Annotated in this window: 48 protein-coding genes and 1 pseudogene (2 of these 49 only partly in view); 34 read left to right on the top strand and 15 right to left on the bottom strand. The window is 72.2% G+C overall.

What is annotated here, in order from left to right; translation table 11 throughout:
- Together AMK22_RS23080 and AMK22_RS23075 are read right to left on the bottom strand one after the other, a co-directional pair.
- Positions 1 to 2225, bottom strand: partial view of an ATP-dependent DNA helicase gene (locus tag AMK22_RS23080; protein WP_073787877.1) — the 5' portion only. The gene continues 82 nt to the left of window position 1, outside the view; 2225 of the gene's 2307 nt are visible here — the first part of the coding sequence; the start codon lies at positions 2223 to 2225; its stop codon lies beyond the left edge, outside the window.
- Positions 2222 to 3205, bottom strand: a complete 984-nt coding sequence (locus AMK22_RS23075) for an aldo/keto reductase (protein WP_073787876.1) — start codon at positions 3203 to 3205, stop codon at positions 2222 to 2224. The genes AMK22_RS23080 and AMK22_RS23075 overlap by 4 nt, the downstream gene beginning before the upstream one ends.
- 140 nt (positions 3206 to 3345) lie before the next feature.
- On the opposite strand from AMK22_RS23075, the gene AMK22_RS23070 reads away from it, so the two are divergent.
- Positions 3346 to 4395, top strand: a complete 1050-nt coding sequence (locus AMK22_RS23070) for an LLM class F420-dependent oxidoreductase (protein WP_073787875.1) — start codon at positions 3346 to 3348, stop codon at positions 4393 to 4395.
- Positions 4396 to 4676: 281 nt separating this feature from the next.
- Positions 4677 to 5465: a hypothetical protein gene (locus AMK22_RS23065; RefSeq protein WP_073787964.1), complete on the top strand. Its 789-nt coding sequence runs from the start codon at positions 4677 to 4679 to the stop codon at positions 5463 to 5465.
- 88 nt (positions 5466 to 5553) lie between these two features.
- Here AMK22_RS23065 and corA read toward each other — a convergent pair whose 3' ends face one another.
- The gene (gene corA / locus AMK22_RS23060; RefSeq protein ID WP_073787874.1) at positions 5554 to 6549 is read right to left on the bottom strand and encodes a magnesium/cobalt transporter CorA; all 996 of its coding nucleotides are present in this window, start codon (positions 6547 to 6549) and stop codon (positions 5554 to 5556) included.
- Between the two features lie 72 nt (positions 6550 to 6621).
- On the opposite strand from corA, the gene AMK22_RS23055 reads away from it, so the two are divergent.
- From AMK22_RS23055 to mshC, 4 genes are all read left to right on the top strand, one after another.
- A complete protein-coding gene (locus tag AMK22_RS23055) occupies positions 6622 to 7344 on the top strand; it encodes a histidine phosphatase family protein (protein WP_073787873.1) in 723 nt (240 codons plus the stop codon).
- Positions 7345 to 7452: 108 nt separating this feature from the next.
- Positions 7453 to 8043: a DUF3090 domain-containing protein gene (locus AMK22_RS23050; RefSeq protein ID WP_073787872.1), complete on the top strand. Its 591-nt coding sequence runs from the start codon at positions 7453 to 7455 to the stop codon at positions 8041 to 8043.
- Positions 8007 to 8861 (top strand): SCO1664 family protein, encoded by an 855-nt coding sequence (locus AMK22_RS23045; protein ID WP_073787871.1) that lies wholly within the window; start codon positions 8007 to 8009, stop codon positions 8859 to 8861. Before AMK22_RS23050 ends, AMK22_RS23045 begins: the two co-directional genes overlap by 37 nt.
- 354 nt (positions 8862 to 9215) lie before the next feature.
- Positions 9216 to 10445: a cysteine--1-D-myo-inosityl 2-amino-2-deoxy-alpha-D-glucopyranoside ligase gene (mshC, locus tag AMK22_RS23040; protein ID WP_073787870.1), complete on the top strand. Its 1230-nt coding sequence runs from the start codon at positions 9216 to 9218 to the stop codon at positions 10443 to 10445.
- Between the two features lie 151 nt (positions 10446 to 10596).
- Here the strand turns inward: mshC and AMK22_RS23035 are convergent, their stop codons facing one another.
- The 7 genes and pseudogenes from AMK22_RS23035 to AMK22_RS23005 form a co-directional block, all read right to left on the bottom strand.
- On the bottom strand, positions 10597 to 11670 hold the full coding sequence (locus AMK22_RS23035) for a PAC2 family protein (protein ID WP_073787869.1): 1074 nt from the start codon (positions 11668 to 11670) through the stop codon (positions 10597 to 10599).
- A gap of 159 nt (positions 11671 to 11829) precedes the next feature.
- Complete coding sequence (locus AMK22_RS23030; RefSeq protein ID WP_073787868.1) at positions 11830 to 12534, bottom strand: FadR/GntR family transcriptional regulator; 705 nt, start codon at positions 12532 to 12534, stop codon at positions 11830 to 11832.
- Positions 12535 to 12697: 163 nt separating this feature from the next.
- Positions 12698 to 12872, bottom strand: a pseudogene (locus AMK22_RS41125) (LLM class flavin-dependent oxidoreductase); the annotation flags it as partial.
- A 212-nt stretch (positions 12873 to 13084) separates the two neighbouring features.
- Positions 13085 to 14695, bottom strand: a complete 1611-nt coding sequence (locus tag AMK22_RS23020; RefSeq protein WP_073787867.1) for a glycerol-3-phosphate dehydrogenase/oxidase — start codon at positions 14693 to 14695, stop codon at positions 13085 to 13087.
- Between the two features lie 5 nt (positions 14696 to 14700).
- Positions 14701 to 16281 carry a glycerol kinase GlpK gene (gene glpK / locus AMK22_RS23015; protein ID WP_391667280.1) on the bottom strand — a complete coding sequence of 527 codons (1581 nt, stop codon included), beginning with the start codon at positions 16279 to 16281 and terminating at the stop codon, positions 14701 to 14703.
- A gap of 3 nt (positions 16282 to 16284) precedes the next feature.
- A complete protein-coding gene (locus tag AMK22_RS23010) occupies positions 16285 to 17073 on the bottom strand; it encodes an MIP/aquaporin family protein (RefSeq protein WP_073787865.1) in 789 nt (262 codons plus the stop codon).
- 478 nt (positions 17074 to 17551) lie between these two features.
- The gene (locus AMK22_RS23005) at positions 17552 to 18334 is read right to left on the bottom strand and encodes an IclR family transcriptional regulator (RefSeq protein ID WP_073787962.1); all 783 of its coding nucleotides are present in this window, start codon (positions 18332 to 18334) and stop codon (positions 17552 to 17554) included.
- Positions 18335 to 18566: 232 nt separating this feature from the next.
- Here AMK22_RS23005 and metH point away from each other — a divergent pair, with 232 nt between their 5' ends.
- The 3 genes from metH (at position 18567) to AMK22_RS22990 (ending at position 24859) form a co-directional block, all read left to right on the top strand.
- Positions 18567 to 22079 (top strand): methionine synthase, encoded by a 3513-nt coding sequence (metH, locus tag AMK22_RS23000; protein WP_073787864.1) that lies wholly within the window; start codon positions 18567 to 18569, stop codon positions 22077 to 22079.
- A 120-nt stretch (positions 22080 to 22199) separates the two neighbouring features.
- The gene (locus AMK22_RS22995) at positions 22200 to 22892 is read left to right on the top strand and encodes an HAD family hydrolase (RefSeq protein WP_073787863.1); all 693 of its coding nucleotides are present in this window, start codon (positions 22200 to 22202) and stop codon (positions 22890 to 22892) included.
- 368 nt (positions 22893 to 23260) lie between these two features.
- A complete protein-coding gene (locus tag AMK22_RS22990; RefSeq protein WP_073787862.1) occupies positions 23261 to 24859 on the top strand; it encodes an ABC transporter substrate-binding protein in 1599 nt (532 codons plus the stop codon).
- 111 nt (positions 24860 to 24970) lie between these two features.
- Here the strand turns inward: AMK22_RS22990 and AMK22_RS22985 are convergent, their stop codons facing one another.
- Entirely contained in the window at positions 24971 to 25642 is a 672-nt protein-coding gene (locus AMK22_RS22985) for a response regulator (protein ID WP_073787861.1), read from the bottom strand.
- A gap of 9 nt (positions 25643 to 25651) precedes the next feature.
- The gene (locus AMK22_RS22980) at positions 25652 to 26563 is read right to left on the bottom strand and encodes a RecB family exonuclease (RefSeq protein WP_073787860.1); all 912 of its coding nucleotides are present in this window, start codon (positions 26561 to 26563) and stop codon (positions 25652 to 25654) included.
- 104 nt (positions 26564 to 26667) lie between these two features.
- Between AMK22_RS22980 and AMK22_RS22975 the strand changes: the two genes are divergently transcribed.
- The 3 genes from AMK22_RS22975 (at position 26668) to AMK22_RS22965 (ending at position 29745) form a co-directional block, all read left to right on the top strand.
- Positions 26668 to 27918 (top strand): site-2 protease family protein, encoded by a 1251-nt coding sequence (locus AMK22_RS22975; RefSeq protein ID WP_073787960.1) that lies wholly within the window; start codon positions 26668 to 26670, stop codon positions 27916 to 27918.
- A gap of 75 nt (positions 27919 to 27993) precedes the next feature.
- Entirely contained in the window at positions 27994 to 28902 is a 909-nt protein-coding gene (locus AMK22_RS22970; RefSeq protein ID WP_073787859.1) for a tRNA (adenine-N1)-methyltransferase, read from the top strand.
- 258 nt (positions 28903 to 29160) lie between these two features.
- Complete coding sequence (locus AMK22_RS22965; protein ID WP_073787858.1) at positions 29161 to 29745, top strand: hypothetical protein; 585 nt, start codon at positions 29161 to 29163, stop codon at positions 29743 to 29745.
- Between the two features lie 52 nt (positions 29746 to 29797).
- On the opposite strand, the gene AMK22_RS22960 is transcribed toward AMK22_RS22965, so the two are convergent.
- Positions 29798 to 30103 carry a ferredoxin gene (locus AMK22_RS22960; RefSeq protein WP_073787857.1) on the bottom strand — a complete coding sequence of 102 codons (306 nt, stop codon included), beginning with the start codon at positions 30101 to 30103 and terminating at the stop codon, positions 29798 to 29800.
- 247 nt (positions 30104 to 30350) lie between these two features.
- Between AMK22_RS22960 and arc the strand changes: the two genes are divergently transcribed.
- The 5 genes from arc to prcA all read left to right on the top strand — a co-directional run bounded on the left by arc (position 30351) and on the right by prcA (position 36165).
- Positions 30351 to 32117, top strand: coding sequence for a proteasome ATPase (gene arc, locus AMK22_RS22950; protein ID WP_073787856.1), 1767 nt, complete (start codon positions 30351 to 30353; stop codon positions 32115 to 32117).
- A gap of 217 nt (positions 32118 to 32334) precedes the next feature.
- Positions 32335 to 33846 carry a depupylase/deamidase Dop gene (gene dop / locus AMK22_RS22945; RefSeq protein ID WP_073787855.1) on the top strand — a complete coding sequence of 504 codons (1512 nt, stop codon included), beginning with the start codon at positions 32335 to 32337 and terminating at the stop codon, positions 33844 to 33846.
- A gap of 120 nt (positions 33847 to 33966) precedes the next feature.
- A complete protein-coding gene (locus AMK22_RS22940) occupies positions 33967 to 34185 on the top strand; it encodes a ubiquitin-like protein Pup (RefSeq protein WP_073787958.1) in 219 nt (72 codons plus the stop codon).
- A 247-nt stretch (positions 34186 to 34432) separates the two neighbouring features.
- Entirely contained in the window at positions 34433 to 35278 is an 846-nt protein-coding gene (gene prcB / locus AMK22_RS22935; protein ID WP_073787853.1) for a proteasome subunit beta, read from the top strand.
- A gap of 59 nt (positions 35279 to 35337) precedes the next feature.
- Entirely contained in the window at positions 35338 to 36165 is an 828-nt protein-coding gene (prcA, locus tag AMK22_RS22930) for a proteasome subunit alpha (protein ID WP_073787851.1), read from the top strand.
- 48 nt (positions 36166 to 36213) lie between these two features.
- Here prcA and AMK22_RS22925 read toward each other — a convergent pair whose 3' ends face one another.
- Positions 36214 to 37254 carry a LacI family DNA-binding transcriptional regulator gene (locus AMK22_RS22925; RefSeq protein WP_073787849.1) on the bottom strand — a complete coding sequence of 347 codons (1041 nt, stop codon included), beginning with the start codon at positions 37252 to 37254 and terminating at the stop codon, positions 36214 to 36216.
- Positions 37255 to 37385: 131 nt separating this feature from the next.
- Here AMK22_RS22925 and AMK22_RS22920 point away from each other — a divergent pair, with 131 nt between their 5' ends.
- The 12 genes from AMK22_RS22920 (at position 37386) to AMK22_RS22865 (ending at position 49776) form a co-directional block, all read left to right on the top strand.
- Entirely contained in the window at positions 37386 to 38645 is a 1260-nt protein-coding gene (locus tag AMK22_RS22920; RefSeq protein WP_073787847.1) for an MFS transporter, read from the top strand.
- A gap of 9 nt (positions 38646 to 38654) precedes the next feature.
- Positions 38655 to 40016, top strand: coding sequence for a Pup--protein ligase (pafA, locus tag AMK22_RS22915; protein ID WP_073787845.1), 1362 nt, complete (start codon positions 38655 to 38657; stop codon positions 40014 to 40016).
- A gap of 126 nt (positions 40017 to 40142) precedes the next feature.
- A complete protein-coding gene (locus AMK22_RS22910) occupies positions 40143 to 41060 on the top strand; it encodes an FKBP-type peptidyl-prolyl cis-trans isomerase (protein ID WP_073787843.1) in 918 nt (305 codons plus the stop codon).
- Between the two features lie 43 nt (positions 41061 to 41103).
- Positions 41104 to 41478 (top strand): FKBP-type peptidyl-prolyl cis-trans isomerase, encoded by a 375-nt coding sequence (locus AMK22_RS22905; protein WP_073787841.1) that lies wholly within the window; start codon positions 41104 to 41106, stop codon positions 41476 to 41478.
- 113 nt (positions 41479 to 41591) lie between these two features.
- Complete coding sequence (locus AMK22_RS22900) at positions 41592 to 42548, top strand: helix-turn-helix transcriptional regulator (protein ID WP_073787839.1); 957 nt, start codon at positions 41592 to 41594, stop codon at positions 42546 to 42548.
- 13 nt (positions 42549 to 42561) lie between these two features.
- Positions 42562 to 43518, top strand: coding sequence for a helix-turn-helix transcriptional regulator (locus AMK22_RS22895; RefSeq protein ID WP_073787837.1), 957 nt, complete (start codon positions 42562 to 42564; stop codon positions 43516 to 43518).
- A gap of 28 nt (positions 43519 to 43546) precedes the next feature.
- Positions 43547 to 43807, top strand: coding sequence for a phage terminase large subunit family protein (locus AMK22_RS22890; RefSeq protein ID WP_073787835.1), 261 nt, complete (start codon positions 43547 to 43549; stop codon positions 43805 to 43807).
- Positions 43808 to 43996: 189 nt separating this feature from the next.
- Positions 43997 to 44194: a hypothetical protein gene (locus AMK22_RS22885; protein WP_073787833.1), complete on the top strand. Its 198-nt coding sequence runs from the start codon at positions 43997 to 43999 to the stop codon at positions 44192 to 44194.
- 467 nt (positions 44195 to 44661) lie between these two features.
- Positions 44662 to 44955, top strand: a complete 294-nt coding sequence (gene tatA, locus AMK22_RS22880; protein ID WP_073787831.1) for a Sec-independent protein translocase subunit TatA — start codon at positions 44662 to 44664, stop codon at positions 44953 to 44955.
- 66 nt (positions 44956 to 45021) lie between these two features.
- The gene (gene tatC, locus AMK22_RS22875) at positions 45022 to 45972 is read left to right on the top strand and encodes a twin-arginine translocase subunit TatC (RefSeq protein WP_073787829.1); all 951 of its coding nucleotides are present in this window, start codon (positions 45022 to 45024) and stop codon (positions 45970 to 45972) included.
- A gap of 16 nt (positions 45973 to 45988) precedes the next feature.
- Positions 45989 to 46897 carry a diacylglycerol kinase gene (locus AMK22_RS22870; protein WP_073787827.1) on the top strand — a complete coding sequence of 303 codons (909 nt, stop codon included), beginning with the start codon at positions 45989 to 45991 and terminating at the stop codon, positions 46895 to 46897.
- A gap of 44 nt (positions 46898 to 46941) precedes the next feature.
- The gene (locus AMK22_RS22865) at positions 46942 to 49776 is read left to right on the top strand and encodes a DEAD/DEAH box helicase (RefSeq protein WP_073787825.1); all 2835 of its coding nucleotides are present in this window, start codon (positions 46942 to 46944) and stop codon (positions 49774 to 49776) included.
- A gap of 61 nt (positions 49777 to 49837) precedes the next feature.
- Here the strand turns inward: AMK22_RS22865 and AMK22_RS41845 are convergent, their stop codons facing one another.
- Positions 49838 to 51355: a PucR family transcriptional regulator gene (locus AMK22_RS41845; protein ID WP_073787823.1), complete on the bottom strand. Its 1518-nt coding sequence runs from the start codon at positions 51353 to 51355 to the stop codon at positions 49838 to 49840.
- Between the two features lie 89 nt (positions 51356 to 51444).
- On the opposite strand from AMK22_RS41845, the gene AMK22_RS22855 reads away from it, so the two are divergent.
- The 5 genes from AMK22_RS22855 to AMK22_RS22835 form a co-directional block, all read left to right on the top strand.
- Complete coding sequence (locus AMK22_RS22855; RefSeq protein WP_079186335.1) at positions 51445 to 52611, top strand: DUF917 domain-containing protein; 1167 nt, start codon at positions 51445 to 51447, stop codon at positions 52609 to 52611.
- Positions 52608 to 53948, top strand: coding sequence for a hydantoinase/oxoprolinase N-terminal domain-containing protein (locus AMK22_RS22850; RefSeq protein WP_073787819.1), 1341 nt, complete (start codon positions 52608 to 52610; stop codon positions 53946 to 53948). The genes AMK22_RS22855 and AMK22_RS22850 overlap by 4 nt, the downstream gene beginning before the upstream one ends.
- A 103-nt stretch (positions 53949 to 54051) precedes the next feature.
- A complete protein-coding gene (locus tag AMK22_RS22845; protein WP_073787817.1) occupies positions 54052 to 55482 on the top strand; it encodes a purine-cytosine permease family protein in 1431 nt (476 codons plus the stop codon).
- A 47-nt stretch (positions 55483 to 55529) separates the two neighbouring features.
- Positions 55530 to 57059 carry a hydantoinase/oxoprolinase N-terminal domain-containing protein gene (locus tag AMK22_RS22840; protein ID WP_073787815.1) on the top strand — a complete coding sequence of 510 codons (1530 nt, stop codon included), beginning with the start codon at positions 55530 to 55532 and terminating at the stop codon, positions 57057 to 57059.
- A gap of 222 nt (positions 57060 to 57281) precedes the next feature.
- Positions 57282 to 57671: the start of a DUF917 domain-containing protein gene (locus AMK22_RS22835; protein WP_073787813.1), read on the top strand. The gene runs 684 nt beyond the window's last position; 390 of the gene's 1074 nt are visible here — the first part of the coding sequence; it begins with the start codon at positions 57282 to 57284; the stop codon falls past the right edge of the window.

The following is a 57671-nucleotide window of genomic DNA, read 5'->3' as shown; positions in this document are numbered from 1 at the left end:
GCCTGGTCCACGCCGTGCACCACGGAGAGGTGCCGCTCGGCCCGGCCGAACGCGGTGTACACCCAGGGGCGGCTCAGCCCCTGCGCCGCGTCGCCCGGCAGCACGACGACCACCGCGGGCCACCGCGTCCCGGCCGCCTGGTGGGCGCTGAGGGCCCAGCCGTGCCGCACGGACGACGCCACCCGCTGCTGGGGGACGACGATCCGCTCGCCCGCGCAGTCCAGGTGCAGGCCCTCGGCATCGGCCGAGACGACCGTGGCGGGCACGGTCCTGCCGGGCGCCGGGACGTGGACGACCCGGTCGCCCGGGTCGAATCCGCCGGACCGTCCCGGACCGGGGTTGAGCCGCTGCTTGAGGGCCGCGTTCAACGCGCGGGTGCCCGCAGAGCCGCCGTGGCCGACGGTGATGACCTGGGTGTCGGCCGAGGGGATGCCGAGGGCGCGCGGCACCGAGTCCGCGACCAGCTGCACGGTGCGGTGCACAGCCTCGCCCGCGTCGCGCACGGGGACGATCACCACTTCCCGGCCCGGCGCCTCGACCTGGTTCAGCTCACCGATGCCAATGCCCGAGACCAGTTCGCCGATCGGTCCCGGATCCGGTGTGCGGGAGACGACCTGCGGGCAGGCGCGGGCCGCCAGCACATCCGCGAACACCCGCCCCGCACCGGCAGATCCCAGCACGCCCGGATCGCCGCTGAGCACCAGCCGGGTGCCGTCGGCCAGGGACTCCACGAGCATCGCGGCGGACTCGACGTCCACCTGCGGGGCGTCCAGGACGACGAGCAGGTCGACGGCGATCGCCCCCTCCTCGTCCCGTCCCGGGCCCTCCGCGCCGGAGAGCAGCCCGGCGAGGGTGACGGCCGCCGCCGGATCGCCGGTCGCCTCGGCCAGCCTGCGTCTGCCGTCGACGCCGTGTGCGGTGCCCAGGACGCGCAGACCCAGCGTGCGGGCGGCGACGAGGAGCGCGGCGGGTTCGGCACGGGCCGCCTCGCCGCCGGTGTGCGCCACGACGCCGTGGGCCGCGACCACGCGGATCAGCTCGGCCGCCGACGGGGAGTCCGCGGCCGCGGCCGCCTCCGTCCAGTCGGTGCCCTTCTCGCAGGCGTGGGCCAGGCGGGCCAGACCGTCGGCGAGGCTCTCCTCGGCGAGCGCGTACCGGTCGAGCCCGAGCAGCACCCGGACAGGTTCCCGCCCGGACGAGTCGTCCTCTTCCATGTCCTCGCCGGACTCGGGGGCGGGGACCGGGCCGCCGTCCCCGGCCTCGTCCTCCTGGAACACGAGGACCGCGCCCGCGGCGACGGCGTGCCGCACGGCCGCCTCCGGGTCGGACACCGCGTGCTCGGCGAGCGCGGCACGGACCGCCGTCGCCTCCATCGCCGTGTGTCCCCGCAGTGCGGCCCGCTCCAGCAGCCGGCCGATCAGAGCGGTGGTCCTGCGCTCGTCGTCCGGGCCGCATCCGGGGCCCAGCAGGGCCCGCGCGAAGGCGTCGGCCTGCTCGGGTCCGACCCCGGGCACGGCGAGCATCCGCCACGGATCCTCGCGCAGGACCCCGGCCGCCTGCGGGCCCAGTGCCTCGGCCGCCGGTCCCGCGAGCGCTCGGGGAGCACCGCCCTCGGCCAGCACGGCGGCCACCTCGGCCACCGTCTCCGGGGCGGGTCCGCGGGGCGCGGGCGCCGGCTCGGGCGGCCGGGGGCGCGTCGGCGCGGGGGCCGGAGCGGGCCGCCTCGGCGCGGTGGCGGGCGCGGGCGAGTCGAAGAACGCGGCGGCGGTCTTCTCGCCGCTCTCCACGGCACGCACGGCGGCCAGCAGATCGGCCGCCGTGCCGCTCAGCTTTCCGCCGGCCGGGATGGGGCCCGCCTTCTCGGCCTTGCGCTTCTCGATCCGCTCCCTGAGCTCGCGCTGGGCGGCGAGCTCGGCCTCGGTCTCCGAGAGCGGCGCGGCGGCCTCTTCGCCCCCGGCGGTCTCCTCGCCGGGCGTCCCCTCGGCGTCGGGGGCGCTTCCGCCCGCGGACTCCCCGTCCTCGGGGGTCTTGTCGTCCCCACCGTCCGGGGTCGCCTCCTCGGCGGCGGCGACGTCGTCGGCCGTCGCGGCTCCTTCGTGTGCCTCCCCGCCCTCGCCCCGCACGGGTGGTGAGGGCGGGGAGGGAACGGTTGCGGGGTCAGCGACGGCGCCTGCGTCGTCGGCGGCCGGGGAGCCGGGGGTGTCTCCCCCGGGAAGCGCGGTCACAGCGTGCTCCAGTCCTGGTCGGGATAGCGGTGCACGGGCGCCGACACGTCGTCGAGCGCCTGGCAGATCTCGTCAGGAAGACTAAGCGTCTCCACCGACAATGCCTCCGTCAGCTGCTGCGCGTTGCGCGCGCCGACGATCGGGGCCACCACCCCCGGCCGGTCCCGTACCCAGGCCAGTGCCACCTGGAGCGGCGTGGTGGCCAGACCGTCCGCCGCCGTGGCCACCGCGTCCACGACGCGGGCCGCCGCGTCGTCCAGATACGGCTCGACGAACGGAGCGAGCAGTTCCGAGGCGCCGCGCGAGTCCGCGGGAGTGCCCGTGCGGTACTTCCCGGTCAGCACTCCCCGGCCCAGCGGCGAGGAGGGGAGCAGCCCCACGCCCAGGTCGAGGGCGGCGGGCAGCACCTCGCGCTCCACGCCCCGCTGCAACAGGGAGTACTCCATCTGGGTGCTCGCCAGGCGGGTGCGCACGCCGGGCGCGGCCAACTGCCAGGTCGCCGCCTTCGCCAGCTGCCAGCCGCAGAAGCTCGACACCCCCGCGTACCGGGCCCGGCCGCTGGACACCGCCAGGTCCACCGCCTGAAGCGTCTCCTCCAGCGGGGTCGCCGGGTCGAAGGCGTGGACCTGCCACAGGTCGACGTGATCCGTGCCGAGCCGGTCCAGCGAGGCGTCCAGGGCCGCCAGCAGATGCCCCCGGGAGCCGTTGAACCTGCGGTACGGGTCGGCGACACTGCCCGCCTTCGTCGCGATGATCAGCTCGTGCCGCGGCACGAGGCCGTCGGTGAGCCGTCCGAGCAGGTACTCGGCCTCCCCGCCGCCGTACACGTCGGCCGTGTCGATCAGGGTGCCGCCCGCCTCCCAGAACGCCTTCAGCTGTTCGGCGGCGTCGTGCTCGTCGGTGTCCCGTCCCCAGGTGAGGGTGCCGAGCCCGATCCTGGACACGCGAAGGCCGGTGCGGCCGAGATGCCTCTGCTCCATGGGCGCTGAGATTACTGGCCAGAACCCCACGGGGCGGAGGGCTGTGGACAACCCGGTTCCGGGTCGCCCCTGCCGCGAGGGGCCGACGGGCGCTAGAGTCCAGGACCCAGAGACGTTACTGATCGGTAAGGGGAGCGGCTATGCGGCTCGGCATCAATCTCGGTTACTGGGGCGCGGGCATGGACGGCGACAACCTCGCCGTGGCGCAGGAGGCCGACCGGCTCGGCTACGACGTCTGCTGGGCGGCCGAGGCGTACGGCTCCGACGCGCCGACCGTGCTGTCCTGGGTGGCGGCCCGGACCGAGTCCATCGACGTGGGTTCCGCGATCATGCAGATCCCGGCCCGCCAGCCCGCGATGACGGCGATGACCGCCGCCACCCTCGACTCGCTCTCCGGAGGCCGCTTCCGGCTCGGCCTCGGTGTGTCGGGGCCCCAGGTCTCCGAGGGCTGGTACGGCGTGAAGTTCGACAAGCCCCTGGCCCGCACCCGGGAGTACGTCGAGATCGTCCGCCGGGCGATGTCCCGTGAACGGCTGACGTACGAGGGGCGGCACTGGACGCTCCCGCTGCCGGACGGTCCGGGCAAGCCCCTCAAGCTCACCGTCCACCCGCAGCGCGAGCACATTCCCCTCTACATCGCCGCCATCGGCCCGAAGAACCTGGAGCAGACGGGCGAGATCGCCGACGGCGCCCTGCTGATCTTCCCCGCGGCCGAGCACCTGGAGGAGACCGCGGTCAAGTACCTGCGGGCCGGGCGCGAGAAGGCCGGGCTGACCATGGACGGCTTCGATGTGTGCCCGACGCTGCCGCTCGCCGTCGGCGACGACGTCGACGCGCTCGCGGACATCTTCCGTCCGTACACCGCGCTGTACGTGGGCGGTATGGGCAGCCGCGACCAGAACTTCTACAACCGGCTCGCACGGCGGATGGGCTACGAGAAGGAGGCCGTCGAGATCCAGGACAAGTACCTGTCCGGCGACAAGAACGGCGCCGCCGCCGCCGTCCCGCACGAGCTGATCGACCGGACCACGCTGCTCGGCCCGGTCGAGCGGATCGCCGAGCGGATGCAGGCGTACGCCGCCGCGGGCGTCACGACGCTCACCCTGGCCCCGGCCGGATTCACGCTCGACGAGCGGATCGCGGCGCTGCGGGCCGGCACGGAGGCGCTGGAGCGGTCCGGCCTCGCGTGACACGGATCCACGGACCCCGGGACCACGGGCTCCGGTAGGCATCGCGGCCGTGGTGGGGGCTCGGGGGTCTCCCCGCCACGGCCGTCACGCGGAACAACGCCCCCGGCGGCGCGCGGTTACGCCCGCCCGGCCCGCCGTCCCTCGGAGGTGAAAGGTTTCGGCCACGGCGGCCGCACGGGTTCGGCGGCCCGTCCGGCGTAGCCGGAGGCCGTTCCTGTTGCCCGGGCGGACGCGCCGCATTTGACTGGCGATGGGTCGAAGCCGGTACGGAGGTGGCTGTGGTGCTCTCGGCAAGGGACCTGTTCCAGGAGATCCTCGACGAGGACGAGTCGTTCCGGCTGTTCTGCTCCATCGCGGCCGGCGGCGAGGCCCAGGGCGGCTGGGAGAACGGCCGGATCGCGGCCCTCGTTCCCGAGAGCCAGCGGGCCCTGGCACCCAGGATCGCCCGGCACGGCGCCGACGAGGACAAGCACGGACGGATTTTCCACGCACTGCTGAGGAAGCGCGGACTGCGCCCGGTCGAGGTCCCGCCCGGGACCGACTACACGATGCTGCTGGAACGGCGGGGCATCGGCCTCGCCCACGAACGGCTGGCGCGCCGGGATCCGCTCACCGAGCGCGACATCATCACCTACCTCGCCCACAGCCGGGTCACCGAGCAGCGCGCCTCCGAGCAGATGGCGCTGCTGCGACGGCACTTCGGCGACCACCCCGGCATCGGCCGCGCGCTGCGGATGATCGCGGACGACGAGGACAACCACCTGGCGTACTGCCACGAGGAACTGCTGCGCCTCGCCGGGGCCGGACACGGCCGTACGATCCAGCGACTGCTGCGCGAGTGCGCGCTCGCCGAGATCCGGGTGTACCGCGACGTCAGCCTCGCCGTGATGGACCACATGGGCCGCATCCTCGGCTGGTCCCGGACCAGGGCGTCCGTGCTGGCGGCGGGGATCCACCTGGTCCACGCGTACGAACGGCTCGGGGGATGGCGGCGCATGGTGCGCCTGGAGCAGCCGGAGCGCCGCGACGCGCTGGGCGGGCCCGTGCCGGGCGAGGCCGAGCCTTTCTGACCGGCACCCCCGCACCGGACGGTCGGGCAACGCCGCAAGCGCACGCACCATGCCGCGTCCGCTTCCCGGCCGGACACCCGGTGGGCCCTCAGAGCCAGCCGCGGCGCTTGAAGAGCCGGTGCAGCCCGAAGACCACGGTGGCCATCAGCACGATCACCGCCGGGTACGCCCACACCCGGTCGAGCTCCGGCATGTGCTCGAAGTTCATGCCGTAGATCCCCGCGACCATGGTCGGAACGGCGGCCATGGCCGCCCAGGCCGAGATCTTGCGCATGTCGTCGTTCTGCCGCACGCCCACCTGGGCCAGATGAGCGGACAGGATGTCCGAGAGCAGCCGGTCCAGCCCCTCCACGTACTCGTTGGCCCGCGTCAGGTGGTCGTTCACGTCCCGGAAGAACGGCTGCGAGTGCTCGTGGACGAACGGCACGTCCGCGCCCGCCAGCCGGGCCATGGGCGCGTTCAGCGGGCCGGCGGCACGGCGGAACTCCATGATCTGCCGCTTGAAGGTGTAGATGCGGGACGCGGTGTTCTTGGTGTTCGCGGAGCCGGTCGGCGCGAACACCTCGGTCTCCAGCTCCTCCAGGTCGTTCTGGAGCTCGCCCGCCACCTCGATGTAGTGGTCGACGACGGCGTCGCTGATCGCGTACAGCACCGCGGTCGGCCCGTGCCTGAGCACCTCCGGCTCCGCCTCCAGTCGGCGCCGTACCGCGGCGAGCGGCGCACCCTCCCCGTGCCGGACCGTCACGACGAACGAATCGCCTATGAAGGCCATCAGCTCGTCGGTGGTGACCGTGTCGCTGAGGTGCTCGTACACCACCGGCTTGATCACCGCGAACAGCGAGTCGTCGTACACCTCCAGCTTGGGCCGCTGGTGGGCGCTCAGGGCGTCTTCCACGGCCAGCGGGTGGAGCCCGAACTCCTCGGTGACGCGCTCGATCTCCCGCTCCGTCGGCTCGTACAGCCCGATCCAGAGGAACGCGTCCCCGGCGGCCCGTGCCTGCGCGAGGGCGTCGGAGAGGTCGGCGGGGCCCTCGGTACGGCGCCCGTCCCGGTAGATCGCACAGTCCACAATCACGGCGCGCATTCTTCCCTGCCCCGCACTCCCTCGCATCCCGGCCCGCTCCGCGCGACCCCGCGGCGGCCTACGCTGGCCTCTATGCCCACCCTGATCCTCGTACGCCATGGACGCTCCACCGCCAACACGGCCGGGGTGCTCGCCGGCCGTACCCCGGGGGTCGCGCTCGACGAGCGCGGCACCGCGCAGGCCGCGGCGCTCCCCGGACGGCTGGCCGTGCTGCCCCTCGCCGCCGTCGTCACCAGCCCCCTCCAGCGCTGCCGGGAGACCCTGCGCCCGCTGCTCGACGCCCGGCCGGACCTGGTGGCGCACACCGAGGAACGGATCAACGAGTGCGACTACGGGGACTGGTCGGGGCGCAAGCTGGCCGAACTCGCCGACGAGCAGCTGATGAGCGTCGTGCAGCGGCACCCGTCGTCGGCGGCGTTCCCCGGCGGCGAGTCCCTGCGGGCCATGCAGGCACGCGCCGTGGACGCCGTACGGGACTGGAACGCGCGGATCGGGTCCGGGCACGGCGACGACGCCGCCTACGTGATGTGTTCGCACGGCGACATCATCAAGGCGCTCGTCGCCGACGCGCTCGGCATGCACCTCGACCTCTTCCAGCGGATCCACGTGGACCCCTGTTCGGTCACCGCGATCCGCTACACGCGTCTGCGGCCGTTCCTGCTGCGGCTCGGCGACACCGGGGACCTCGCCTCCCTGGCACCGCGCGAGCGGACGGACGGGGCGGAACCGGCCGCGCACCCGGCCACCGGCACCGAAGCCGACGCGGAGGTCGGAGGCGGCGCCGGGGCGCCGTGATCGCTTCGCGCAGTAGGGTGGACGCGCCGTGGGCGCCCGGACCGGGACGGCCGGCGGCCCCGGCCACCCCATTCCCCATTCGCCGCCGATCTTCAAGGGAGACAGGACGTGTCCCGTCAGGTGTTCCTCTACGACCCCCCGGACCGCTTCGTGGCCGGCACGGTCGGGTTGCCTGGACGTCGTACGTTCTTCCTGCAGGCATCCTCGGGCAGCCGCGTCACCAGCGTGGCCCTGGAGAAGACTCAGGTCGCCGCACTCGCCGAGCGCATCGACGAACTGCTCGACGAAGTGGTCCGGCGCACCGGCGGCAACTCGCCGGTGCCCGCCGTCGCGCCCATGGACGTCACCGACACCGCCCCCCTCGACGTGCCCGTCGAGGAGGAGTTCCGGGTCGGCACGATGGCGCTCGCGTGGGACGGCGAGGAACAGCGCATGATCGTCGAGGCGCAGGCCCTGGTCGAACTGGACGTGGAATCCGACGAAGACCTCGCGGAGGCCGAGGAACGGCTGCTGCAGGACGAGGAGAACGGTCCTCCGGTCCTCCGGGTCCGTCTGAGCGGAGCACAGGCGCGGGCCTTCGCCAAGCGCGCCCTGGACGTCGTGAACGCCGGGCGCCCCCCGTGCCCGCTGTGCAGCCTGCCGCTCGACCCGGAAGGACACGTATGCCCGCGCCAGAACGGATACCGCCGCGGAGCCTGACCGACGCCGACCCGGTCACCGTGCTGACCGAGGGTCGGCTCACCGTCCGCGGACAGGTCCGCGGGGCGTCCAACGCGGTGCTGCACTGCGCGGTCTCCCACGAGGGCGCGGAACTGGCCTGCGTCTACAAGCCCGTGGCCGGCGAACGGCCGCTGTGGGACTTCCCCGACGGCACCCTCGCCCAGCGGGAGGTGGCCGCGTACGAGATCTCCGAAGCGACCGGCTGGGGACTCATACCCCCCACCGTGTTCCGTGACGGTCCGTACGGCGAGGGCATGTGCCAGCTGTGGATCGATGCCGGGCCGGACGGCGACGGGCACGCCGAGGACGGGCGGCGTCCGCTGCTGGCGCTGGTCGAGGACGACGAGCCCGGCGAGGGCTGGAAGGCCGTCGTACGCGCCGAGATCGGGGAGGGCAGGACGGCCCTGCTGGTGCACGCGGACGACCCGGAGCTGCGGCGGATGGCGGTCCTCGACGCCGTGATCAACAACGGCGACCGCAAGGGCGGCCATCTGCTGCCCGCGCCCGACGGTCGGCTCTACGGCATCGACCACGGTGTGACCTTCAACACCGAGGACAAGCTGCGCACCCTGCTGTGGGGGTGGGCGGGGGAGCCGCTGACGGCCGAGGCCGTCGGCGTCGTGGACCGGCTGGGCACGGAACTGGCGCCCGGGACCCCGCTCGTCACCCGGCTGGGGGAGCTGATCACCGAGGCCGAGATCGAGGCGCTGCGGGGCCGTGTGGGCGGGCTGCGGGCGTCGGGACGACACCCGCAGCCGAGCGGCTCGTGGCCCTCGATCCCCTGGCCGCCGGTGTGAGCCGGTGCCCTGGGCCGCCGGTGTGAGCGGTGGCGCCGGGGCGGGCGCGAGCGGCGGACCGGCGCGAACGTGTCCGGCGCGGAAGACCGTCCGAGCGGCCCGGGGCGTTCCCGAGTCGGGCGACGGCCCGGCGCGGGGCACGCCGGTGCGATGCCCGCGGAGAACAGGCCGATTCGGCGGTCGTGCGGCAGAAGACGGGCGGGGCCCGTGCGCGTCCCCGGGGCACACGCGGTCCCCGGCGCCGCCTTCCCGCCGGGCAGGAGCAGACGGGGCCGCTTCGCGCAAGAACGCCTCTTCGGCCAGGATCCGGTATCCGGTTCGTATCCGGAACGTGCATCCGGTTAGTCTCGTTGCATGCATGCCTGGCCCGCTTCTGAGGTCCCCGCCCTGCCCGGCAAGGGCCGCGACCTTCGGATCCACGACACCGCGACCGGCGGACGGATCACTCTCGAACCCGGTCCCGTCGCCCGCATCTACGTCTGCGGCATCACGCCGTACGACGCGACCCACATGGGTCATGCGGCGACCTACAACGCGTTCGACCTCGTTCAGCGCGTGTGGCTCGACACCAAGCGGCAGGTCCACTACGTGCAGAACGTCACCGACGTGGACGACCCGCTGCTGGAGCGGGCCGTGCGCGACGGCCAGGACTGGACCGAGCTCGCCGAGCGCGAGACGGCCCTGTTCCGCGAGGACATGACCGCTCTGCGCATGCTCCCGCCGAAGCACTACATCGGCGCGGTGGAGGCGATACCGGGCATCGTCCCGCTCGTCGAACGGCTCAGGGACGCCGGTGCCGCCTACGAACTCGACGGCGACGTGTACTTCTCCGTCGAGGCCGACCCGCACTTCGGCGGCGTCTCCCGCCTCGACGCCGAGGCGATGCGGCTGCTGTCCGCCGAGCGCGGTGGCGACCCGGAGCGCCCCGGCAAGAAGAACCCGCTCGACCCGATGCTCTGGATGGCCGCCCGCGAGGGCGAGCCGAGCTGGGACGGCGGCTCGCTCGGCCCCGGACGGCCCGGCTGGCACATCGAGTGTGTCGCCATCGCGCTGGACCACCTCGGGATGGGCTTCGACGTCCAGGGCGGCGGGTCCGATCTCGCCTTCCCGCACCACGAGATGGGCGCCTCGCACGCCCAGGTCCTGACCGGCGAGTACCCGTTCGCCCAGGCGTACGTGCACGCGGGGATGGTCGCCCTGGACGGCGAGAAGATGTCCAAGTCCAAGGGCAACCTGGTCTTCGTCTCACGGCTCCGCCGCGACGGCGTGGACCCGGCGGCGATCCGTCTCGCCCTGCTCGCGCACCACTACCGGTCCGACTGGGAGTGGACCGACCAGGTGCTCGCCGACGCGGTCGCCCGGCTCGGACGCTGGCGCTCCGCCGTCTCCCGCCCCGACGGACCGTCCGCCGAGGTCCTGGTCGAGGAGGTCCGCGAGGCCCTCGCCGACGACCTGGACGCACCGGCGGCACTGGCCGCCGTGGACCGCTGGGCCGAGCGGCAGCACGCCGAGGGCGGCACGGACGAGGGCGCGCCCGGACTCGTCTCGCGCACCGTCGACGCGTTGCTGGGTGTCGCGCTGTAGCACCCGCGCGGGGGCGACCCGCCGATTCCCTCGACCGACGAACCGGCCCCGGACTTCGTGACGAAGTCCGGGGCCGGTTCCGTTCCGTTCCGGGGTCCGAACCCGGACCCGGGGCACGCGTCCGGGGCAGGTGCCCCGGGCCGCGGGAACCTCAGTCGTCGGGGGACTCCTCCGAGGACCGGGCCGGGCCGTCGTCGCCCTCGCCGTCGTCGGCGGCGGTGTCCGGGCGGGCGGACCCGTTCGCGGGCGGAGCGCCGGGGGCCGTCCGGCCCTCGCCCTCCGGCCGCGGCGACTTCGCCGGCCGGTTCCGGCCACCGGAGGTGTCCCGCAGATACGCGGTGTCGCCGCTCTCCGTCGCGTGTCCGCCGGGGGCCTGTCCCGGACCGGCGTCCCGTCGGCGCAGATAGCGTTCGAACTCGCGGGCGATGGCCTCGCCGCTCGCCTCGGGAAGCTCCGCGGTGTCCCGGGCCTCCTCCAGCGTCTGCACGTACTCCGCCACCTCGCTGTCCTCGGAGGCCAGTTGGTCGACCCCGAGCTGCCAGGCGCGCGCGTCCTCGGGCAGTTCGCCCAGCGGGATGCGCAGACCGAGCAGGTCCTCCAGCCGGTTGAGCAGCGCGAGGGTGGCCTTCGGGTTGGGCGGCTGCGACACGTAGTGCGGCACCGCGGCCCACAGACTGACCGCGGGCACGCCCGCATGGGTGCACGCCTCCTGGAGGATGCCGACGATGCCCGTCGGACCCTCGTACCTGGTCTCCTCCAGGTCCATGGACCGGGCCAGGTCGGGGTCGGAAGTGACCCCGCTGACCGGCACCGGCCGGGTGTGCGGGGTGTCGCCGAGCAGCGCTCCCAGGATCACCACCATCTCCACGCCCAGCTCGTGGGCGAAGCCCAGGAGCTCGTTGCAGAACGAGCGCCAGCGCATGGACGGCTCGATGCCCCGGACCAGGACGAGGTCGCGGGGCTGCTCCCCGCCGACGCGGACCACGGAGAGCCGGGTGGTGGGCCAGGTGACCTTGCGCGTACCGCCGTCCAGCCAGATCGTGGGCCGGTTGACCTGGAAGTCGTAGTAGTCCTCGGCGTCCAGTGCCGCGAACACCTCTCCCTTCCACTCCCGGTCCAGGTGCGCGACCGCCGTGGAGGCGGCGTCACCTGCGTCGTTCCATCCCTCGAACGCGGCCACCATGACCGGGTCGATCAGCTCGGGAACCCCCTCGAGCTCGATCACCCAGGCCTCCTTCCGAAGTTCCCTTGCGTACGCAACAACCTTACGGCTTCCGGCCACCTCCGACGCAGCCCTCGCACACGGCGGGGTGAACCCGTCCTCGGGATCCCGGGCGCCCCGGCGTTCGCGGCGGCGCGGTGCGGGTCCGCCCGCCGGCCGGTGTCAGGGGGCGGGGTCCGGCCCCCGCCCGGCCTCCCGCGACGTCGACCGCAACCACTGCTCCACGCCCGCCACATGCACTGTCGCCCAGGACCGCGCGGCCTCCGCGTCCCGGTCGCGCAGCGCGGACAGGATCGCCCGGTGCTCGTACAGCGTCCGGCCGATCGCGTCCTCCTGCGTCAGGCCGCGCCGGACCCGCGCCCGGAGCGTCGGGCCCGTCAGCCCGTCGAGCAACGAGCAGAGCACCGTGTTCCCGGACGCCCGTACGATCCCGCGGTGGAACTCCAGATCGGACGCGACCAGTTCCTCCACCGAGGGGGCTTCCCCCAGGGCTTCCAACGCCGCGTCCAGAGCGTCCAGTTGGGCCTCGGTGATCCGGGCGGCGGCCATCGCCGTCGCCGCCGGTTCCAGGATCCGGCGCACCGCGAGGAACTCCAGCACCGTGTCGTCGCGGTGGAAGTCCACCAAGAAGCTCAGCGACTCCAGCAGCACCTGGGGGTCCAGGCTGGTCACGTACGTGCCGTCGCCCTGCCGCACGTCCAGGATCCGGATCAGCGACAGGGCGCGTACGGCCTCCCGCAGGGAGTTGCGGGAGAGCCCCAGTTCCGCCGCGAGTTCGCTCTCCCTGGGAAGCCGGTCGCCGGGCCGCAGCGCACCCGAGACGATCATCCCCTTGATCTTCCCGATCGCCTCGTCGGTGACAGTCATGACGCTCCTCCTGGGAACGGACCGGAATCAGACGTCCGATGCGTCCCGTCATTATGCGGTCCGGGAAGGGGCGATCCCGCGGTTTCGGGAAGGGGCGACGGCGCGGTTCCAGGAGGGCCGGAGAGGCCCACCGGCCGTCGGGCCCGGGGGTCGGTCCCAGCCGGTCGACGCCTTCCTCGGTCCGCAGCCGCCGCAGCAGTTCGTACTTCTCCTGCCGGGGGCCCACCGGCGTTCCTCGTCGAGCCCGAAGAGGGCGAAGCGTCCGGCGTCCGCGCCCTCCCCGAGGACCGGTTCGATCCGGCCCTGGAGATCTGGCCGAGCGTGGCGAAGTCCTCGGCGGGGCATGGCCGATGAGGGAGAGCACCGAGAACTTCACGCCTCGACCGTCCCGGCGTCGTATTGCGCCCGTACGGCGGTCGTGCGGCGCGTTCGGACCGGCGCGTTCGCCGCGTGACGGGGCGTGGGACGGGGCGCGGACGGGGCGGTCCCGCCGTGGGAGCCGCCCCGTCCGCGCCATGCGCGTCTCGTCGTGCGCGCCTCGCACGTCCCGTCAGCCGCGGTCGCCGAGCACGGACTCGACACCGGCCCGGATCTCGTCCGTGGCCAGGCCACGGATCGTCAGGGTCGTACGGCGGCGCAGCACGTCGTCCGCCGTCTCGGCCCACTCGTGGTCGCGGGCGTAGGCGACCTGCGCCCAGATCTCCGGCGCGTCCGGGTGGATGCGCTCGGCCAGCGCCGGGTTCTCGTTCGCCAGCCGCGCGATGTCGAAGGCGAGCGAACCGTAGTGCGTGGCGAGGTGGCGCGCGGTGTCCGCAGCCATCCGGGGGCCGGGCGCGGCGCCGTCGATCAGCAGCCGGTGCGCCACCGCGTTCGGGTTGGCGATGCCGGGCAGCGGCAGCTTCCTCGGCAGGTGCGATATCGGCTCCACGCCGCTGCCGAGGGGGTGCCCGGGGAGGGCGGCCAGCTTGGTCATCACCGTGCGGCCGATGTGGCGGAACGTCGTCCACTTGCCGCCCGCGACCGACAGCATCCCGCCGCGGCCCTCCGTGACGACCGTCTCGCGCTTGGCCTTGGAGGTGTCGCCGGGTCCGCCGGGCAGCACCCGCAGACCCGCGAAGGAGTACGTGATCAGATCGCGCGACAGCTGCTGGTCCTTGATGGAGAACGCCGCCTCGTCGAGGATCTGGGCGACGTCCTTCTCGTCGACCGCGACGTCCGCGGGATCGCCCTCGTACTCCTCGTCCGTCGTGCCGAGCAGCAGCATGTCCTCCCACGGCAGGGCGAACGTGATGCGGTACTTGTCGATCGGGGTCGCGAGCGCGGCGTTCCACGGACGCGTGCGCTTGAGCACCAGGTGCGCGCCCTTCGACAGGCGCACCGACGGGGCCGCCTTCGGGTCCTCCATCCTGCGCAGGTGGTCGACCCACGGCCCGGTGGCGTTCAGCACGAGACGGGCGTCGATGCCGAACTCCGTGCCGTCCAGGCGGTCCTGCAGATCGGCGCCGGTCACCCGGCCCTTGGTGAACCGCAGCCCGGTGACCGCCGCGTGGTTCAGGACCACGGCGCCCGCGTCGACGGCCGCGCGGACCGTCATCAGCGCCATCCGGGCGTCGTTCATCTGGCCGTCGCCGTAGACCGCCACGGCCCTCAGGTTGTCCGTGCGCAGCTCCGGCACGTCGCGCTGCGCCTTCTGAGGGCTGATCACGTGCCCGACCCCGTCGCGGAACGCGGAGAGCGCCGAGTACGCGAACACGCCCGCGCCGAGGACCGCGGCGCCGTGCGGGCCGCCCTTGTAGACCGGCAGGTAGAAGGTGAGCGGATTGGCCAGGTGCGGCGCCACCTCGCGGGACACCGCGCGGCGCTCGAAGTGGTTCTCCGCGACCAGCTTCACGGCACCGGTCTGCAGGTAGCGCAGACCGCCGTGGAGCAGCTTCGAGGAGGCGGAGGAGGTGGCGCCGGCGAAGTCGCCGGCGTCCACCAGAGCCACCCGCAGCCCGGACTGCGCGGCGTGCCAGGCCGTGGAGATGCCCAGGATGCCGCCACCGATCACCAGGAGGTCGTACGCAGCCTTGGACAGCTGCTCCCGAGTCTCGGCACGGCTCGGGAGGGAGCCGGAGGCCGGGTGTGTCCCGAGGGCCGGGACGCTCTGCAGGGTGGTCATGTCGCTTACTCCTCGTGTTCGATCCAGCCCATGGTCCGCTCCACGGCCTTGAGCCAGTTCTTGTACTCGCGGTCGCGGGTGTCCGCGGCCATGCGGGGGGTCCATTCGGCGGCCCGGCGCCAGTTGGCGCGCAGGGCGTCGGTGTCCGGCCAGAAGCCGACGGCGAGACCGGCGGCGTAGGCGGCGCCGAGGCAGGTCGTCTCGGCGACCATGGGCCGCACCACGGGCGCGTCCAGGAAGTCGGCGAGCGTCTGCATCAGCAGGTTGTTGGAGGTCATGCCGCCGTCGACCTTGAGGGCGGCCAGTTCCACGCCGGAGTCCTTGGTCATGGCGTCGGTGATCTCGCGGGTCTGCCAGGCGGTGGCCTCCAGGACGGCGCGGGCGATGTGCGCCTTGGTGACGTACCGGGTCAGGCCGGCGATGACGCCGCGCGCGTCGGAGCGCCAGTAGGGGGCGAACAGGCCGGAGAACGCGGGCACGAAGTACGCGCCGCCGTTGTCCTCGACCGACGACGCCAGGGTCTCGATCTCGGCCGCGGACTTGATCAGGCCCATCTGGTCGCGCATCCACTGGACGAGCGAACCGGTGACGGCGATGGACCCCTCCAGGGCGTAGACCGGCTTCTCGTCGCCGATCCGGTACCCGACGGTCGTCAGCAGTCCGTTGTACGAGTTGACGGGCCGTTCACCGGTGTTCATCAGCATGAAGGTGCCGGTGCCGTACGTGGACTTGGCCTCGCCCTCGGAGAAACAGGTCTGGCCGAAGAGGGCCGCCTGCTGGTCGCCGAGCGCGGAGGCGACCGGGACGCCGGCCAGGACGCCGCCCTTCGCGCTGCCGTACACCTCGGCGGAGGAACGGATCTCGGGCAGGATGGCCGCCGGGATCTCCATGGACGCGAGGATCTTCTCGTCCCACGCCATGGTGTGCAGGTTCATCAGGAGGGTGCGCGAGGCGTTCGTGACGTCGGTGACGTGGACGCCGCCGTCCGTGCCGCCGGTCAGGTTCCAGATGACCCAGGAGTCCATGGTGCCGAAGAGGATGTCGCCGCGCTCGGCGCGCTCGCGCAGCCCCTCGACGTTGTCCAGCAGCCAGCGCACCTTGGGGCCCGCGAAGTACGAGGCGAGCGGCAGACCGGTCTCGCGGCGGAAGCGGTCCTGGCCCACGTTGCGGCCGAGCTCCTTGCAGAGCGCGTCGGTACGGGTGTCCTGCCAGACCAGGGCGTTGTGGACGGGCTCACCGGTGTTCCGGTCCCAGAGCAGCGTGGTCTCGCGCTGGTTGGTGATGCCGATCGCCTTCACGTCGGCGGCGGTGATGCCCGCCTTGACGACGGCCGCGGCGACGACCTCCTGGACGTTCTCCCAGATCTCGGTCGCGTCGTGCTCGACCCAGCCCGGCTTCGGGAAGATCTGCTCGTGCTCCTTCTGGTCGACGGAGACGATCCGGCCGTCCCGGTCGAAGACGATGCACCGGCTGGAGGTGGTGCCCTGGTCGATGGCGGCGATGAACGGGCCGGAGGTGTGTGAGTCGGTCACGGTGTGCTCCCGGAGGTCTGTGTGGTCTTGGGGGGTCGGGGCTCGGTGCGTCATGGATCAGGCGAAGGCGACGTTGTAGAGCCCGCCCGCGATCGCGCCGCCGATGAGCGGTCCGACGACCGGGATCCATGCGTAGCCCCAGTCGGAACCGCCCTTGTTCGGCAGCGGCAGCAGCGCGTGAACGATACGCGGACCGAGGTCGCGAGCCGGGTTGATCGCGTAACCCGTCGGGCCGCCGAGCGAGAGCCCGATGCCGACCACGAGCAGGGCGGTGACCAGCGCGCCGAGGGTTCCCAGGCCGTTGCCGTCGTTGTTGAGGCCCTGGGTGAGGATCACCAGGACGAGCACCACGGTCGCGATGACCTCGGTGACCAGGTTCTGCGCCACGTGCCGGATCTCGGGGCCGGTCGAGAAGATGCCGAGCACCGGGCCCGCCTCCGGGGCGGCGGCCTGGCCGACCATGCCTTCTTCACCCTTCCGGCCCACGACCCCGGGATCCGTCAGGTGCGCGCGGAACTGCCCGTAGTACGTCAGCCAGACCAGCACCGCGCCGATCGCCGCGCCGAGCATCTGGGAGGCGATGTACAGCGGCACGTCGCTCCACTCGGTGCCGCCCTTGATCGCGAGGCCGATCGTGACCGCCGGGTTGAGGTGCGCACCGGACACGCCACCGGCCAGGTACGCCCCCGCCAGCACGGCGAACCCCCACCCGAAGGTGATCGCCAGCCATCCGGCGTTCTGCGCCTTGGAGCGCTTGAGCGTGACGGCGGCGCACACACCACCGCCCAGGAGGATGAGCACGGCGGTACCTATGGTCTCGCCGATGAAGATGTCGGAGCTGGACACCCGCGACTCCTTTGTCCTTGGTCCAGGTAAGCCGAACCCCGGGTCCCTCCGGTGGTCCGCGCCCTCGTGCGAGGGCGTTCTCCGGCCTGGAGCGCTGTCACACCATAACGCTTATTTCCGTTAGTTGTTCGACAATGCCGACCGGTGAACGGCAATGCTTCCCGGCGGTGGTTCGGTCGTCAAGAGTTGTGTGGCCCAAAACTCGATCGTTACCCTCGCGGTCCGCCGGTCGGCAGGGGCCGCCGCGTCGGCCGACGGGCCGCCGCGCTGTCGTGCTGTCGTGGTGCCGCCCGGTCCGAGGCCCGGGGCGGCGACGGAGTGCGGGTGCGGGCGGTGCGGGGTGCGCCCCGCGCGTGGCGGGGCCGCGTGGAGGTACGGGCCCGGCATGGTGCCGGTGGCGTTGCGCCCCGCGCGTGGCGGGGCCGCCGTCCGGTGCGTCCGTTCCTGCGGCGGCCCGCCGCGTATCACCGGCCGCGGATCAGAAGCGTCCGGCGCCCAGGTCCCGGGAGACCGCCCGCGCGCAGTCCCGCACCGCCGCGATCAGCTCGGGCCGCAGCTCCCCGTCGGCGCAGACCCGCTCCACCGCGCCCGTCACCGCCACCGCGCCCACCGGCATCCGCCGCCGGTCGTGGATCGGGGCGGCCACCGCGGCCACCCCCTCCCAGGTCTCCTCCACGTCCGCCGCCCAGCCCCGGGCCCGGACCAGGTCGAGCATCGACTCGAAGTCCTCCGTGCCGGTCACGGTGCGCGGGGTGAAGGGCTGCCGCTCGGCCTCCAGGGCCTCGGTGTGCGCCACCGGGTCGTACGCCGAGAGCACCTTGCCCAGGGCGGTGGAGTGCAGGGGCTGCATGGCCCCGACCTCCAGGACCTGGCGGCTGTCGTCGGGGCGGAAGACGTGGTGGACGACCAGCACGCCCTGCTGGTGCAGCACGCCCAGATGGACGCTCTCGCCGCTGGAGCGGGCCAGGTCGTCCGTCCAGACGAGCGCGCGGGCCCGCAGCTCGTGGACGTCCAGATAGCTGTTGCCCAGGCGCAGCAGCTCGGCGCCCAGCTGGTAGCGGCCCGACGCGGCGTCCTGCTCGACGAAGCCCTCGTGCTGGAGCGTGCGCAGGATGCCGTGCGCGGTCCCCTTGGCCAGACCCAGCGAGGAGGCGATGTCGGACAGTCCCAGCCGCCGCTCGCCGCCCGCCAGCAGGCGCAGCATCGCCGCCGCTCGTTCCAGCGACTGGATGTTCTTGGCCATCGCGCCGTACTCCTCCACCTGTGGTTCGACGATGCTGAACACTATCGGTCGATGCCGACCGGCGCTCGATCACGGAGGAAAACCGCCGTGGCCTTCCGCACCGTCCGGATCCGGACACCGCCCGCCACAGCATGCCGTCCGTTCCGTGGGACGGAGTGACGGCCCCGGCCGCCCCCCGGCTAGGCTGGCCTGGTGCGCCTTCCACCGAAGACGCAAAGCCGACAGCCGTCGCATTCCAGGGAGTACATCCATGGCCTCGTTGCCGACCCCTTCCGCCGACAGCCGCCACCGCGCAGACGCGCTGCGCGAAGCCCTCGTCACCCGGGTGGTGGTGGCCGACGGTGCCATGGGCACCATGCTCCAGGCGCAGGACCCCACCCTCGAGGACTTCCAGAACCTCGAAGGCTGCAACGAGATCCTGAACATCACGCGCCCCGACATCGTGAGCTCCGTGCACCGCGAGTACTTCGCCGTCGGCGTGGACTGCGTCGAGACCAACACCTTCGGAGCCAACGCCTCCGCCCTGGGCGAGTACGACATCGCCGACCGCATCCAGGAGCTCTCCGAGTCCGGCGCCCGCATCGCCCGCGAGGTCGCCGACGAGTTCACCGCCGCCACCGGACAGCAGCGTTGGGTCCTCGGCTCCATCGGCCCCGGCACCAAGCTGCCGACCCTGGGCCACGCCCCGTACACGACGCTGCGGGACGGCTTCCAGCGCAACGCGGAGGGCCTGATCGCCGGCGGTGCGGACGCGCTCATCATCGAGACGACACAGGACCTCCTGCAGACCAAGGCCGCCGTGCTGGGCGCCCGGCGCGCCCTGGAGGCCACCGGCAGCGACCTCCTGATCCTGGTCTCCCTGGCGTTCGAGACCACCGGCACCATGCTGCTCGGCTCCGAGATCGGCGCCGCGCTCACTGCGCTGGAGCCGCTGGGCGTCGACATGATCGGCCTCAACTGCTCCACCGGCCCCGCCGAGATGAGCGAGCACCTGCGCTACCTCACGCGCCACTCCCGCATCCCGCTGCTCTGCATGCCCAACGCAGGCCTGCCGGTGCTCACCAAGGACGGCGCGCACTTCCCGCTCGGCCCCGAGGGCCTCGCCGAGGCCCAGGAGACGTTCGTCCAGGAATACGGGCTCTCCCTGGTGGGCGGCTGCTGCGGGACGACCCCGGAACACCTGCGCCGGCTCGTCGAGCGCGTCCGCGGTGCCGCTCCCGCGCCGCGCGACCCGCGCCCCGAGCCGGGCGCCGCCTCCCTGTACCAGGCCGTCCCGTTCCGTCAGGACACCTCGTACCTCGCGATCGGCGAGCGCACCAACGCCAACGGCTCCAAGAAGTTCCGCGAGGCCATGCTGGAAGCGCGCTGGGACGACTGCGTGGAGATGGCGCGCGACCAGATCCGTGAGGGCGCGCACATGCTCGACCTGTGCGTGGACTACGTCGGCCGCGACGGCGTCGCGGACATGGAGGAGCTGGCCGGACGCTTCGCCACCGCCTCCACCCTCCCGATCGTGCTGGACTCCACCGAGGTGCCGGTGCTGCGCGCCGGTCTGGAGAAGCTCGGCGGCCGGGCCGTCCTCAACTCCGTCAACTACGAGGACGGCGACGGCCCCGAGTCGCGCTTCGCCAAGGTCGCCGCCCTGGCCGCCGAGCACGGCGCCGCGCTGATCGCGCTGACCATCGACGAGGAGGGCCAGGCCCGTACCGTCGAGCACAAGGTCGCCGTCGCCGAGCGGCTGATCGCCGACCTGACCGGCAACTGGGGCATCCACGAGTCGGACATCCTCATCGACTGCCTCACCTTCACCATCTGCACCGGTCAGGAGGAGAGCCGGGGCGACGGCATCGCCACCATCGGCGCCATCCGCGAGCTCAAGAAGCGCCACCCCGAGGTGCAGACCACGCTCGGCCTGTCCAACATCTCCTTCGGGCTCAATCCGGCCGCCCGCACCGTCCTCAACTCGGTCTTCCTCGACGAGTGCGTCAAGGCCGGTCTCGACTCCGCGATCGTGCACGCCTCCAAGATCCTGCCGATCGCGCGCCTCGACGAGGAGCAGGTGAAGGTCGCCCTCGACCTCGTGTACGACCGCCGCTCCGAGGGCTACGACCCCCTCCAGAAGCTCATGGAGCTGTTCGAGGGCGTCAGCACCAAGTCGATGAAGGCGGGCAAGGCCGAGGAGCTGGCCGCCCTGCCGCTGGAGGAGCGGCTGAAGCGCCGCATCATCGACGGCGAGAAGAACGGGCTGGAGGCCGACCTCGACGAGGCCCTGCTCACCCGCCCGGCGCTCGACATCGTCAACGACACCCTGCTCGACGGCATGAAGGTGGTCGGCGAACTCTTCGGTTCCGGCCAGATGCAGCTGCCGTTCGTGCTCCAGTCCGCCGAGGTCATGAAGTCGGCGGTGGCCCACCTGGAGCCCCACATGGAGAAGTCGGACGCCGAAGGCAAGGGCACCATCGTGCTTGCCACCGTGCGCGGCGACGTCCACGACATCGGCAAGAACCTCGTCGACATCATCCTGTCCAACAACGGCTTCAACGTCGTCAACCTCGGCATCAAGCAGCCCGTCTCCGCGATCCTGGAGGCGGCCGAGGAGCACAAGGCCGACGTCATCGGCATGTCCGGCCTCCTGGTCAAGTCCACCGTGATCATGAAGGAGAACCTGGAGGAGCTGAACCAGCGCAAGCTGGCGGCCGTCTACCCGGTGATCCTCGGCGGTGCCGCGCTCACCCGGGCCTACGTCGAGCAGGACCTGCACGAGCTGTACGAGGGCGAGGTCCGCTACGCCCGGGACGCCTTCGAGGGGCTGCGCCTGATGGACGCCCTGATCGCGGTCAAGCGGGGCGTGCCCGGAGCGGTCCTCCCCGAGCTCAAGCAGCGCCGGGTGCCCAAGCGCGACACCGCCGTCCTGGAGGTCGACGAGCCGGAGGAGGGCGTCCGCTCCGACGTCGCCGTCGACAACCGGGTCCCCGAGCCCCCGTTCTGGGGCACCCGGGTGGTCAAGGGCATCCAGCTCAAGGAATACGCCTCCTGGCTGGACGAGGGTGCGCTCTTCAAGGGGCAGTGGGGCCTCAAGCAGGCGCGTGCCGGCGACGGACCCACGTACGAGGAACTGGTGGAGACCGAGGGCCGCCCCCACCTGCGCGGCTGGCTCGACCAGCTCCACACCGAGAACCTGCTGGAGGCGGCCGTCGTCTACGGCTACTTCCCGTGCGTCTCCAAGGGCGACGACCTGATCGTGCTCCACGAGGACGGCTCCGAGCGCACCCGCTTCACCTTCCCGCGCCAGCGCCGCGGCCGCCGCCTCTGCCTCGCGGACTTCTTCCGCCCCGAGGAGTCCGGAGAGACGGACGTGGTCGGGCTCCAGGTCGTCACCGTCGGTTCGCGGATCGGGGGCGAGACCGCCAAGCTGTTCGAGGCGAACGCCTACCGCGACTACCTGGAGCTGCACGGCCTGTCCGTGCAGCTGGCCGAGGCACTCGCCGAGTACTGGCACGCCCGGGTCCGCTCCGAGCTCGGCTTCGGCGGCGAGGACCCGGTCGAGGTGGAGGACATGTTCGCGCTGAAGTACCGGGGCGCGCGCTTCTCGCTGGGCTACGGGGCCTGCCCCGACCTGGAGGACCGGGCGAAGATCGCCGAGCTGCTGCGGCCCGAGCGGATCGGCGTGCACCTCTCGGAGGAGTTCCAGCTGCACCCGGAGCAGTCCACCGACGCGATCGTCATCCACCACCCGGAGGCGAAGTACTTCAACGCGCGGTAGGACGGCGTTCGACGCGCGGTCGCGCGACACGCCGTAGACTGGTCGGTCCAGTGCAGGCCGGTCGCCCTTCCCACGGGAAACGGCGGCCGGCCTTCTCGTCCCTCACGGAAGGTGTGCCGGATGACCAGCACGGTCCCCGCGTCCATGACCCGCACGGCCGAAGGCGCCGCGCTGCAGGCCGTCCTGCTCGACATGGACGGCACCCTCGTCGACACCGAGGGCTTCTGGTGGGAGGCCGAGGTGGAGGTCTTCGCCGAGCTCGGCCACCAGCTCGACGAGGCATGGCGCGACGTGGTGGTCGGCGGACCGATGACCCGCAGCGCGGGCTACCTCATGGACGTGACCGGCGCGGACATCACCCTCGCCGAGCTCACCGTGCTGCTCAACGACCGCTTCGAGAGGCGCCTCGACCGCGGCGTGCCGCTGATGCCGGGGGCGAAGCGGCTGCTGGCGGAGCTGGTCCGGCACGACATCCCCACCGCCCTGGTCTCCGCCTCGCACCGGCGGATCATCGACCGGGTGCTGGAATCGGTGGGCCACCACCACTTCGCCATGAGCGTCGCGGGCGACGAGGTCACCCGCACCAAGCCGCACCCGGAGCCCTACCTGACCGCCGCCTCCGGCTTCGGGGCCGAACCCGGACGCTGCGCGGTCATCGAGGACACCGCCACCGGAGTGGCGGCCGCGGAGGCGGCGGGCTGCCGGGTGGTCGCCGTGCCCTCCGTCGCGCCGATCGCCCCGGCCGACGGCCGGGTGGTCGTGCGTTCGCTGGAGGAGGTCGACCTCGCCTTCCTCCGGGGCCTGATCAGATGAACACGTGATCAATTCCCGGGATTTCCTGTGAACGAATCGAAAGAACTCGGCGGGAGCTCGTGCTTTTCCTGTCGCACCCGCGTGGGAAAATCCCGGACGGACGAACAGGGGAGGAATTGGAGCGGGCGTGAGGTTGGTCACCGAATTTCTCACGGAAGACTCCCAGGATCTTCCCTGGTGCCCCTTTTGCCGCTTTGGATTGTCCCGTTTGGTCCCTTTCTGGGGGGGTGAATTCCGGGGCAGGGAAATCGGCTCGCCGTCATTCTCCATAACCGTCCGGTCACGCGTCGTGCGGCGGCGACCGGGCGTGACCGGCCCGGCCCGCTAAGGTCGCTCTCCCGATGCCCGGACGAGGGAGAGCCACCGAGATGAAACGCAAGACCCTGGTGCTGCCGACCGTCGCGTGCGTGCTCGCGCCCGTGCTCGCCGGGTGCGGCGCGTCCGAGGACGACGGCGGCCGGGCCGCGATCGTCCTCGGCACCACCGACCGGTTCGTCGCGACCGAGGACGACCCCGCGCCCTTCGACCCCGCGGTCGGGTACGACGCGGGCGTGTGGAACGTCCTCCGCCAGACCGTCCAGTCCCTCCTGCACGTACCGCGCGGCGGTGGCCGACCGGTGCCCGAGGCCGCGGAGAGCTGCGGCTTCACGGACACCCAGAACGAGAGCTACCGCTGCAGGCTGCGCCCCGGCCTCACCTTCGCCGACGGCACCCCCGTCACCCCCGACGACGTGAAGTACTCGATCGACCGGGTCATCGGCATCGACGCCCCGAACGGCCCGGTGGCCCTGCTGTCCGGCATCGACACCGTCGAGACGCAGGGGGAGCGGGAGATCGTCTTCCACCTCCGCGCGCCCGACGCCACGTTCCCGTACAAGCTCGCCACCCCGGTCGCCGGGATCGTGCCGCGTGCCAGGTACGCCGCGAAGTCCCCGCGCACCGGCTTCCAGGTCGACGGCTCCGGCCCGTACACCATGAAGCCGCAGGTCGAGCACGACCGGGTGGTCAAGGTCGTCTTCACCAGGAACCCCCGCTACAAGGGCGACCTGCATGTGCGCAACGACCGGGTCGAACTGGACCTCTTCCCCGGCGCGGACGCGATGGGGAAGGCGTTCGACGACAATCGGATCGACATGATGACCCGCACCATGTCGCCCGAGCAGTCCCGGCGACTGCTCGACGATCCCGCCGACGGCGTCAGGCTCACCGAGATGCCCGGCCTCGCCATCCGCTACCTCGGCTTCGACACCGACGACCCGGCCGTTCGGAACAAGGCGGTCCGCCAGGCCATGGCCCAGGTCGTCGACCGCGGGGAGATCGCGGACAAGGTGTACGGCACCACCGCCGAACCGCTGTACTCGTTGATCCCCTCGGGCATTGCCGCGCACACCAACTCGTTCTACAACAAGTACGGCGAACCCGGCACCGCGAAGGCCAAGGCGATCCTGCGGGCGGCGGGCGTACCCACCCCGGTGAAGCTCACGCTCCACTACACGACCGACCACTTCGGCGCCTCCACCGCCGCCGAGTTCCGGGCCCTGCAGAAGCAGTTCAACGACAGCGGGCTGTTCGACGTCCGCATCCAGGGAACGGACTGGGCCCGGTTCCGGCCGGCGCAAGTGCGCGGAGACTACGCCGTCTACGGATTCGGCTGGTTCCCCGACTTCCCCGACCCGGACAACTACACGGCACCGTTCCTCGACCGGAACAACTTCCTGAACTCGCCCTACAAGTCGGCCCTGGCGCAGAACACGCTCATTCCGCAGACCCGCCGCGAGACCGACCGCAGCGCCGCGGCGAAGACCTTCCGGCGGCTCCAGGACATCGTCGCCGACGACGTCCCCGTCCTGCCCATCTGGCAGGGCAAGCAGTACGCAGCCTCCCGGACGGGACTCAACGGCGTCGAATGGGCGGTCAACTCCGCTGCCGAGATACGGCTGTGGGAGCTGAGCCGCGACGCCGTCTGAGACACGGCGGCACGCGGTCGCGGCCCCGGCCCGACGAACGCGCCCCGGCCCCGGCCGCACACCGGTCACCGGGGCGCAGGCCATTTCACCGGGCGTCGGGGCGCACGCCGGTCACTGGGCGCCGGGTCGCACCAGACCGCTCTCGTAGGCGTACACGGCCGCCTGCACCCGGTCGCGCAGACCGAGCTTGGTCAGCACATGGCCGACATGCGTCTTGACCGTCGTCTCGCTGACGAAGAGGTCCGCGGCGATCTCGGCGTTCGACAGCCCGCGCGCCACCAGCTTCAGCACCTCGACCTCGCGGTCCGTCAGCGTGTGCAGTGTGTCCGGCAGCGGCTCCTCGCCCGAGGGAAGGTGGTCCGCGTACTTGTCGAGCAGCCTGCGGGTGACGCTCGGGGCCAGCATCGCCTCGCCCGCCGCGACCACACGGATCGCCTGCACCAGCTCGTTGGCCGGGGCGTCCTTCAGCAGGAAGCCGCTGGCACCGGCGCGCAGCGCCTCCACCACGTACTCGTCGAGATCGAACGTGGTCAGCACCAGCACCTTCGCCGGACCGTCCCGGTCCGGACCGGTGATCTGCCGCGTCGCCTCCACGCCGTCCATCCGCGGCATGCGGATGTCCATCAGCACCACATCGGGCTGGAGCGCCCGCACCTGATCGAGAGCCTGGAGGCCGTCCCCGGCCTCACCCACCACCGCGATATCGCTCTCCGCCTCCAGGATCATCCGGAATCCGGTGCGCAGCAGCGGCTGGTCGTCGACCAGCAGGACGCGGATTGCCACAAGGTCTCCTCAGGGTCCCTCGACGGTCACGGGCCCGGCGGCCTCGGCGCGGGCCCGGTCCATTCTGCCCTGGACATCCTGACCGGACTCAGCCGGGCGTACCGACAGCGGATACACCGGGGGAGTCCCGCCGAATTCGGGGCAGACCGCCTGGTGGTCGCACCAGCCGCACAGCTTCGTCGGCCGCGGCCGCCACTCGCCCGTCTCCGTCGCGACCCGGATCGCCTCCCACAGCGCCAGCAGCTTGCGCTCGACCCGCTCCAGATCGCCCACCACCGGGTCGTACGTGACGACGTCCCCGCTGCCGAGATAGACCAGTTGGAGCCGGCGCGGCACCACGCCCTTCAGCCGCCAGACCACCAGGGCGTAGAACTTCATCTGGAAGAGCGCGCCCTCCGCGTACTCCGGACGCGGCGCCTTGCCCGTCTTGTAGTCCACGATCCGGACCTCACCTGTCGGCGCCACATCGATCCGGTCGATCACCCCGCGCAGCCGCAGCCCCGACTCCAGCTCCGTCTCGACGAACAGTTCCCGCTCCGCGGGCTCCAGGCGCGTCGGGTCCTCCAGCGAGAACCACCGCTCCACCAGGCGCTCCGCCTCCGAGAGCCAGCGCGCCAGGCGCTCGTCCCCGGCATCCTCCGTGAACAGTTCCGACAGCTCCGGCCTCGACTCCAGCAGCCGGTCCCACTGCGCGGGGATCAGCGCCGTCGCCCTGCGGGTCGTGCGCTCCGCCGCCGGGGCGTCGAAGAGGCGTTCCAGGACCGCGTGCACCAGCGTCCCCCGGGTGGCCGCCTCGCTCGGCTTCTCCGGCAGCCTGTCGATGACCCGGAAGCGGTACAGCAGAGGACACTGCATGAAATCGCCGGCCCGCGACGGCGAGAGGGACGAGGGCGGCTGGGCCGGTCGCGGCAGGGAGGTCATGCGAAGACCCTACGGCCCGCCACGGACATCCGTCGGCTTACCATCGACCACACACCCCCGGACACGGCATGATCGTGAAACAGGGCACCGACCGAAGGGACCTCGTGGACGAGAGCGGCGACAGCGGGCGCCCGCACCCCGGCGCGGGGGGACAGGCCCCCGGGACCGGCCCGGACAAGGGCGGACCGCGCCGCCCCGAAGAGCCCGGAGGCGGCCTCCTCATGGGCCGTCTCTTCGGGGTGCCCGTGTACGTCGCGCCCAGCTGGTTCGTCGTGGCGGCGCTGATCACCTGGGTCTTCGGCGGCCAGCTCGAACGGGTGCTGCCCGAACTCGGCGCGGCCCGCTACCTGGTCTCCCTCTTCTTCGCGATCGCCTTCTACGCCTCCGTGCTCGTCCACGAGCTCGCCCACACGGTCGTGGCGCTGCGCTACGGGCTGCCGGTCCGCCGCATCCAGCTCCAGTTCTTCGGTGGCGTCTCCGAGATCGAGAAGGAGACCGAGACCCCCGGCCGCGAATTCATGCTGGCCTTCGTCGGCCCGCTGCTCTCCCTGGTGCTCGCCGGTCTCTTCTACGCCGGGATGGGCCTGGTCGAACCCGGCACCGTCCCCGGCGTCGTCCTCGCCGGCCTGATGATCTCCAACCTCCTGGTGGCCGCGTTCAACCTGCTCCCCGGTCTGCCCCTCGACGGCGGACGCATGCTCCGCGCCGTCGTCTGGAAGATCACCGGCCGTCCGATGAGCGGCACCGTCGCCGCCGCCTGGGTCGGCCGCGCCCTCGCCGTCGTCACCCTCATCGGCCTCCCGCTGCTCACCCACACCGGCTCCTTCGGGAACGACCCCCGCGACCTCAGCGGCACGGACACCGTCACCGACGCGCTGCTCGCCGCCATCCTCGCCGCCATCATCTGGACCGGCGCCGGCAACAGCCTGCGCATGGCAAGGCTGCGCGAACACCTCCCCGAACTGCGCGCCCGCACCCTCACCCGGCGTGCCGTCCCCGTGGAGGCGGACACCCCGCTGTCGGAGGCCCTGCGCCGGGCCAACGAGGCGGGTGCCCGCGCCCTCGTCGTCGTCGACGGGCACGGCGAACCCACGGGCGTCGTCCGGGAGGCGGCCATCGTCTCCGTGCCCCAGCACCGCCGCCCGTGGGTCGCCGTGAGCGGACTCTCCCAGGACCTCACCGACGGCATGAAGGTCTCCGCCGAACTGGCCGGCGAGGCGCTTCTGGACCGGCTCAGGGCCACCCCCGCCACCGAGTACCTCGTGGTCGAGGAGACCGGCGAGATCTACGGGGTGCTCTCCACCGCCGACGTCGAGCGGGCGTTCGTCGCCGCCCTGGCCAGGCCCGCCGCCTGACCACGGGCCCGGCCGGGGCCCCGCAGCCGCCCGGCTCGCGGCCGGAGCACCGCGAATCACCGGTACGCTGGTCACATGTCTGAACCGACCGGTGCCGCCCGCCGACGCGGGCCCTTCAAGGTCGGGGACCAGGTCCAGCTCACCGATCCCAAGGGACGCCACTACACCTTCACGCTCGAAGCCGGAAAGAACTTCCACACCCACAAGGGTTCCTTCCCGCACGACGAGCTGATCGGTGCCCCCGAGGGCAGTGTTGTCCGAACCACGGGAAACGTCGCCTACCTCGCGCTGCGCCCCCTGCTCCCCGACTACGTCCTGTCCATGCCCCGCGGCGCCGCCGTGGTCTACCCCAAGGACGCGGGGCAGATCCTGGCCTTCGCCGACATCTTCCCCGGCGCCCGCGTCGTGGAGGCCGGCGTCGGTTCCGGCTCGCTGTCCACCTTCCTGCTCCGCGCCATCGGCGAGCAGGGCATGCTGCACTCCTACGAGCGCCGCGAGGACTTCGCCGAGATCGCCCGGCAGAACGTGGAGCGCTACTTCGGCGAACCCCACCCCGCCTGGCAGTTGACCGTCGGCGACCTCCAGGACAACCTCTCGGACACCGACGTCGACCGGGTCGTCCTCGACATGCTCGCCCCCTGGGAGTGCCTGGAGGCCGTCTCCAAGGCGCTCGTGCCCGGCGGCATCGTCTGCGCGTACGTCGCGACCACCACCCAGCTCGCGCGGACCGTCGAGTCCATCCGTGAGACCGGCTGCTTCGCCGAACCGCAGCCCTGGGAGTCGATGATCCGCAACTGGCACGTCGAGGGCCTGGCCGTCCGCCCGGACCACCGCATGATCGGCCACACCGGCTTCCTCGTCACCGCCCGCCGTCTGGCCGACGGCGTGGAGCCCCCGCTGCGCCGCCGCCGCCCCGCCAAGGGCGCCTACGGCGAGGACTACGACGGTCCCGGCAGCCAGAGCGGCTCCTCCTCGCGCGGCTGAGCCCTTCGCGCATCCGAGCGCGGCCGGGCCGCGCAACGTACCGGCGCCGCCGCCGAGTTCCCGGACCGACCCGGGAACTCGGCGGCGGCGCCCCTTCGTTGTCCCTACGGACAGTCATCCGTGCCGACCCCACCGTTTCCACCGCTCCGCCCGGTGTGGCACGATGCTGGCCGCTCCCACGCCGTCGCGGACGCCTCCCGGAGGCCGCGGCCCGGCCCGGGGCATCCTCGTCCACAGGAACCACAGGAGACATCCCGCGTGCAGACCTCCGAGCTCCCGGACCTCGCGCACACCGACAGCAGGCCGCTGCACTGGCTCGCCACCGCGGCGGCCATGGCGGCCGTCGTCGCCGCCGCGGGCATGCTCCAGCCGGAGCCCGCGGCATCCGCGTCGACCCCCCGGACCACCGCGGGGCAGGGACCGGCTCCCGCGGCCGCGCCCGATCCGCTGAGGGCGACCTACCCCCTGGACTGCGGCGGCCTGGAGCACACCGTCGCCCGGCAGGCCGCGGGCGACCTGGACGGGGACGGCCGCCCCGAGACCGTCGCCGTGGTCCGCTGCGCCGCCGGTTCCGGCACCCCGCCCAGCGGCGTCTACGTCCTCACACAGGCGAGCGGGGCCGCGCCCAGGGTCGTGGCGACCCTGGTGGACCCCGCCCAGCAGATGAGCGTCGGCGCTCTGGCGGTGCGCGACGGAGTCGTCTCCGCCACCCTGCTCGGCTACTCCTCCGAGGACGTGCCCCGCTGCTGCCCCGACCAGCGCGAAGCGGTCACCTGGCGCTGGCAGGGCGGCGCCTTCGTCCGCACCGCCGGCACCGCCCCGGCCACCACGGCCGGCGCCTGACCGGTCACGGCGGCCGGAACCGGCACGGCACCGGCCGCCCGGATCCGGTGGATCAGGCGGCCTCGGGGCCGAACACCTCGACCTTGTCCGAGACGCGACGCACGTGAATGCACTCGCCGGGGCATTCCTTGGCCGAATCGACGACGTCCTGGAGCAGCGGCAGCGGTACGGGCGTCGTCGCCCCGCTGTCCTGGAGCAACTCGTCGTCGGCGCTCTTCACATACGCCAGACCGTCGATGTCCAGCTCGAACACCTCGGGCGCGTACTGCACACAGATGCCGTCCCCCGTGCAGAGGTCCTGGTCGATCCAGACTTCCAGATCCTGCGCGTCGCCGCCGGTCGGAGCGTCCTGCTGCACGGTCGTCTCTCCTGTCGTTCCCTGCTTTTCCGAACCAGAAGTGGCCGGCCCTGACGTGTGTTGATCGGTTCGACGATACAACCGGCCGCTTTCCGATGTTGAAGGGTGGGTATTCCCCAGGGACGAGGGGGAACGCAAGGGTGAAGATCGGACACGCCCCGCAGTCTTTGTGATCTAGGGGTTTCAATCATCACCCACCCAGGTAGGGTCAGGAAGCGTCCAGCTCCCCTTGGAGGAGGTGAGGACCGTGGCAGCCCACGACGACGACATCAACCGCGGCATCCGGCCCGGGCGGGGGTCCGAAGACCCAGCCGGCCAGGTCGCCTATCTCGAGCAGGAAATCGCCGTCCTGCGACGTAAGCTCGCCGACTCTCCGCGCCATACGAGGATTCTCGAAGAGCGGATCGTCGAGTTGCAGACCAACCTGGCGGGCGTGACCGCGCAGAACGAGCGGCTCGCCAACACGCTCCGCGAGGCCCGCGACCAGATCGTGGCCCTGAAGGAAGAAGTCGACCGGCTCGCGCAGCCACCGGCCGGCTTCGGTGTGTTTCTCCAGGGAAACGAGGACGGTACCTGCGACATCTTCACCGGGGGCCGCAAGCTCCGGGTGAACGTCAGCCCCAGTATCGAGCTCGACGAACTCCGGCGCGGCCAGGAAGTCATGCTCAACGAAGCGCTCAACGTGGTCGATGCCATGGAATTCGAGCGCGCCGGGGACATCGTCACCCTCAAGGAGATCCTCGAGGACGGCGAGCGGGCCCTGGTCATCGGGCACACCGACGAGGAGCGGGTGGTACGGCTCGCCGAGCCCCTGCTGGACACCACCGTCCGCCCCGGTGACGCCCTGCTGCTCGAACCCAGGTCCGGCTACGTCTACGAAGTGGTCCCCAAGAGCGAGGTCGAGGAGCTCGTCCTCGAAGAGGTGCCGGACATCGACTACGGCCGGATCGGCGGCCTGGGCGACCAGATCGAGCTGATCCGGGACGCGGTCGAGCTGCCCTACCTGCATCCCGACCTCTTCAAGGAGCACGAACTGCGGCCGCCGAAGGGCATCCTGCTCTACGGCCCGCCCGGCTGCGGCAAGACGCTCATCGCGAAGGCCGTGGCCAACTCCCTTGCCAAGAAGGTCGCCGAGGTCACCGGCCAGCCCGCGGGAAAGAGCTACTTCCTCAACATCAAGGGCCCGGAACTCCTCAACAAGTACGTCGGCGAGACCGAGCGCCACATCCGCCTGGTCTTCCAGCGTGCGCGCGAGAAGGCGGGCGAGGGCACCCCCGTCATCGTCTTCTTCGACGAGATGGAGTCCCTCTTCCGCACCCGCGGCTCCGGCGTCAGCTCGGACGTGGAGAACACCATCGTCCCCCAGCTGCTCGCCGAGATCGACGGTGTCGAGGGCCTGGAGAACGTGATCGTCATCGGGGCCTCCAACCGCGAGGACATGATCGACCCCGCGATCCTGCGGCCCGGACGCCTGGACGTGAAGATCAAGATCGAGCGCCCCGACGCGGAGGCGGCGAAGGACATCTTCGCGAAGTACCTCACCCCCTCGCTGCCGCTGCACGCGGACGACATCACGGAGCACTCCGGCTCCAAGGAAGCCGCGGCGCACGCCATGATCCAGTCCGTCGTCGAGCGGATGTACATGGAGTCCGAGGAGAACCGCTTCCTCGAAGTCACGTACGCCAATGGCGACAAGGAAGTCCTCTATTTCAAGGACTTCAATTCCGGCGCGATGATCCAGAACATCGTCGACCGGGCGAAGAAAATGGCCATCAAGGCATTCCTCGAACAGGGCCAGAAGGGCCTGCGCGTCTCCCATCTCCTCCAGGCGTGCGTGGACGAGTTCAAGGAGAACGAGGACCTGCCGAACACCACCAACCCGGACGACTGGGCCCGCATCTCCGGCAAGAAGGGCGAGCGGATCGTATTCATCCGTACCCTTGTCACCGGAAAGCAGGGTGCGGACACCGGTCGCTCGATCGACACGGTGGCGAATACCGGACAGTACCTTTAGAACACGGACCGGCTGCGGATGCCCGGCCGGGCATCCGCAGCCGGTCGCTTTCCGGACAGCTCGCCCGACGGCGTCCCACCGGTGCGGAGTCGCTCTAGGCTCTTGCGTACCGCCCGGTCGCGCACTGCGGGAACGGGCACCGCACACAGGCACCGGACCAGCAGCGGTATGCGAGCGCCGCCCCCGAGGGGAGCGCCCGCCGGGCAAGGAGGGCCGCATGACCGTACGGCGAGTAATGGGCATCGAGACGGAGTACGGGATCTCCGTCCCCGGCCACCCCAACGCCAATGCCATGCTCACCTCGTCCCAGATCGTCAACGCCTACGCGGCGGCGATGCACCGGGCGCGCCGCGCCCGATGGGACTTCGAGGAGGAGAACCCGCTCCGGGACGCCCGGGGTTTCGACCTCGCCCGCGAGGCCGCGGACTCCAGCCAGCTCACCGACGAGGACATCGGCCTGGCCAACGTCATCCTCACCAACGGTGCCCGCCTCTACGTCGACCACGCGCACCCCGAGTACAGCTCCCCGGAGGTCACCAACCCGCGGGACGCGGTCCTCTGGGACAAGGCCGGCGAGCGCATCATGGCCGAAGCGGCCGAGCGCGCGGCGCAACTCCCGGGCGCCCAGCCGATCCACCTCTACAAGAACAACACCGACAACAAGGGCGCCTCGTACGGCACGCACGAGAACTACCTGATGAAGCGGGAGACCCCCTTCTCGGACATCGTGCGCCACCTGACCCCGTTCTTCGTCTCCCGCCAGGTGGTCACGGGAGCGGGCCGCGTGGGCATCGGCCAGGACGGCCACGAGCACGGCTTCCAGATCAGCCAGCGCGCGGACTACTTCGAGGTCGAGGTCGGGCTGGAGACCACGCTCAAGCGCCCCATCATCAACACCCGCGACGAACCGCACTCCGACGCGGAGAAGTACCGCCGGCTCCATGTGATCATCGGCGACGCGAACCTGTCGGAGATCTCGACCTACCTCAAGCTCGGCACCACCGCGCTGGTCCTGTCCATGATCGAGGACGGCTTCATCAACGTCGATCTCGCGGTCGACCAGCCGGTGCGCACCCTGCACCACGTCTCCCACGACCCGACGCTGAAGCAGCTGGTCACGCTGCGCAACGGCCGGACCCTCACGGCGGTGCAGCTCCAGATGGAGTACTTCGAGCTGGGCCGCAAGTACGTCGAGGACCGCTACGGGGCGGACGCCGACGCGCAGACCAAGGACGTCCTGGGTCGCTGGGAGGACGTCCTGGGCCGGCTGGAGAGCGACCCGATGAGCCTGTCCGGCGAGCTGGACTGGGTGGCCAAGCGGGAGCTGATGGAGGGCTACCGCCGCCGCGACAGCCTGGACTGGGACGCCGCCCGGCTGCATCTGGTGGACCTCCAGTACGCCGACGTACGGGCCGAGAAGGGCCTGTACAACCGCCTGGCGGCCCGCGGCAAGATGAAGAGGCTGGTGGACGAGGACGCGGTCGAGAAGGCGCGCACGGCGCCTCCGGAGGACACCAGGGCCTATTTCCGCGGTCGCTGCCTGGAGCAGTTCGCCGACGACGTGGCCGCGGCGTCCTGGGACTCGGTCATCTTCGACCTGCCGGGTCACGACTCGTTGCAGCGGGTGCCCACCCTGGAGCCGCTGCGCGGCACTCGTGAGCACGTCAAGGAACTCCTGGACCGGTGCCGCACCGCGGAGGAGTTGGTCCAGGTGCTGTCGGGCGGCTGAAAGGGCCGCGACCGGGGAATCATGGAGATGACCCCGGGCGTCCCGGCAAGTACCGGGCCGATACCGGACCCCGTGGGTAGGGTCTGAACCAAGTGCTTCGAACCGAGCGGGGTGAGCGAGATGGCGACCAAGGACACCGGCGGCGGACAGCAGAGGGCGACGCGTTCCACCGAGGAGGTCGAGGAGCAGGCGCAGGACGCACAGGCGTCCGACGACCTCAAGGAGCGCCAGGAGAAGCTGAGCGACGACGTCGACTCGGTTCTGGACGAGATCGACGACGTGCTGGAGGAGAACGCGGAGGACTTCGTGCGCTCCTTCGTGCAAAAGGGCGGACAGTAGTTCACGACCGTGAACTCGGGGGAGTGGATGCAGGACGCGCGCGGTACGGGCGGAGTCGGCCCGTACCGCGCGGTCGCAAACGGCGCCGCGAGTCGTGTGGGCCGCCCTTCCCGCTTCTTGTGGATCAGCGCCGCGCGCCGGGTAGGGTCCGTGGCACACACCGCATCGACTGCAATTTCGGCCACCGTCACGTCGGGAGGGACTCCTGACGCCCTGCGCGGGCCGTCGCACACCTGGAGGGAAACGCGTGGAAGCCAACACTCGTAGCACCGGGCGGCTACCGGCTGCCTTCCTGACGCCGGGGTCCTCCTCGTTCATGGAGTTCCTGTCCGCCCACGCGCCCGGGATGCTCCCGGGCAACCGGAGCCTGCCGCCCGTGCAGGGGGCCGTCGAGGCGCCGCACGGCACGACCATCGTCGCGGCGACCTTCCCCGGAGGCGTGGTCCTGGCCGGTGACCGCCGGGCGACCATGGGCAACATGATCGCGCAGCGCGACATCGAGAAGGTCTTCCCCGCCGACGAGTACTCGGCGGTGGGCATCGCCGGCACGGCCGGTCTGGCCGTCGAGATGGTCAAGCTCTTCCAGTTGGAGCTGGAGCACTTCGAGAAGGTCGAGGGCGCCCAGCTGTCCCTGGAGGGCAAGGCCAACCGGCTCTCCACGATGATCCGCGGCAACCTGGCGATGGCCATGCAGGGCCTGGCCGTCGTGCCGCTCTTCGCCGGCTACGACATCGACCGCGAGAAGGGCCGGATCTTCTCGTACGACGTGACCGGCGGCCGGTCCGAGGAGATCGGGTACGCGGCCACCGGCTCCGGGTCCATCTTCGCCCGCGGCTCGATGAAGAAGCTCTACCGCGACGACCTGACGGAGCAGCAGGCCCTCACCCTGGTCGTCCAGGCGCTGTACGACGCCGCGGACGACGACTCGGCGACCGGCGGCCCCGACATGGCCCGGCGGATCTACCCGATCGTCACCGTCATCACCGACGAGGGCTTCCGGAAGCTGTCCGACGCGGAATCCTCCGATATCGCCCGCTCGATCGTGGAGCACCGGATGGAACAGCCCGACGGCCCCCGCGCCGCGCTGCTCTGACCGCCGGTCCCGATGCTTCCCCGACACTCTCGTCACTGACAGAAAGGGACGGACAACCGGTGTCGACGCCGTTCTATGTCTCACCCCAGCAGGCCATGGCCGACCGGGCGGAGTACGCCCGCAAGGGCATCGCCCGTGGACGCAGCCTCGTAGTGCTGCAGTATGCCGACGGCATTGTGTTCGTCGGCGAGAACCCGTCCCGCGCGCTGCACAAGTTCAGCGAGATCTACGACCGGATCGGTTTCGCCGCCGCCGGCAAGTACAACGAGTACGAGAATCTCCGCATCGGCGGGGTCCGCTACGCCGACCTGCGCGGATACACCTACGACCGCGACGACGTGACCGCCCGCGGTCTGGCCAACGTCTACGCCCAGACGCTGGGCACCATCTTCTCCAGCGCGGCCGAGAAGCCGTACGAGGTGGAGCTGGTGGTGGCCGAGGTCGGCACCGAGCCCGAGGGCGACCAGATCTACCGGCTGCCGCACGACGGCTCGATCGTCGACGAGCACGGCTCGGTCGCGGTCGGCGGCAACGCCGAGCAGATCAGCGGTTTCCTCGACCAGCGCCACCGCGACGGCATGACGCTCGCCGAGGCGCTCAAGCTGGCCGTGCAGGCGCTGTCCCGGGACCCCAACGGCAGCGAGCGGGAGATCCCCGCCGAGCGGCTGGAGGTCGCGGTCCTGGACCGTACGCGGCCGCAGCAGCGGAAGTTCAAGCGCATCGTGGGCCGGCAACTGGCCCGCCTGCTGGAGGCGGACGGCGGAGCCGCGCCGACCGACGCCCCCTCCGACGACGAGCCCGGCGAGGCGGCCGCACCGCCCGCGAGCACGACGGACACCGGCAGGCCCGCCGAAGGCTCCGCCGACTCCGGCGGGGACGTGGAGTAGGCAGCCCTCCGGTGCCCCGGTCCGCCCTTCCGGCGGGCCGGGGCACCGTCACGCGTGCCCGGCGTCCTGCGGCGCCGCCGCCGAGGAGCCGCGTGCCACCAGGCGCACGGGCAGGCTCCCCGGTTCGGCGGGGCGACCGTCCAGGACCGCGAGCAGGGCGGCCATGCCGCGCTCGCCCACCCGCTCCGCGGGCAGCCGCACGGTGGTGAGCTCCGGCTCGACGGCCACGGAGAGGGCCAGATCGCTGAAGCCGGTGACCGACAGGTCGTCGGGGACGCGGAGGCCGAGCCTGCGGGCGGTCTTGCAGGCGCCCGCGGCGAGGACGTCGTCGTCGCACACGATCGCCGTGGGACGCGGCCCCGGGGCGGCCAGCGCCCGCTGCGCGGCCTCGCGCCCGGCATGGACGTCGAGCGCCGCCTCGACGGTCCCCACGCAGGTGCCGGGCACCGCCCCCACGGTGTCGTGCAGCGCCCGGGCGCGGACGGCGAACGTCCAGGAGTCGACCGCCGCCGCCAGGTGGACGAAGCGGCGGTGACCGAGCGTGAGCAGATGCTCCGTGACCTGCCGCATGCCGTCGGCGATGTCCAGGTTGACCCGGGCCGCGACACCGGTGTCCACCGGGTCGCTGTCGAGCATGACCAGCGGCAGGTCCGCGCCGCGCAGCGCGTCGAGCGCGCCCGCGGCCATCGACGAGGCGATCACCCCGTCCAGGGAGGCGCGCGCCGAGGCGAAGGGGTCCCTGGCCGGCCCGACGCCCTCCGGGGACGGGTAGAGGACGACCCCGAAGCCGTGTTCCGCGGCGACGGCGGCGGCACCGGTGTGGACGCGGGCGAAGAACTCGTTGGTGAGCGCCGGCACGACCAGCAGCGCCGTCCTGGTGCGGCCGAGGCGCAGCTGGCGGGCGGCCAGGTTGGGCAGGTAGCCGAGGCCGTCGGCGGCGTGCCGCACCCGGGCGGCGGTCGCCTCGGAGACCCGGCCGCGCCACTTGTCCCCGAGCACCAGGGAGACGGTGGCCTGCGAGACGCCCGCGGCCCGTGCGACGTCCCGGCTGGTGGGCCGGGCGGATGCGGGCGGTGGTGCGCTGGTCACTCGGGCCTCCGGGCCGGTCGGGGCAGGCGCCGTGCGGTGGACCTGCGGACTGGGCACATGGTACGTATAACCCTCGTCGTTATACGTAAAACCCCATGGTGCCGGAAGGCACCCGAGGAGAGGGACGGGACATGGCCGCCGGATATCTGGACATTCTCCGGACGCGGCATGCCGCCAGGCTGCTGGTGGGAACCCTGGTGGGCCGGCTGCCCAGCGGCACCGCCCACATCGCGATCGTGCTGTTCACCCGGGCCGAGGGCGGGAGCTACACCCTCGCCGGGGCGCTCGCGGCCGTGTACGGGCTGTCCACCGCGGTCGGGCAGCCGTTGCTGGGCCGGGCCGTGGACCTGTACGGCCAGCCGCGCGTCCAGCTGCCCGCCGCCGTGGTGTCGGCGCTCGGCATGGGGATGCTGGCGCTGACGGGCCCCGGGGCGCTGGCGCCGGCCTTCGCGGCCGTGGTCGTGGCGGGGGTGTTCACCCCGCCGCTGGAGGGCGGACTGCGGGCGCTGTGGCCGTCGGTGCTGGGCGGTGAGGAGCGGGTGCACCGGGCGTACGCCATGGACGCCGTCGCCCAGGAGGTCATGTTCACCCTGGGGCCGCTGCTGGTGACGCTGCTGGTGTCCCTCTGGTCGCCCGCCGCGGCCCTGCTCGTCATCAACGGCCTGGGGGTCCTGGGGGCGTTCTCCGTCGTGCTCTGCGAGCCCTCCCGGGCCTGGCGCTCCGCGCCCCGCGAGGCGCACTGGCTGGGCGCGCTGCGCTCACCGGGGCTGCTGGCGCTGCTCGGCGCGTTCTTCTTCGTCGGGCTCGCCCTGGGATCGATCACCGTCGCCGCGGTGGCGTACGCCGACGACCACGGCCGGGAGTCGGTGTACGGCTGGCTGATGGCCGCGCTCGGCCTGGGCGCGCTGACCGGCGGCGCGGTGTACGGGGCGCGGCAGTGGGCCGGGACCCCGGAGCGCCGGCTGCGGTACCTCGTGGCGCTGCTGGCGCTGGGCTACCTGCCGCTGATGCTGACCCCGGGAGTGGTCGCCATGACCGCCCTGGCGGCCCTCGCGGGCGTCTTCCTCGCCCCCTCGATCGCCTGCTCGTTCATCGTCGTCGACCGGCACGCGCCGCGCGGCACGGTGACCGAGGCGTTCTCCTGGCTGGTGACGACGTTCGGGGTGGGCGCGGCGGTGGGCACGGCCGTGGCGGGCCCGGCCGTCGAGAGGGGCGGGACGACATGGGGCTTCGTCGTGACCGGGGCCAGTGGGGTGGCGGCCCTGCTCGTTCTCCTGGCCACGAAAAAGGTCCTCGCAGTTCCCGCGAGCACGGGTGTTGCGGTGCGCAGATCGGAAAATGATCGAAACGGTGCTGTCGAACCCGGTTTCAGCTCAGGCCATAAGGCGTAATGTTCAGTCATGGACCGCCGCATTTTCGGGCTGGAGAACGAGTACGGCGTCACGTGCACGTTCAGGGGACAGCGCCGACTGTCCCCTGACGAAGTGGCGCGCTACCTCTTCCGCCGTGTCGTGTCATGGGGCCGCAGCAGCAATGTCTTCCTGCGGAACGGCGCCCGCCTCTACCTCGACGTGGGATCGCATCCGGAATATGCAACCCCCGAATGCGACAACCTGACCGAACTGGTCACCCACGACAAGGCCGGTGAGCGTATTCTCGAAGGTCTGCTCGTCGATGCCGAACGCCGCCTGCACGAGGAGGGAATCGCGGGCGACGTCTACCTCTTCAAGAACAACACCGACTCGGCGGGAAACTCCTACGGATGCCACGAGAACTATCTCGTGGCCCGGCACGGAGAATTCTCCCGGCTCGCGGACATCCTGATTCCCTTCCTCGTCACGAGGCAACTGATCTGCGGCGCGGGCAAGGTGCTCCAGACGCCGCGCGGCGCGGTCTACTGCGTCAGCCAGCGTGCCGAGCACATCTGGGAGGGCGTCAGTTCCGCCACGACCCGGTCCCGCCCGATCATCAACACACGGGACGAACCGCACGCGGACGCGGAGCGGTACCGCCGTCTCCACGTCATCGTCGGCGACTCCAACATGTCCGAGACGACGATGCTGCTCAAGGTCGGCGCGACCGACCTGGTGCTCCGCATGATCGAGGCGGGCACGGTGATGCGGGACCTGACGCTGGAGAACCCGATCCGGGCCATCCGCGAGGTCAGCCACGACACCACCGGGCAGCGCAAGGTGCGGCTGGCCAGCGGGCGCGAGGCGTCCGCCATCGAGGTGCAGAGCGAGTACTACGAGAAGGCCGTCGACTTCGTCGACCGCCGCGGCATCCGCACCGGGACGGTCGCCCGGGTCCTGGACCTGTGGGGGCGTGCGCTCGACGCGATCGAGACCCAGGACCTGGACCGGATCGACACCGAGATCGACTGGGTGATGAAGTACAAGCTCATCGACCGGTACCGGGCCAAGCACAACATGACGATGTCGCACCCGCGGGTCGCCCAGATAGACCTCGCGTACCACGACATCCACCGCCGTCGCGGCCTGTACTACCTGCTGGAGCGCAAGGGGCAGGCCGACCGGGTCTGCAACGACCTGAAGATCTTCGAGGGCAAGTCCGTGCCCCCGCAGACGACCAGGGCGCGGCTGCGCGGCGACTTCATCCGCAGGGCCCAGGAGCAGCGGCGGGACTTCACCGTCGACTGGGTCCACCTCAAGCTCAACGACCAGGCGCAGCGCACCGTGTTGTGCAAGGACCCGTTCCGCTCGGTGGACGACCGGGTGGAGAAGCTGATCGCGGGGATGTGATCCGGCACGGCACCTCCCCGGACGACGACGCGACGCGGGCCCCGTACGTTTCTCGTACGGGGCCCCGCGCACGTCCTAGAGTGGCGGGGACCCAACCGACCGTGCCGTCTGAGATCTGAGGAACACGTGCGCCGACTTGCCGGCCTTCTCGTCGTCCCCCTGTTGCTGCTGACAGGGGCCTGTGGCAACGACAATGGCTCCGCTTCCGAGTTCCCCGCGATCACCGCGGGGGCGAAGTTCGGGGAGAAACCCACCCTGTCCAAGGGCTCCGGTAACCCGCCCAAGGAGCTGAAGACGAAGGTCCTCAGCCAGGGCGACGGTCCCGAGGTCAAGAACGGCGAGGCGGTCCAGGTCAACTACCTCGGCCAGTCCTGGGACTCCGACAAGCCCTTCGACAACAGCTTCGACCGCAAGCCGTTCGATCTGACGCTCGGCGCCGGGATGGTCATCCAGGGCTGGGACAAGGGCCTGGTCGGCAAGAAGGTCGGCAGCCGGGTCCAGCTGGTCATCCCGCCGGACCTCGGTTACGGCGCACGGGGCCAGGGCGACATCAAGCCCAACTCCACCCTCGTCTTCGTCGTCGACATCCTGAAGGCGACACAGATCCCGGCGTCCGCCAAGGGCACCGAGGTCGCTCAGAACGACGTCGACCTGCCGAAGGTCGGCACCAACACCGACGGCAAGGCCCCGAAGGTCACCATCCCGTCCAAGAGCACCCCGCCGTCGAAGCTGGTCTCCAACTACGTCCTGGAGTCCAAGGGCGAGGTCGTGAAGGACACCGACAGCGTCATCGTGCACTACGTGGGCCTGGTGTGGAAGGACGGCAAGACGTTCGACAGCACGTACACCACGGGCCGGACGCAGACCTTCCCGCTCTCCCAGGTCACCCTGAAGGGCCTCAAGAACGGGCTGGTCGGCAAGAAGATCGGCAGCCGCGTGCTCCTCGTCGTCCCGCCGGACCAGGGATTCGGCGACCAGGCGCAGCAGACCATTCCCGCGAAGTCCACGCTGGTCTTCGCCGTGGACCTGCTGGCGAAGATGTAAGACTGTCCCGGTTGCGCAGTTCATCATCAAGAGGAGCAACTCAGTGAGCATCGAGAAGCCCGAGATCGACTTCCCGGGTGGCGAGCCGCCGGCCGACCTGGAGATCAAGGACATCTGGGAGGGCGACGGCGCGGTGGCCAAGGCGGGCGACAACGTCTCGGTCCACTACGTGGGCGTGGCCTTCTCCACCGGTGAGGAGTTCGACGCCTCCTGGAACCGCGGCACCCCGCTGCAGTTCCAGCTCGGTGCCGGGCAGGTCATCTCCGGCTGGGACCGGGGCGTGCAGGGCATGAAGGTCGGCGGGCGCCGCCAGCTGACCATCCCCGCGCACCTCGCGTACGGCGACCGCGGCGCCGGTGGCGGCCGCATCGCCCCCGGCGAGACGCTGATCTTCGTCTGCGACCTGGTCGCCGTCTGATCCGCGCCTCTACGCGACGAGGGCCCGTGCCGCAAGGTGCGGGCCCTCGCTTTTGTCCCGGAAGCGGGGAGCGGTACCGTCGACGATCGTAGAGCGGAGAAGAAAGGGCGTCGATGGCGATCGCCAAGGCCGAGCGGCTGATGAACCTGGCCCTGTGCCTGCTGGGAACGAGGCGCCCGCTGAGCAAGCGTGAGCTCCGGGGGTCCATCGAGGCGTACTTGGAAGCGGGCTCCGACGATGCCTTCAACCGGATGTTCGAGCGCGACAAGGACGATCTGCGCGAACTCGGTCTGGTCATCGAGACCGTGGAGAACCTGGACGGCGACACCGGGTACCTCGCCCGCCGCGACAGCAACCGCCTCCCCCCGATCACGCTGGACGCCGAGGAGGCCGCCGCGCTCGGGCTGGCCGCGAAGGTCTGGCAGCAGGCGCGGCTGGCCGGTGCCGCCAGCGGCGCGCTGCAGAAGCTCCGGGCGGCCGGGATGCCGGAGACCGAGGACACGTACGAGGTGCACAGCGCCCTCGAACCCCGGATCCCCGTGCACGAGGCCGCGTTCGAGCCGCTGATGCTGGCCTGCCGGGACCGCCGCCCGGTGACCTTTGACTACCGCAAGGCCAACGCCGCCCGGCCCGAGACGCGTCACGTCGAGCCGTGGACCCTGGAGTGCTGGCGGGGCCACTGGTACCTGGCCGGCTGGGACCGGGACCGCCGCGCCGAGCGGGTCTTCCGTCTCTCCCGGATCACCGGCAAGGTGCGCTCGCGGGCGGCCGGCACGTTCACCGCAGAGGTGCCCGACGTCGTGACCGTCCGCGAGACCGTGGAGAGCTGGGCGGGGGAGACGGCCACCCGGACCGCGCTGATCAGGCTGCGCACCGGCGCCGGATACCCGCTGCGCTCGCGCGCCGTTTCGGTCCGGGAACTCGGGAACGGGTGGGACGAGTTGGAGATTCCGTACGGGCACGGACTGGACGCCTGGCTCGTCGAGTTCGGCCCGGACGTCGTCGTGGAGGAACCCGCGGACCTGCGGGCCGACGTGGTGGAACGGCTGCGCGCCGTGGCCAAGGACTGAAGGGGGCCCGTTCATGGCCACGAACGCGATCGACCAGACCCGGCGGATGCTCTCCCTGGTCACCTATCTGCGCGAGCGCCCCGGCGCCCACGTCCAGGACGTCGCCCGCGCCTTCGGGATCACCGAGGACGAGCTGATCTCGGACCTCGACGTGCTGCCCATGTGCGGGACGAGCTTCCGCGGCGGCGACCTGCTGGACATCGACACCGACGGCGAGCGGATCTGGTGGCACAACCCCGACGACGTCGCCGAGCCGCTGCGGCTCGCGGCCGACGAGGCGACGGCCCTCCTGGTCGCCGCCCGTGCCGTGGCCACGCTGCCGGGCCTGCGCGAGAGCGACCGGCAGGCGCTGCTGCGGGCCACCGCGAAGCTGGAGACCGCGGCCGGTGAGGTGGGGGCGGCCAGTTCGAGGCTCTCGGTCACCTTCGAGTCCGAGGGCGGTGTTTTCGCCGAGGTCGATCGGGCGATCTCGGAGCGGCGCCGGCTGTGGCTGCGCTACTACTCGCCCGCGCGCGACGAGCTCACCGAGCGCGAGGTGGACCCGATCCGGCTGTTCGCCGTGGGCCACACGTACATGGAGGCGTGGTGCAGGTCCTCCGAGGACCGGCGCACCTTCCGCCTCGACCGGGTCGCCGCGATCAGGCTGCTGGACGAACCGGCCGCACCGCCGGAGCTCGAACTGCGCGACCTGTCCGAGGGACTGGTCCAGCCCTCGGCCGAGGATCCGGAGGTCGTGGTCGAGGTCGGCCCCGGCGGGCGGTGGGTCGCCGAGTACTACCCGCACGACACCGCCCGGGAACTCCCGGACGGCGGGCTGCGGATCGCCCTGCGCACCCCCGACCCGGCCTCGCTGCGCAGGCTCGCGCTGCGGCTGGGCGGGGAGGGGCGCATCGTCTCCCCGCCGGAGCTGGCGCGGAGTGCCCAGGAGGCGGCCCGTGCCGCACTCGCCGCCTATGACGACCCGGTCTGAGCGGACATTCGAGGGAGATGTGAGCGATATGTCTGCGATGTCAGGTGTGCCGACCGTGGTGGTCCCGGACTCCGTGCGCTTCAAGGCGGCCTGTCCGGACTGCCGGGAGCGGTTCGAACTGACGGCCGGGGCGATCCGGCTCGCCGTGGGCGCCAGCCGCCGCACCACGTTCTACTCCTTCACCTGCCCGGAGTGCGGCTCGGCCGTCCGCAAGCCCGCGGGGGAGCGGATAGTCGAGCTCCTCACCCACGGCGGGGTGCGGACGCTGCGTCTCCACAGCAGTCTCTAGTGCTGTGACCGGGAAGGTTCACCGGCTCGCGACGCCCGGCAAACCTTCCCGGTCACAGCACTAGTTCCACTCCCGGTGCCGGCCGCCCCGGCTCCGGTTCCCTCCGCGTCCCATGTCCACCACCCGTCACCGGTCACCCGCCACCGTCCCCGGAATTCTCCGAGGCCCCGACACATCGAGGATTTCCGCATGTTCTGGCCCATGCTCGCCATCGCCCTGGGCTTCCTCGGGATCGCCGTTCTGGGCGTGCTGGCCGTCAGGGTCTTCATCGAGGTCCAGCGTCTGGGGCGGCAGGTGACGCTGACCACTCGGCACATCAACCGTGCCGCGGAGGACCTCGAACGGGCCGCGACGGACCTCGCCGCCACGGGCGAGGCGCTGCGCTGAGGGCTGTCCCGTCATCCCTGGCGGGCGCACGACGACAGCTGCGGCACCTCGCCGCGTTGTCGGAACGCCCGTACACATCCGGTATGCGGGCGCCCCTCCGCCCTGCGATGCACCGCATCCGACGCCGCGCGCCGATCCACCAGGGATGACGGGACAGCCCTTGGCCGGGCTCCGCCGCAGACGTACGCCCCTGGGTGACAGGGGCACGGCCCCCGCGCCGCCACGCGTTCGTGTGAGGCGGTGACCGGGGCCGATCGGTCGTCCAGGGCGTGGCCTCCTGTTTCCCGGACTCGGGGGGTACGCTGCTCAAGCGGCCCGCAGAGCGAGGCATGGGTCGTCACCGCGGGGACGCACGGGTATTGCCCCGTGTTCACTCCCGCGGGATACGATCGCTGACAGTACGACGATCGGACGTCCGTTGTTCGATCCGCCCCACCCCCGCTGCCTCGGTGAGAAGGTACACGCTTATGTTCGGAAGAATCGGTGCTCCCGAGATCATCCTGATCCTCGTCGTCGTTGTTCTGCTGTTCGGCGCGAAGAAGCTTCCTGACATGGCCCGCTCGCTCGGCAAGTCCGCCCGCATCCTGAAGAGCGAGGCCAAGGCGATGAAGTCCGAAGGCGGCCCGTCGGCCACCCCGGCCGAGCCGGCGGCCAACGACCAGGCCCAGGACCAAGCCGCCCCGCGCACCATCAAGGCCGCGCCGGGTGACGTGACCAGCTCCCGCCCGGTCGCCGAGCCGACCGACTCGACCAAGCGCTGACAGTAACGGGCCGACGCAGGCGCCGGGGATTCGGTGACGGCCTGCTGCACGAGATGAGGACGTGGGTTGCTCAAGTCTTCCCGCAAGCAGGAGAGGGACCCAGAGGGCCGCATGCCCCTGGTGGAGCACCTGCGAGAGCTGCGTAACCGGTTGGCGAAGGGGCTGCTGGGGATCGTCGTCGTCACGATCGCCGCCGCCTTCTTCTACAAGGGGATCGTCGAGGTCTTCACCAACCCGGTACTGAAGTCGGTCGGTTGCGAGTCGAGCTTCGCCGAACTCGCCAAGAGGGAGGACGGCACCTGTGCGCGCATCGTCCTGAACGGTCTGCTCACCCCGTTCACCCTGGCCCTCAAGGTCTCCCTGACGGCGGGCATCGTCGTCTCCTCGCCGGTCTGGCTCTACCAGCTGTGGGCCTTCGTCGCGCCCGGGCTGCACAGGAACGAGAAAAAGTACTCCCTCGCTTTCGTGGGCGCCGGCTTCCCACTGTTCCTCGCCGGCGGCTTCTTCGCGTACAAGACCCTGCCCACGATGGCGCGGGTGCTCCTGGACTTCTCGCCGGCCGATCTCGACAACCAGCTGCCACTGGACGAACTGCTGGATCTGATCACGCGCATGGTCGTGGTCTTCGGGCTCGCCTTCGAGCTGCCCCTGCTGCTCGTGATGCTGAACTTCGGCGGGATCCTCACCGGCAAGCGGATGCTCGGCTGGTGGCGGGGCATGATCATGGGGATCACGGTCTTCGCCGCGGTCGCCACTCCCAGCACCGACCCGGTCAGCATGCTGCTGCTCGCCGGACCGATCTGGGTCCTCTACTTCCTGGCCACGGGGATCTCCCTCCTCAACGACCGGCGCAAGGAACGGCGCGAGGCGGCGGGCCCGGGCGACGACGAGGCGTCGGAGCTGGACCTGACCCCCGCGGACATCGGAGAGGTCGAGTCGGTCGCGTCCCGCAACGCCCTGCCGCAGCCGACGAGCCCGGACCGTGACCGGGTGAACGGTTACGACGACATCACCTGACCTGTAGGGTCCCGGGGTGACCAGCGAGATCACCCTTTTCGTCAATCCCACCGCGGGAAGCGGCCGGGGCGCGCGTGCCGCGCAGCCGGCCGCTTCCGCGTTGCGGGACGCGGGATTCTCCGTGCGCACCGTCCTCGGCGAGGACGCCGACGACGCCCTGCGACGGGCCCGCGAGGCCGTCGCAGGGGGCACCGGCGCACTGATCGCCGTCGGCGGGGACGGCATGATGTCCCTCGCCCTCCAGGCCGTCGCCGGGACGACGACGCCGCTCGGCGTCGTGGCCGTGGGCACCGGGAACGACTTCGCCAGGGCGCTGGGGGTGCCGGTCGTGGACCCGGCCGCCGCCGGACGGCTGGCCGCCGAGGCGCTCAAGGGCGGCGGCGTCCGCGAGATCGACCTCGGCAGGGTCGGGGACCGGTGGTTCGGGTCCGTGCTCGCCTCCGGCTTCGACTCCCGGGTCAACGACCGCGGCAACCGGATGCGTTTCGTGGGCGGGCGGTTCAAGTACGACCTCGCGATCCTCGCCGAACTCGCCGCGTTCCGGCCGATCCCGTACCGCCTGCGGCTGGACGACGGGCCGGTGCGGGAGATCGAGGCGACGCTCGTCGCCGTCGGCAACGGGACGTCGTACGGCGGCGGCATGCGGATGTGCGCCGACGCCGTCATGGACGACGGGCTCTTCGACGTGGTCGTGGTCGGGAACTGCAGTCGCGCCACGCTCCTGAGGGTCTTCCCCCGGGTCTACCGGGGGACGCATCTCGGCCACCCCGCGGTGACCGTGCACCGGGCCTCCTCGGTCGAGCTGTCCGCGGCCGGCGTCACCGCGTACGCGGACGGTGAACCGCTGGGGGCGCTGCCGCTCACCGCGACGTGCGTACCGGGCGCGGTCACGGTGCTCGCGCCCGGTTCTCCCGGCGGACTTTAAAGATCGAGCCGCTGTCACAGGCGGCGGGTACGCTCATAGGCAAGATGACAGAGGACCTCTCACCCGCTGAGCGATACCAGGCTTCTCGGATCCGTGCCGCCGAGCTGGCCACCGCACTCGCGCCCTTCCGGGAGCTGTACGAATTCGAGCTGGACCCCTACCAGATCGAGGCATGCGAGGCACTGGAGGCCGGCAAGGGCGTGCTCGTCGCCGCCCCGACCGGCTCGGGCAAGACGATCGTCGGCGAGTTCGCCGTGCACCTCGCCCTCCAGCAGGGGCGCAAGTGCTTCTACACCACCCCGATCAAGGCCCTCTCCAACCAGAAGTTCGCCGATCTGGTCAAACGCTACGGACCCGACAAGGTCGGCCTGCTGACCGGTGACAACAGCGTCAACGGCGACGCCCCCGTGGTCGTCATGACCACCGAGGTCCTGCGGAACATGCTGTACGCGGGCTCGCAGGCGCTGCGCGGCCTCGGCTACGTGGTGATGGACGAGGTGCACTACCTCTCCGACCGGTTCCGGGGCGCCGTCTGGGAGGAAGTGATCATCCACCTCCCGGAGTCCGTGACACTCGTGTCGCTCTCGGCGACCGTGTCCAACGCGGAGGAGTTCGGCGACTGGCTGGACACCGTCCGCGGCGACACCGAGGTCATCGTCGCCGAGCACCGCCCGGTGCCGCTCTGGCAGCACGTGCTCGCGGGCCGCCGGATGTACGACCTCTTCGAGGAGGAGAGCGACCACGGCGGACGCGGCACCGCACGCCGCGAGGTCAACCCCGACCTCATCCGGCTCGCCCGGATGGAGAACCAGCGGACGTACAACCCCCGCGACCGTCGCCGGGGCAAGATGGTCCGCGAGGCGGACCGGGAGCGCGAGCGCCGCCAGCGCGGCCGGATCTGGACCCCGGCGAGGCCCGAGGTCATCGACCGGCTGGACGCCGAGGGGCTCCTCCCGGCCATCACGTTCATCTTCAGCCGGGCGGGCTGCGAGGCGGCGGTGCAGCAGTGTCTGCACGCCGGACTGCGGCTCAACGACGAGGCGGGGCGCCGCCTGGTCCGCGAGATCGTCGAGGAGCGAACCGCGTCCATCCCCGGCGAGGACCTCCACGTCCTGGGCTACTACGAGTGGCTCGAAGGGCTGGAACGGGGCATCGCCGCGCATCACGCCGGCATGCTGCCCACGTTCAAGGAGGTCGTCGAGGAGCTGTTCGTGCGCGGCCTCGTCAAGGCGGTCTTCGCGACCGAGACCCTCGCCCTCGGCATCAACATGCCCGCGCGCTCGGTCGTGCTGGAGAAGCTCGTCAAGTGGAACGGCGAGCAGCACGCCGACGTCACGCCCGGCGAGTACACCCAGCTGACCGGGCGGGCCGGCCGCCGCGGCATCGACGTCGAGGGCCACGCCGTGGTCCTGTGGCAGCGCGGCATGGACCCGGTGCAGCTGGCCGGGCTCGCGGGCACCCGCACCTACCCCCTGCGGTCCAGCTTCCGGCCCTCGTACAACATGGCCGTCAACCTGGTGCACCAGTACGGGCGGCACCGCTCGCGCGAGCTGCTGGAGACCTCCTTCGCGCAGTTCCAGGCCGACCGGTCCGTGGTCGGGATCTCCCGGCAGGTCCAGCGCAACGAGGAGGGGCTCGCGGGTTACCGCGAGGGCATGACCTGCCACCTCGGCGACTTCGAGGAGTACGCGCGGCTGCGCCGCGACCTCAAGGAGCGGGAGAACGAACTGGCCAAGCGGGGCGCGACCCAGCGGCGGGCCGAGGCGGCGGCCTCCCTGGAGAAGCTGCGGCCCGGCGACGTCATCCACGTGCCCACCGGCAAGTTCGCCGGGCTGGCGCTGGTCCTCGACCCCGGTCTGCCGGCCGGCCGCGTCAACGGCCACGGGCACCGCGGGCTCGAATACCACGACGGGCCGCGGCCGTTGGTGCTGACCGCCGAACGGCAGGTGAAGCGGCTCGCCTCCATCGACTTCCCGGTTCCGGTGCAGGTGCTGGAGCGGATGCGGGTGCCGAAGTCGTTCAACGCGCGCTCGCCGCAGTCGCGTCGCGACCTGGCCTCCGCCCTCCGGACGAAGGCCGGACACATCGTGCCGGAGCGGCATCGCAAGGGACGGTCCCCGGCCGCCGACGACCGGGAGATAGCCCGGCTGCGGGCGGCCCTGCGCGCCCACCCCTGCCACGGGTGCGACGAGCGCGAGGACCACGCCCGGTGGGCAGAGCGCCACCACCGACTGCGGCGCGACACCAAGCAGTTGGAGCGCCGCATCGAGGGCCGGACGAACACGATCGCCCGGACCTTCGACCGCATCGTCGCGCTGCTCACCGAGCTCGACTACCTGCGGGGCGACGAGGTCACCGAGCACGGGCGGCGGCTCGCCCGCCTCTACGGGGAACTGGACCTGCTGGCCAGCGAATGCCTGCGGGACGGCGTGTGGGAGGGCCTGAACCCGGCCGAACTCGCGGCATGCGTCTCGGCGTTGGTGTACGAGGCGCGGCAGGCCGATGACGCGGTGGCGCCCAAGCTGCCGTCGGGGCCCGCGCGGGCCGCGATGGGGGAGATGGTCCGGATCTGGGGCCGGCTCGATGCCCTGGAGGAGGAGTTCAAGATCAATCAGGCGGAGGGGGTCGGGCAGCGCGAGCCCGATCTGGGCTTCGCCTGGGCCGTCTACATGTGGGCGTCGGGACGCACGCTGGACGAGGTGCTGAACGAGGCGGAGATGCCCGCGGGGGACTTCGTCCGGTGGTGCAAGCAGGTGATCGACGTGCTGGGCCAGATCGAGGCCGCGGCGCCCCGGGACGGCAGCACGGTCGCGCGCAACGCGCGCAAGGCGGTGGACGCGGTGCTGCGCGGGGTGGTCGCCTACAGCTCCCTGGGGTGACCCGGGGCCCGGGCGGCCGCCGCTTCTTCCCGGGGACGCGGACCGGTGGCCACCGGCGCGCTCAGCCACCGGCGGCGGGCGGTTCGTCGTGCGGCGCCGACAGGCTCGCGCGGCAGGCCAGTTGGAGGGCGAGGCGGACGTCCGGATCGCTCAGGTCGGCGCCCGTCAGCCGGACCACCTTGCGGATGCGGGCGCCCACCGCGTTCCGGTGCAGATGCAGGGCCTCGGCGGCGCGGCCGGGCGAGTTGTTGTGGTCCAGATAGCCCTGGAGCGTACGCAACAGCGGCTCGGCGCGTTCCGGGCCCAACGCCAGTACGGGCGCGAGGAGTTCGGCGACCGCCTCGCGCGCGGTGTCGGAGGCGTACCACTCCAGCAGCATCCGGTCGAGCCCCACCGCGTCGTGCGCGGCCACCGCGGGGCCGAGGCCGCGCGGCACGGCGGCCCGTGCCTCCCGGGCCGAGGTGCGGATGCCCAGCGGACCCCGGTGGGGCGAGCCCACCCCGCACCGCAGTCCGGCCTCCGGACGCAGCCCGGCCAGCCGGTCCACCACGCGGCGGGCCCGGGCCAGGGTCGCGCGCCGCCCGTCCGCCCCCGGGTCGGCGGGCCAGGTGCCGAGCAGCACGAGGGCGTCGTCGACCAGGGCGGCGTTCCACTGGACGGCGTCGCCGGGCGGGGGCGCGGCGCCGGAGGGCTGTGCCGCCGGACCGTCCCAGGAACGCAGCAGCGTCAGGGCCCGGGACATCACCGCGTCCAGCACCTTCGGCCGGTCGGCGGCGTCGAGGTCGCCGGCCTCCAGCCGCAACGCCATGTGCCAGCCGTCCACCGGGAGCGCGAGTGCCCGGCCCCGGGCGGCCAGCCGGGCGGCCTGGTCGCGCGGGGCCACGAGCAGTTCGGCGAGCAGCCGGCCACGGGAGCGCACGGGGACGTCGCCGTGCCCGCCGCCGGCCGCCGCGAGGGCCGCCAACGCCAGCACGGAACGCACCGCCGCCCCCGCGTGGCCGGGGCGGGGCGGGGCGGCGAGCCGGATGTCGCCGTCCGGACCGGCGGCCGACGCGCCCTCCTCGCCCGGGCCCGCCGCCCGCAGCTCCACGGTCACCCCCAGGGCCCGGGACGCCGCCGCGGCCACCCGCTCCGGGTCGCCCGCGACCGCCGTCACCTCCCGCGCGGCGGCGGCGACCCGGGCGAGCGCGTCCGCGGCGGACCCGGCCACCGCCCGTTCCACCGCCACCACGAGGGCGGCGAGCTCCCCGCCCGCGTACAGCACCGCGACCCGGCCCCGTTCGGCGAGCGCCCGGGCGGTGGCCGTCACCTCGGCGGGTAGTCCGTGCGGCGTCCGGGCCACCCCCGTCAGGACCAGCGCGGCGGCGCCCGCCGCCGCGGCGTCCCGTACCGCAACGTCCAGCAGATGCCCGGGCAGCGGCGCCAGCAGCACGGCGACCGTCCCCGCGGGCAGGGCGGCGAGCCGGTCGGGGCGCGGCTCCAGGCGCACCCCCGTCACCTCCACCGCGTCGAGCGGCCCCACCAGCGGGCGCAGCCCGTCCAGACCGGGGGAGGAGAGGAGTTCCAGGATGCTCGGCATCCCACCAGTGTGCCCTCAGCACACCAGGAGGCCGAAGAGAGGGCCGATGGCCCAGGCTGTGTGCCTTGCGCCTCCCTACGCTGGAACGCATGCACATGGACGCCGGAGCGCTCGCCGACTTCGCGCGGGGCTGTGCCGTCCTGGGATCAGGGGGCGGCGGCCCCGCCGATGTGACGCTGCCCGTCGCCGGACAGGCGATCGAGGAATGCGGCCCGGTGCCTGTCGTCGACCCGTCCGGCCTGCCCGACGACGCGCTGGTCATGCCCGTCGGGCTGGTGGGCTCGCCCGCGGTCGCCGCCGAGCGGATCGGCGGCCGGGACGAGCCCGCGCGGCTGCGGGCCCGCTTCGAGGACCTGCACGGCGCCCCGGTGGCCGCGGTGATGAGCAGCGAGATCGGCGGCCTCAACGGCTGCGTCGCCGTCGCCTGGGCGGCCCGGCTGGGACTGCCGCTGCTCGACGCCGACTCGATGGGCCGCGCCTTTCCCCGCATGGACCAGAACGTCCTGGAACTGGCCGGACTGCGCCCCTGCCCCGCCGTCCTCGTCGACGAACACGGTCACACCGTCGTCGTCGACGGTGTCGACGGCGCGCACCTCGAACGCTTCGCCCGCGCCACCCTCGACGCCTTCGGCGGGCGCGCCGCGTCCGCCGACTACCCCCTGACCGCCGGGCAGGCGACCCGCCACGCCGTCACCGGATCGGTCACGCGCGCCCTCGCCCTCGGCCGCGGCGAAGGACCGGAGCCCCTGCTCACCGGCAAGGTCTCCTCGGTCCGCCGGTACGCCACGCGGGACGCGGACGGCGACGACGCCACCGCCGTCCTGCTGGAAGGCGCCGGACCCGACGCCGGGCGGCTGGTCCTCGTCGAGGCCCGCAGCGAGTTCGTCGCCGCCCTGGAGGAGGGCACCGCGCTCGCCGTCGTCCCGGACGTGATCGCGCTGGTCGACGTGCGGACCGGCTGGGCCGTCCCGGTCGAGGAGGTCCGCTACGGGCTGCGCGTGCACCTCGTCACGCTGCCCTCCGCCCCGGCCTGGTACACGCCGGAGGGGCTGCGGCTGGCCGGTCCGTCCGCCTTCGGTCTGCCCGGGCTCGGCCACGCGGACCCCCCGGGGACCGTTCCCGCGGATGCCGCGCCGCGCGTCGCCGAGCGGTCCGCGCCGCTCGTCGCCGACGGCCGTCCGGGGCTCGCCCCGGACGGCGCGACCGGCGCCTGTTCGACCGCACCCGGCCACCGGCCCGGGGGAGGCACGCCATGATCCTCGGCGTGGACGTCGGGCCCACCAACACCGACGCCGTCCTGCTGGAGGGCGGCCGGGCGGTCCGGGCCGTCAAGGTCCCCTCGATCGCCGGTGACGCCGTCGGCTCGCTCGCCGCCGCGGTCGGCGCGCTCCCCGCCGAGCCCAGGCGCCGGGCCACCCAGCTCGCCGTGGGGCTGCGGGTCGCCGCCCGCGCGGTCCGGGAACGCGAAGGACTGGCCCGGGTCGGGGTGTTGCGCGTGGGCGGCGCCGCCGCGGACGCCGTCCGGCCGCTGTTCGGCTGGCCCGTGGCACTGCGCGACGCCGTGTGCGCGGGCACCGCCAACGTGCGGGGCGGCGGGGGCCTGTCCCCCCGCGACACCACCCCGCTCGACCGGGACGCCGTCGCCCGGTTCGGCGCCGCGCTCGCGGGCCGCGCCGAGGCGTTCGCCGTCACCGCCGTGTTCTCGCCCGCCGACGGCGGGCAGGAGCGGGAGGCGGCCGAGATCCTGCGTGCCGAGACCGGCCCCGACACGACCGTCCTGCTCTCCAGCGACGTCGGCACGCTCAGCCTGCTGCGCCGCGAGAATGCCACGGTCCTCGACGCCGCCCTGTCCGTCCTGGTGGCACGGGTCGCCGACGAGCTGACCGCCACGCTGCCGCGCCTCGGCCTCGCGCCCGGCGCCGCCGTACTCGTCACCCGCAGCGACGGCACCCTCATGAGCCTGGAGTACCTGCGCCGCCAGCCCGGACTCAGCCTGGGCAGCGGTCCCGCCTGCACCATCCGGGGCGCCGGGCTCCTGGCCGGTCTCGGTGACGCAGTGGTCGCCGACATCGGTGGCCGCCGCGCCCGGGTCGGCGCCCTGACCGGTGGCTACCCGCAGGAGGCCGGACCCGGTGAGCGCTTCGGCGGCGTACCCGTCAGCCTGCGCTTCCCGGATCTGATCACCGTGCCCGCCGACGCGCACCGCGAGCTGGCCGAGGCCGCCGACCGGATGCGGCCCGCGGCCGGACTCCTGCCGCTGGTCCTGGTGGGCGGCGGCGCGGACGGCGTGCCCGGCCGCGTACTGACCGGATTCGACGTCGTACGACCCGAACACGGCGATGTCGCTGGAGCGTTCGGCGCGGCGGCCAGCCCGGTCGGCGGCCAGTACGACCGCATCGTCACGCGCGGCCCCGGCCGCCGGCTCGACGCCGTACGCGACGAGGTACGGGATCTGGCCAGGGCCGGGGCCGTACGGGCCGGTGCCGATCCCCGGCGCGTGGAGACCCGGTCCGAACCGGATCTGCCGGTGCCGTATCTGCCGGGCGCGGTGCTCCTGCGCGCCCGGGCCGCGGGACCGCCCCTCCCGCTCTGAGACCCGTCGTTCCCTCTCTCCCCCCGTGGAGCAGCCCACCGCCGTGCTGCCGCGTCCCTCCGCCCTACCCCCGCCCCGCCACCGCCACCTGAGGACCGTCCCCATGACCCAGCCCGCAGCGCGGTCGAAGCCGCAGCCACCCACCGAGACGACCGAGCCGCAGCAGCAGGACGAGGACTACCCGCTGGAGCGGGTGCCGCGCTCGGCCCGCTATTCCTGGTTCAACGTCGCCGTGCAGCGCTTCGGCCAGCTCTCCGACCTGACGCAGTTCTTGCTGGGTGCCACGCTCGGCGCCGGTCTCTCCTTCTGGGGCGCGTTCTGGGCGTTCACGCTCGGCTCGGTGATCCTGGAGGTCGTCTGCATCTTCGTCGGCATCGCGGGAATGAAGGAGGGCCTCTCCACCTCGATGCTGGTCCGCTGGACCGGTTTCGGCCGCTACGGCTCCACTCTGATCGGGCTCGTCATCGCGGTCAGCCTGTTCGGCTGGTTCGGAGTGCAGACAGCGGTGTTCGCGGCCGGACTCCACTCCATCGTGCCCGCGCTGCCGCTCTGGGCCTGGTGCCTGGTCTGCGGCCTCGGCGTCACCGCGCTGGTTCTGCGTGGCTTCCGCGTCATGGGCTGGACCGCGTTCGTCACCGTGCCCGCGTTCCTCGGTCTCGCGGGCTGGGCCATGGCCGTCGAGTTCTCCCGGCACCACATCGGCGACCTGGTGACGGCCGCGCCCTTCGGCGCCCACCTCTCCATCGCCACCGGCGCGACCATCGTGGCCGGCTCGTACATCGTCGGCGCGGTCACGACCCCCGACATGACCCGCTTCAACCGCAACACCGGCGACGTGGTCAAGCAGACCGTCGTCGGCATCAGCCTCGGTGAGTACGTCCTTGGCCTGGGCGGCGTGCTGCTCGCCTACGCGGTGAAGTCCTCCGACCTGATCGCCATCATCACCTCCTCCTCCGGTGTCATCGGCGTCATCGTCCTGGTCTCCGCCACCGTGAAGATCAACAACTGGAACCTGTACTCCTCGTCGCTGGGCCTGATCGGGGCCGTCGAGGCGCTGTTCAAGGTCCGGCTGCACCGGGTCGGCACGACCGTGGCCATCGGTGTGCTCGGAAGCCTCGCGGCGGCGGCCGGGATCCTGGACCGGTTCACCGAGTTCCTCACGGTGCTGGGCGTCCTCACCCCGCCGGTCGCCGGGATCATGGTCGCCGAGTACTTCGTCGTGAAGAAGTGGCGGCCGCAGCTGGACGCGTCGCGTGCCGTGGGACGGCTGCCCGAGACCGAACCGAGCTGGGTTCCGGCCACGATCGCCCTGTGGGTTGCTGCCTCCCTGGTCGGCTGGCTCAGCGACCACCACCAGTGGTGGGGGATACCCGCGCTCAACTCGCTGCTGCTCGCCGGGCTCGGCTACGTGGTCGTTGGAAAGCTCGGCCTGGTGCGAGGCGCCCGCGAACTGCCGTTCACCCAGCCGGACCGGCCCGCCGCGGCGATCGAGGCGGAGCGGGACGCCGTCCGGCCGCGGAGCGCCGTCGCCTGACCCGGGGCCCGCCCCGACACCCCACCCCTACGAAAGACGGACACACCATGCGCATCGGAATCGACGTCGGAGGCACCAACACCGACGCCGCCCTCCTGGGGGACGACGACCGGATCCTCGCGACCGCGAAGACCCCCACCACCTCCGACATCACCTCCGGGGTCACCACGGCCGTCCGGGCCCTGGACCCGCCGAAGGAGGACGTCACCGCCGTCATGATCGGCACGACGCACTTCCTGAACGCGCTGATCGAGGGCGCCCGCCTCGCCCCCGTCGCGGCGGTGCGCCTGGGCTTGCCGGCCACGGCCGCCCTGCCCCCGATGACCGACTGGCCGGAGCGCCAGCGGGCGGCCGTCGGCGGACACGGCTACCTGTGCCACGGCGGCCGCGAGTTCGACGGGCGCCCGCTGTCGCCGCTCGACCCGGAGGAACTGAAGCGCACCGCCGCCGACATCGCCGCGCGCGGACTGACCTCGGTGGCCGTGTCCTCGGTGTTCTCCCCGGTCGCGGAGGAGGACGAGCGCCGGGCCGCCGAGATCCTCGGCGCGGAACTGGGGCCGGACGTCCACTTCTCGCTCTCCCACGAGCTGGGCCGGGTCGGGCTGCTCGCCCGCGAGAACGCCACGATCATCAACGCGGCCCTGCGCGACCTGGCCACCGCGATCGTCGAGTCCTTCGCCAAGTCGCTCGCCGACGTCTCGCTGACCGCGCCGTTCTTCCTGTCGCAGAACGACGGCACGCTGATGGACGTGGACTTCGCCCGCGCCTACCCGGTGGCGACGTTCGCCTCCGGGCCCACCAACTCGATGCGCGGCGCGGCGTTCCTGTCCGGCCTCGGCGACTGCGCGGTGGTGGACGTCGGCGGCACCACCGCGGACGTCGGCATCCTCGCCGGCGGCTTCCCGCGCGAGGCGGCCGGCGAGAGCGAGGCCGCGGGCATCCGTACCAACTTCCGCATCCCCGACGTGCTGTCCCTCGGCATCGGAGGCGGGTCCCTGGTCTCGGCCGAGGGCGAGACGGGCCCGCGTTCGGTGGGCTACCGGCTCACCGACGAGGCGCTGGTCTTCGGCGGATCCACCCTGACGGCGACCGACCTCGCGGTCGCGGCGGGCCGCGCCGACATCGGTGACCGCTCCCGCGTCGCGCACCTGGACCCGGACTTCACCGCCCGGGCCCTGGACCGGATCGCCGAGCGCCTGGCCGAGACCGTCGACCGGATGCGCACCTCGCCGGGGGCGCTGCCGGTCGTCGCGGTGGGCGGCGGAAGCGTGCTGGTGCCCTCGTCCCTGCCGGGCTTCGACGACGTGCGGCGCCCCGGACACTTCGACGTCGCCAACGCCGTGGGCGCCGCGATAGCCCAGGTCGGCGGGGAGGTGGACCGGGTCTTCCAGGTCCCCGACGGCCGCCGGGACGCGGTACTCGCCGAGGCGCGCGAGGAGGCCGTCGCACGGGCCGAGAGCGCGGGCGCCCGGCCCGGCACCGTCCGCATCGTCGACGTGGAGGAGGTCCCGCTCGCCTATCTGCCCGGCGGCGCGACCCGCATCCGGGTCAAGGCGGTCGGCGACCTGGTGCTGTGACCGGGAAGGTTCACCGGCTCGCGACGCCCGGCACGGCACCTCGCGGTGTTGTCGCATCACCCGAGTACGTCCAGTACGCGGACGATGCTCCGCCTTGCGATGCACCGCGCCGGACGCCGCGAGCCACCCGGTGAACCTTCCCGGTCACAGCACTAGACCTGAACGGCATCGGCACCACCCGCACCCCGGCCGGGGCGCGCGAGACCCACGGAGCAGCGTCACATGCGTGAGATCACCCTCGACAACCTGGACGACATCGCGCGCGGCGCGGGCATCCTCGGCACCGGCGGGGGAGGCGACCCGTACATCGGCAAGCTGCTGGCGCGCGAGGCCATCCGCCGCCACGGACCGGTGCGGCTCGTCTCCTTCGACGAGGTACCGGCCGACGCGACCGTCGTCCCCGTCTCCGGGATGGGCGCCCCGACGGTGCTGCTGGAACGCGTCCCGGCCGGGGGCGAGGAGGTGGCCGCCCTGCGCGCCCTGGAGAAGCACATCGGCCGCCGTGCCACCCACATCGCGCCGATCGAGGTCGGCGGCGTCAACTCGATGCTGCCCGTCGCCTGCGCCGCCGAGGCGGGACTTCCGCTGGTCGACGGGGATGCCATGGGCCGC

Source organism: Streptomyces sp. CB01580 (assembly GCF_001905795.1).
GTDB lineage: Bacteria > Actinomycetota > Actinomycetes > Streptomycetales > Streptomycetaceae > Streptomyces.
The sequence above is the reverse complement of the archived record's forward strand: the minus strand, read 5'-3'. Positions and strand labels throughout refer to the sequence as shown.

What these genes read in the sequence shown, in the direction of transcription:
- AMK22_RS23075 (WP_073787876.1), bottom strand. Translation starts at nt 3,205, where the DNA reads ATGGAGCAGAGGCATCTCGGCCGCACCGGCCTTCGCGTGTCCAGGATC.
- AMK22_RS23070 (WP_073787875.1), top strand. Translation starts at nt 3,346, where the DNA reads ATGCGGCTCGGCATCAATCTCGGTTACTGGGGCGCGGGCATGGACGGC.
- corA (WP_073787874.1), bottom strand. Translation starts at nt 6,549, where the DNA reads ATGCGCGCCGTGATTGTGGACTGTGCGATCTACCGGGACGGGCGCCGT.
- AMK22_RS23055 (WP_073787873.1), top strand. Translation starts at nt 6,622, where the DNA reads ATGCCCACCCTGATCCTCGTACGCCATGGACGCTCCACCGCCAACACG.
- AMK22_RS23045 (WP_073787871.1), top strand. Translation starts at nt 8,007, where the DNA reads ATGCCCGCGCCAGAACGGATACCGCCGCGGAGCCTGACCGACGCCGAC.
- mshC (WP_073787870.1), top strand. Translation starts at nt 9,216, where the DNA reads ATGCATGCCTGGCCCGCTTCTGAGGTCCCCGCCCTGCCCGGCAAGGGC.
- AMK22_RS23030 (WP_073787868.1), bottom strand. Translation starts at nt 12,534, where the DNA reads ATGACTGTCACCGACGAGGCGATCGGGAAGATCAAGGGGATGATCGTC.
- AMK22_RS23020 (WP_073787867.1), bottom strand. Translation starts at nt 14,695, where the DNA reads ATGACCACCCTGCAGAGCGTCCCGGCCCTCGGGACACACCCGGCCTCC.
- glpK (WP_391667280.1), bottom strand. Translation starts at nt 16,281, where the DNA reads ATGACGCACCGAGCCCCGACCCCCCAAGACCACACAGACCTCCGGGAG.
- metH (WP_073787864.1), top strand. Translation starts at nt 18,567, where the DNA reads ATGGCCTCGTTGCCGACCCCTTCCGCCGACAGCCGCCACCGCGCAGAC.
- AMK22_RS22995 (WP_073787863.1), top strand. Translation starts at nt 22,200, where the DNA reads ATGACCAGCACGGTCCCCGCGTCCATGACCCGCACGGCCGAAGGCGCC.
- AMK22_RS22990 (WP_073787862.1), top strand. Translation starts at nt 23,261, where the DNA reads ATGAAACGCAAGACCCTGGTGCTGCCGACCGTCGCGTGCGTGCTCGCG.
- AMK22_RS22980 (WP_073787860.1), bottom strand. Translation starts at nt 26,563, where the DNA reads ATGACCTCCCTGCCGCGACCGGCCCAGCCGCCCTCGTCCCTCTCGCCG.
- AMK22_RS22970 (WP_073787859.1), top strand. Translation starts at nt 27,994, where the DNA reads ATGTCTGAACCGACCGGTGCCGCCCGCCGACGCGGGCCCTTCAAGGTC.
- dop (WP_073787855.1), top strand. Translation starts at nt 32,335, where the DNA reads ATGACCGTACGGCGAGTAATGGGCATCGAGACGGAGTACGGGATCTCC.
- AMK22_RS22940 (WP_073787958.1), top strand. Translation starts at nt 33,967, where the DNA reads ATGGCGACCAAGGACACCGGCGGCGGACAGCAGAGGGCGACGCGTTCC.
- AMK22_RS22920 (WP_073787847.1), top strand. Translation starts at nt 37,386, where the DNA reads ATGGCCGCCGGATATCTGGACATTCTCCGGACGCGGCATGCCGCCAGG.
- pafA (WP_073787845.1), top strand. Translation starts at nt 38,655, where the DNA reads ATGGACCGCCGCATTTTCGGGCTGGAGAACGAGTACGGCGTCACGTGC.
- AMK22_RS22900 (WP_073787839.1), top strand. Translation starts at nt 41,592, where the DNA reads ATGGCGATCGCCAAGGCCGAGCGGCTGATGAACCTGGCCCTGTGCCTG.
- AMK22_RS22895 (WP_073787837.1), top strand. Translation starts at nt 42,562, where the DNA reads ATGGCCACGAACGCGATCGACCAGACCCGGCGGATGCTCTCCCTGGTC.
- AMK22_RS22890 (WP_073787835.1), top strand. Translation starts at nt 43,547, where the DNA reads ATGTCTGCGATGTCAGGTGTGCCGACCGTGGTGGTCCCGGACTCCGTG.
- AMK22_RS22885 (WP_073787833.1), top strand. Translation starts at nt 43,997, where the DNA reads ATGTTCTGGCCCATGCTCGCCATCGCCCTGGGCTTCCTCGGGATCGCC.
- tatA (WP_073787831.1), top strand. Translation starts at nt 44,662, where the DNA reads ATGTTCGGAAGAATCGGTGCTCCCGAGATCATCCTGATCCTCGTCGTC.
- AMK22_RS22865 (WP_073787825.1), top strand. Translation starts at nt 46,942, where the DNA reads ATGACAGAGGACCTCTCACCCGCTGAGCGATACCAGGCTTCTCGGATC.
- AMK22_RS41845 (WP_073787823.1), bottom strand. Translation starts at nt 51,355, where the DNA reads ATGCCGAGCATCCTGGAACTCCTCTCCTCCCCCGGTCTGGACGGGCTG.
- AMK22_RS22855 (WP_079186335.1), top strand. Translation starts at nt 51,445, where the DNA reads ATGCACATGGACGCCGGAGCGCTCGCCGACTTCGCGCGGGGCTGTGCC.
- AMK22_RS22850 (WP_073787819.1), top strand. Translation starts at nt 52,608, where the DNA reads ATGATCCTCGGCGTGGACGTCGGGCCCACCAACACCGACGCCGTCCTG.
- AMK22_RS22845 (WP_073787817.1), top strand. Translation starts at nt 54,052, where the DNA reads ATGACCCAGCCCGCAGCGCGGTCGAAGCCGCAGCCACCCACCGAGACG.
- AMK22_RS22840 (WP_073787815.1), top strand. Translation starts at nt 55,530, where the DNA reads ATGCGCATCGGAATCGACGTCGGAGGCACCAACACCGACGCCGCCCTC.